The sequence below is a fragment of the Nocardia concava NBRC 100430 genome, from assembly GCF_000308815.1.
In the GTDB taxonomy this organism is placed as follows: domain Bacteria; phylum Actinomycetota; class Actinomycetes; order Mycobacteriales; family Mycobacteriaceae; genus Nocardia; species Nocardia concava.
On record NZ_BAFX01000032.1, the window covers coordinates 1 to 44230 of the forward strand.

Annotated in this window: 44 protein-coding genes and 2 tRNA genes; 35 read left to right on the forward strand and 11 right to left on the reverse strand. The window is 67.3% G+C overall.

From position 1 onward, the window contains the following. The 3 genes from ON43_RS07465 to ON43_RS07475 all read left to right on the forward strand — a co-directional run. On the forward strand, nt 1–606 hold a 606-nt coding region (locus ON43_RS07465; protein WP_040805168.1), incomplete at its 5' end, for an enoyl-CoA hydratase/isomerase family protein. After that, nucleotides 606–1508, forward strand: a complete 903-nt coding sequence (gene mmsB, locus ON43_RS07470; protein WP_040805170.1) for a 3-hydroxyisobutyrate dehydrogenase — start codon at nt 606–608, stop codon at nt 1506–1508. The genes ON43_RS07465 and mmsB, both read left to right, overlap by 1 nt. After that, nucleotides 1505–2281 carry an enoyl-CoA hydratase gene (locus ON43_RS07475; protein ID WP_040805172.1) on the forward strand — a complete coding sequence of 259 codons (777 nt, stop codon included), beginning with the start codon at nt 1505–1507 and terminating at the stop codon, nt 2279–2281. Before mmsB ends, ON43_RS07475 begins: the two co-directional genes overlap by 4 nt. A 61-nt stretch (nt 2282–2342) precedes the next feature. Here ON43_RS07475 and ON43_RS07480 read toward each other — a convergent pair whose 3' ends face one another. Further along, on the reverse strand, nt 2343–3395 hold the full coding sequence (locus tag ON43_RS07480; RefSeq protein ID WP_040805174.1) for an Hsp70 family protein: 1053 nt from the start codon (nt 3393–3395) through the stop codon (nt 2343–2345). Between the two features lie 76 nt (nt 3396–3471). Then, nucleotides 3472–4014: a MarR family winged helix-turn-helix transcriptional regulator gene (locus ON43_RS07485; protein ID WP_040805220.1), complete on the reverse strand. Its 543-nt coding sequence runs from the start codon at nt 4012–4014 to the stop codon at nt 3472–3474. Between the two features lie 127 nt (nt 4015–4141). On the opposite strand from ON43_RS07485, the gene ON43_RS07490 reads away from it, so the two are divergent. Beyond that, nucleotides 4142–4215 (forward strand) — tRNA-Cys (locus ON43_RS07490). 45 nt (nt 4216–4260) lie between these two features. Here ON43_RS07490 and ON43_RS07495 read toward each other — a convergent pair. Together ON43_RS07495 and ON43_RS07500 are read right to left on the reverse strand one after the other, a co-directional pair. Next, nucleotides 4261–5628: a metallophosphoesterase gene (locus ON43_RS07495; RefSeq protein ID WP_245568502.1), complete on the reverse strand. Its 1368-nt coding sequence runs from the start codon at nt 5626–5628 to the stop codon at nt 4261–4263. 46 nt (nt 5629–5674) lie between these two features. Then, nucleotides 5675–6118, reverse strand: coding sequence for an Rv0361 family membrane protein (locus ON43_RS07500; protein ID WP_051178110.1), 444 nt, complete (start codon nt 6116–6118; stop codon nt 5675–5677). A 158-nt stretch (nt 6119–6276) separates the two neighbouring features. On the opposite strand from ON43_RS07500, the gene ON43_RS07505 reads away from it, so the two are divergent. The 5 genes from ON43_RS07505 to ON43_RS07525 all read left to right on the forward strand — a co-directional run bounded on the left by ON43_RS07505 (nt 6277) and on the right by ON43_RS07525 (nt 11938). After that, on the forward strand, nt 6277–7299 hold the full coding sequence (locus ON43_RS07505) for an iron ABC transporter substrate-binding protein (protein WP_040805177.1): 1023 nt from the start codon (nt 6277–6279) through the stop codon (nt 7297–7299). 2 nt (nt 7300–7301) lie between these two features. Next, nucleotides 7302–8876, forward strand: a complete 1575-nt coding sequence (locus ON43_RS07510) for an ABC transporter permease (protein ID WP_040805180.1) — start codon at nt 7302–7304, stop codon at nt 8874–8876. Further along, a complete protein-coding gene (locus tag ON43_RS07515) occupies nt 8873–10000 on the forward strand; it encodes an ABC transporter ATP-binding protein (protein ID WP_083913222.1) in 1128 nt (375 codons plus the stop codon). The genes ON43_RS07510 and ON43_RS07515 overlap by 4 nt, the downstream gene beginning before the upstream one ends. A 90-nt stretch (nt 10001–10090) precedes the next feature. After that, nucleotides 10091–10444, forward strand: a complete 354-nt coding sequence (locus ON43_RS07520) for a hypothetical protein (protein WP_040805181.1) — start codon at nt 10091–10093, stop codon at nt 10442–10444. 144 nt (nt 10445–10588) lie between these two features. After that, nucleotides 10589–11938 (forward strand): hypothetical protein, encoded by a 1350-nt coding sequence (locus ON43_RS07525; protein ID WP_040805182.1) that lies wholly within the window; start codon nt 10589–10591, stop codon nt 11936–11938. Between the two features lie 18 nt (nt 11939–11956). Here the strand turns inward: ON43_RS07525 and ON43_RS07530 are convergent, their stop codons facing one another. From ON43_RS07530 to ON43_RS07545, 4 genes are all read right to left on the reverse strand, one after another. After that, nucleotides 11957–13255 carry an alpha/beta hydrolase family protein gene (locus tag ON43_RS07530; RefSeq protein WP_051178112.1) on the reverse strand — a complete coding sequence of 433 codons (1299 nt, stop codon included), beginning with the start codon at nt 13253–13255 and terminating at the stop codon, nt 11957–11959. A gap of 418 nt (nt 13256–13673) precedes the next feature. After that, a tRNA-Arg gene (locus ON43_RS07535) sits at nt 13674–13749 on the reverse strand. 111 nt (nt 13750–13860) lie between these two features. Next, a complete protein-coding gene (locus ON43_RS07540) occupies nt 13861–14574 on the reverse strand; it encodes a DUF305 domain-containing protein (RefSeq protein WP_040805226.1) in 714 nt (237 codons plus the stop codon). A gap of 11 nt (nt 14575–14585) precedes the next feature. Next, entirely contained in the window at nt 14586–15560 is a 975-nt protein-coding gene (locus ON43_RS07545) for a thioredoxin-like domain-containing protein (protein WP_040805183.1), read from the reverse strand. A gap of 122 nt (nt 15561–15682) precedes the next feature. On the opposite strand from ON43_RS07545, the gene argS reads away from it, so the two are divergent. From argS to prmC, 10 genes are all read left to right on the forward strand, one after another. Next, nucleotides 15683–17341, forward strand: a complete 1659-nt coding sequence (gene argS / locus ON43_RS07550; protein ID WP_040805185.1) for an arginine--tRNA ligase — start codon at nt 15683–15685, stop codon at nt 17339–17341. Continuing rightward, a complete protein-coding gene (gene lysA, locus ON43_RS07555; RefSeq protein ID WP_040805186.1) occupies nt 17342–18763 on the forward strand; it encodes a diaminopimelate decarboxylase in 1422 nt (473 codons plus the stop codon). After that, nucleotides 18760–20088, forward strand: coding sequence for a homoserine dehydrogenase (locus ON43_RS07560; protein WP_051178115.1), 1329 nt, complete (start codon nt 18760–18762; stop codon nt 20086–20088). The genes lysA and ON43_RS07560 overlap by 4 nt, the downstream gene beginning before the upstream one ends. After that, nucleotides 20085–21173, forward strand: coding sequence for a threonine synthase (thrC, locus tag ON43_RS07565; protein WP_040805187.1), 1089 nt, complete (start codon nt 20085–20087; stop codon nt 21171–21173). Before ON43_RS07560 ends, thrC begins: the two co-directional genes overlap by 4 nt. 25 nt (nt 21174–21198) lie before the next feature. Next, nucleotides 21199–22155: a homoserine kinase gene (gene thrB, locus ON43_RS07570; RefSeq protein ID WP_040805230.1), complete on the forward strand. Its 957-nt coding sequence runs from the start codon at nt 21199–21201 to the stop codon at nt 22153–22155. A gap of 356 nt (nt 22156–22511) precedes the next feature. Beyond that, on the forward strand, nt 22512–24587 hold the full coding sequence (rho, locus tag ON43_RS07575; RefSeq protein WP_083913223.1) for a transcription termination factor Rho: 2076 nt from the start codon (nt 22512–22514) through the stop codon (nt 24585–24587). A 672-nt stretch (nt 24588–25259) separates the two neighbouring features. Next, the gene (gene rpmE, locus ON43_RS07580; protein ID WP_040805189.1) at nt 25260–25481 is read left to right on the forward strand and encodes a 50S ribosomal protein L31; all 222 of its coding nucleotides are present in this window, start codon (nt 25260–25262) and stop codon (nt 25479–25481) included. A 135-nt stretch (nt 25482–25616) separates the two neighbouring features. Next, complete coding sequence (gene prfA, locus ON43_RS07585) at nt 25617–26696, forward strand: peptide chain release factor 1 (protein ID WP_040805191.1); 1080 nt, start codon at nt 25617–25619, stop codon at nt 26694–26696. Between the two features lie 18 nt (nt 26697–26714). Further along, a complete protein-coding gene (aac(6'), locus tag ON43_RS07590) occupies nt 26715–27155 on the forward strand; it encodes an aminoglycoside 6'-N-acetyltransferase (RefSeq protein WP_040805193.1) in 441 nt (146 codons plus the stop codon). A 115-nt stretch (nt 27156–27270) separates the two neighbouring features. After that, nucleotides 27271–28143 carry a peptide chain release factor N(5)-glutamine methyltransferase gene (prmC, locus tag ON43_RS07595; RefSeq protein WP_040805194.1) on the forward strand — a complete coding sequence of 291 codons (873 nt, stop codon included), beginning with the start codon at nt 27271–27273 and terminating at the stop codon, nt 28141–28143. Here prmC and ON43_RS07600 read toward each other — a convergent pair. Both ON43_RS07600 and ON43_RS44685 read right to left on the reverse strand, forming a co-directional pair. After that, a complete protein-coding gene (locus ON43_RS07600; RefSeq protein WP_157513944.1) occupies nt 28140–28439 on the reverse strand; it encodes a type II toxin-antitoxin system PemK/MazF family toxin in 300 nt (99 codons plus the stop codon). The two genes, prmC and ON43_RS07600, sit on opposite strands and share 4 nt — an antisense overlap. Next, the gene (locus ON43_RS44685; protein WP_157513945.1) at nt 28436–28795 is read right to left on the reverse strand and encodes a hypothetical protein; all 360 of its coding nucleotides are present in this window, start codon (nt 28793–28795) and stop codon (nt 28436–28438) included. Before ON43_RS44685 ends, ON43_RS07600 begins: the two co-directional genes overlap by 4 nt. A 19-nt stretch (nt 28796–28814) precedes the next feature. On the opposite strand from ON43_RS44685, the gene ON43_RS07605 reads away from it, so the two are divergent. The 11 genes from ON43_RS07605 to ON43_RS07655 all read left to right on the forward strand — a co-directional run bounded on the left by ON43_RS07605 (nt 28815) and on the right by ON43_RS07655 (nt 38545). Beyond that, entirely contained in the window at nt 28815–29477 is a 663-nt protein-coding gene (locus ON43_RS07605) for an L-threonylcarbamoyladenylate synthase (RefSeq protein ID WP_040805232.1), read from the forward strand. An 11-nt stretch (nt 29478–29488) separates the two neighbouring features. After that, nucleotides 29489–30673 (forward strand): MraY family glycosyltransferase, encoded by a 1185-nt coding sequence (locus ON43_RS07610; protein ID WP_040805198.1) that lies wholly within the window; start codon nt 29489–29491, stop codon nt 30671–30673. A gap of 11 nt (nt 30674–30684) precedes the next feature. Then, on the forward strand, nt 30685–31113 hold the full coding sequence (locus ON43_RS07615) for a Cg1360 family ATP-synthase-associated protein (protein ID WP_040805234.1): 429 nt from the start codon (nt 30685–30687) through the stop codon (nt 31111–31113). A gap of 362 nt (nt 31114–31475) precedes the next feature. Further along, a complete protein-coding gene (gene atpB, locus ON43_RS07620) occupies nt 31476–32255 on the forward strand; it encodes a F0F1 ATP synthase subunit A (RefSeq protein ID WP_505778216.1) in 780 nt (259 codons plus the stop codon). A gap of 76 nt (nt 32256–32331) precedes the next feature. Next, nucleotides 32332–32577 carry an ATP synthase F0 subunit C gene (locus ON43_RS07625; RefSeq protein WP_040805202.1) on the forward strand — a complete coding sequence of 82 codons (246 nt, stop codon included), beginning with the start codon at nt 32332–32334 and terminating at the stop codon, nt 32575–32577. Between the two features lie 26 nt (nt 32578–32603). After that, nucleotides 32604–33155, forward strand: a complete 552-nt coding sequence (locus tag ON43_RS07630) for a F0F1 ATP synthase subunit B (RefSeq protein ID WP_040805203.1) — start codon at nt 32604–32606, stop codon at nt 33153–33155. A gap of 19 nt (nt 33156–33174) precedes the next feature. Continuing rightward, a complete protein-coding gene (locus tag ON43_RS07635; RefSeq protein WP_040805204.1) occupies nt 33175–33984 on the forward strand; it encodes a F0F1 ATP synthase subunit delta in 810 nt (269 codons plus the stop codon). A 64-nt stretch (nt 33985–34048) separates the two neighbouring features. Further along, nucleotides 34049–35686, forward strand: coding sequence for a F0F1 ATP synthase subunit alpha (atpA, locus tag ON43_RS07640; RefSeq protein ID WP_040805206.1), 1638 nt, complete (start codon nt 34049–34051; stop codon nt 35684–35686). 54 nt (nt 35687–35740) lie between these two features. Then, the gene (locus ON43_RS07645) at nt 35741–36712 is read left to right on the forward strand and encodes a F0F1 ATP synthase subunit gamma (protein WP_040805208.1); all 972 of its coding nucleotides are present in this window, start codon (nt 35741–35743) and stop codon (nt 36710–36712) included. An 18-nt stretch (nt 36713–36730) separates the two neighbouring features. Further along, a complete protein-coding gene (gene atpD, locus ON43_RS07650) occupies nt 36731–38161 on the forward strand; it encodes a F0F1 ATP synthase subunit beta (protein ID WP_040805210.1) in 1431 nt (476 codons plus the stop codon). A gap of 6 nt (nt 38162–38167) precedes the next feature. Further along, a complete protein-coding gene (locus ON43_RS07655) occupies nt 38168–38545 on the forward strand; it encodes a F0F1 ATP synthase subunit epsilon (RefSeq protein ID WP_040805212.1) in 378 nt (125 codons plus the stop codon). A 75-nt stretch (nt 38546–38620) separates the two neighbouring features. Here the strand turns inward: ON43_RS07655 and ON43_RS07660 are convergent, their stop codons facing one another. Continuing rightward, the gene (locus ON43_RS07660; protein WP_040805213.1) at nt 38621–39712 is read right to left on the reverse strand and encodes an NAD(P)-dependent alcohol dehydrogenase; all 1092 of its coding nucleotides are present in this window, start codon (nt 39710–39712) and stop codon (nt 38621–38623) included. A gap of 192 nt (nt 39713–39904) precedes the next feature. Here ON43_RS07660 and ON43_RS07665 point away from each other — a divergent pair, with 192 nt between their 5' ends. The 5 genes from ON43_RS07665 (at nt 39905) to murA (ending at nt 43791) form a co-directional block, all read left to right on the forward strand. Then, a complete protein-coding gene (locus ON43_RS07665) occupies nt 39905–40564 on the forward strand; it encodes an MspA family porin (protein ID WP_040805215.1) in 660 nt (219 codons plus the stop codon). A gap of 27 nt (nt 40565–40591) precedes the next feature. Further along, nucleotides 40592–41305 (forward strand): MspA family porin, encoded by a 714-nt coding sequence (locus ON43_RS07670; protein ID WP_040805216.1) that lies wholly within the window; start codon nt 40592–40594, stop codon nt 41303–41305. A gap of 168 nt (nt 41306–41473) precedes the next feature. Next, entirely contained in the window at nt 41474–41896 is a 423-nt protein-coding gene (locus tag ON43_RS07675; protein ID WP_040805235.1) for a DUF2550 domain-containing protein, read from the forward strand. A 28-nt stretch (nt 41897–41924) separates the two neighbouring features. Beyond that, nucleotides 41925–42518, forward strand: coding sequence for a cob(I)yrinic acid a,c-diamide adenosyltransferase (locus ON43_RS07680; protein WP_040805217.1), 594 nt, complete (start codon nt 41925–41927; stop codon nt 42516–42518). A gap of 10 nt (nt 42519–42528) precedes the next feature. Further along, nucleotides 42529–43791 carry a UDP-N-acetylglucosamine 1-carboxyvinyltransferase gene (gene murA / locus ON43_RS07685; protein WP_040805218.1) on the forward strand — a complete coding sequence of 421 codons (1263 nt, stop codon included), beginning with the start codon at nt 42529–42531 and terminating at the stop codon, nt 43789–43791. Nucleotides 43792–44230: the final 439 nt, after the last annotated feature.

A 44230-nucleotide genomic window follows, 5' to 3' on the forward strand; every position in this document is an offset into this window, starting at 1 on the left:
TACCTGCTCGCGCACGCGCCCGGCGAGATCGGCACCCACGTCGGGCTCACCACCGCGCGCATGTCCGCCGGTGACGCCATCGCGGCCGGATTCGCCGACTACTTCGTGCCGTCGGAGCACCTGCCGGCGCTGCTGGAGGCCCTGCACGACAACGAGGTCGACGTGGCCATCGCGAAATTCGCGCAGCCCGCACCGGTTTCGGAGTTCGTGGCCCAGCAGGACTGGATCGACTCCTGCTACAGCGCCGACACCGTCGAGGAGATCGCGCACCGACTGCGGATCGACGGCCGCGCCGAGGCCGCCAAGGCCGCCGAGGACCTGCTGTCGAAATCCCCGGTGGCGCTGAAGGTCACGCTGCGCTCGCTGCGCAACGCCCGCAAGGCCGCCGATCTCGAGGACGCGCTGAACCAGGAGTACCGGGTCTCCATCGCCTCCCTCAACACCCACGACCTGGTGGAAGGCATTCGCGCCCAGGTCATCGACAAGGACCGCAACCCGCAGTGGTCGCCCGCCACCCTGGCGGAGGTCACCGAGGCCGAGGTGGACGCCTACTTCGGCGCGCTCGGCGATCGCGAATTGGGTTTGGCCGCACCGAAGGACGTGTAATGAGCAACAACACCAAGGTCGGGTTCCTCGGGCTCGGCCACATGGGCGGGCCGATGGCCGCCAACCTGGTCAAGGCCGGATACGAGGTGCTGGCCTTCGACCCCGTCCCCGCCGCGCAGGCCCAGGCCCGCGAGGACGGCGCGACCGTCGTAGCCACTGCCGCCGAAGCGGTTTCGGCCTCCGACATCGTCATCACCATGCTGCCCAACGGCCGCATCGTGCTCGACCTCTACACCGAGGTCCTCTCCGCCGCCAAGCCCGGCACCCTGTTCGTCGACTGCTCCACCATCGACGTCGCCGATGCCAAGCAGGCCGCGGAACTCGCTGCCGCGGCGGGACATCGGGCCCTGGACGCCCCCGTCTCCGGTGGCGTGGCGGGCGCGGCGGCGGGCACCCTCACCTTCATGGTGGGCGGCGCGGACGCCGACTTCGCCGCGGCCCTGCCGCTTTTTGAGGTCATGGGCGGCAAGGTCGTGCACTGCGGCGGCGCGGGCGTCGGCCAGGCCGCCAAGATCTGCAACAACATGCTGCTGGGCATCTCCATGATCGGCCTGTCGGAAGCCATTGTGCTGGGCGAGAAGCTGGGCCTGACCCACGACAAGTTCTTCGACGTGGTGTCCACCGCCTCCGGCCAGTCGTGGGCGCTGACCTCGTATTGCCCTGTGCCCGGCCCGGTTCCGGCCAGCCCGGCCAACAATGACTACCAGCCCGGCTTCGCGACCGCGCTCATGACCAAGGACCTCGGTCTGGCGGCCAGCGCGTTGCGCGGCAATGGCGTGGACGGACAGCTCGGCCTGCTGGCGGCGGAGATCTACAGCCGCTTCAACCAGGACGAAGCGGGCAAGGACTTCTCGGCTATCGTCACGGATATCCGCAAGCGATCGGGAGAGGAACCGGCGTGACCGACTTCGAGACCATTCTGCTGGAGCGCAAGGGGCGGGTCGCCCTCATCACGCTCAACCGGCCGAAGGCCCTCAACGCGCTGAACTCGCAGGTCCTGACCGATATCTCGGCGGCCCTCGACGAGCTCGAGAACGACAACGAGATCGGCGCGGTCGTGCTGACCGGATCCGACCGGGCCTTCGCGGCCGGCGCGGACATCAAGGAAATGCAGACCAAGTCCTACATGGACATGTTCCTGGCCGATCACTTCGCCGGGTGGGACCGTCTGGTCGCCTTCCGTAAGCCCATCATCGCCGCGGTCGCGGGCTACGCCCTCGGCGGCGGCTGCGAACTGGCCATGATGTGCGACATCCTGATCGCCGCCGACACCGCCAAGTTCGGGCAGCCCGAGATCAAGCTCGGTGTCATCCCCGGCATGGGCGGCTCGCAGCGCCTCACCCGCGCGGTCGGCAAGGCCAAGGCCATGGATCTCATCCTCACCGGCCGGAACATGGATGCCGAGGAGGCCGAGCGCGCGGGCCTCGTCTCGCGCATCGTGCCCGCCGCCGAGCTGGTCTCCACCGCCATGGAGGTCGCGGAGACCATCGCGTCCATGTCGCTGCCGTCGGTCATGATCGCCAAGGAGGCAGTCGATCGCGCCTTCGAGACCACTCTCACCGAGGGGCTGCGCTTCGAGCGTCGGGTGTTCCACTCGCTCTTCGCGACCGAGGATCAGAAGGAAGGCATGAACGCCTTCGTCGAGAAGCGACCGGCGAACTTCACGAACAAGTAAGCGACGCAAAAACTCTCGTGCCCCGTTGCCTGACGGCAACGGGGCACGTTGGTTTTTGGGGTCAGCCGTGTTTGGGCGGGCCGACGACTTCGACGGTCGGGGGCTTGCCGTCGGTGTGGTCGCCGCCGTCGCGGTTCATGGCCAATGCGCCGACGATGGTGCCGCCGAGAGTGGCGGTAACCGCCACCGCCGCAACGAGTTTGCGGCGGGAGACGGGGGAGGAGGGGGCCTCGTGCGCACCCGAATGCGGTGTCAGATGGACGCTGCGGATGCTGCGGGCGGAGGGGCGCTCGGCGGCGAGTAGAACCGCGCCGCGGGTGGAGACGAATTCTGGTTCGGGATCGTAGATGAGCGGCAGGTCGAGCTGGCCCTCGAGCTCGTCGCGGATGCTCTTGTTGCGCGTGCAGCCACCTAATAGGGCGATGCCGGTCGGCCGGACGCCGGTCTCCCCGATCATGTGGCGGACGAAGGAGACCGAGTGATGAATGCCCGCTTCGACCAGTTCGGCGAAATCACTGCGGGTGACCACGGTGCGCTGCCCGGTGATCGGGTCGCAGACGGCCAGCACGCGTTCGTTGGCCAGCGCCTCCTTCTCGCGGCGGGTGGCCGCCAGGTCGAGGGTGACGCCGCTGCGGGTGAGCAGCCAGCGCAGCAGGGCGTCGTGGCCGTCACCGCCCAGCACGGTGCTGCGCTTGTGGGCGAGGATGGCGTCGGTTCGGCAGTCGATCTGGGTGAGGGTCAGACCGGAGGCGCCTAGGTCGTAGAGCAGTACCGAACCCTCGGTGGGCAGTCTGCCGGTGAATCTGAGGTATCTGAGCTGGGCCACCGGCTCGTCGATGACGGTGAGGCGATTGCGGCCCGCGGCGGTCCGGACGGATTCGGCATGGGTGTTGCAGCGACAGGTCACGGCGATGCCGGTAATGAATTCGTCCCGCTTGGCGGCCGATTTACGCATCAGCCGAATGGCCTCGAACACCGCCTCCTCCATGCTCCCGCCACCGGCACGGCGTAGGACCTTGCAACGGTCGATGGGGGGCAGGTGAGGCTGGTCGGAATGGGTGAGCATGGCGCGTGCGCCAGCAGCGCCCGCCGACACCCCGAGGACCAGCACCATGGCCTCAATGGTGAACCTTTTGCGAGCCGAATCCAAGACTATGACGCAGGAAATTGGCTGCTGGGTCGCTGAAGAGTTACTGACCGGCCCAGCGGGTGGCGGAGCTACCGGGATCGAAGTCGCCGGCCGCCTGCCGGAACTCCGACAGCAATTGCAGCAGCAACTGCAATCGTTCCGGCGGCAGACCCGCCTCGGCGAAAACCCGCCGGTTCAGCTCAGTGGTGGCCTTGGACACCAAATCTCTTCCGGCATCGGTGATTTCGATGAGCGTCGCCCGCCGGTCACTCGGATGTGGCACACGCTTCACCAAATTGGCGGCTTCGAGTCGGTCGACCGTATTGGTGACCGAGGTGGGGTGCACCTGCAGCCGGGCACTGGCCACGGCCATGGGCAGCGCGCCGGTTTTGCTGAAACTCAGCAACATGAGTAGCTCGTATCGGGAAAAGGTCAAACCGGACGGTCGCAAAGCTTCGTCCACCCGCGCCATCACGATCTGCTGCGCCCGAACCAGCGACGTCACCGCCGCCATCCCGTCGGCCACATCGCCCCAGCCGTGCTCGGTCCACTGACGATGCGCCTCCTCGATCGGATCGAGCGGCAGCGGACGTGGACGCGACATGCCCCCGATCATCGCACGTCGCCGACCGGTTGGTCGCCGCGCCGAGCCGATCCGGTCACTCGTACAAATCACGGTGATTGGAAACCTCGGCAGCGTGCCCGATTTGCCGCACTATTGGAGCCACGATGCGGGTGTGACCGAGGGGCTAGGTAGCGGTCTGCAAAGCCGTACACGCGGGTTCGACTCCCGCCGCTCGCTCCATCGAGGAAGCGCCTCCCATGCCGGATATGGGGGGCGTTTTCGTGTTCAGGTGGGTGACACTCCCGTGAGGTCGCGCAACACCGTGTGATTGCGGTCGGCGGTGGTGCCGAGCGTGTACTCGGGCAGCAGTCCGAAGTATTCGCCGCGCGAGCGGTTGCTCCAGCGGCGCGCGCCCTCGGTGCGGGTCTTGTAGAAGTTGGCCATGTAGCCGCCCTCGTACAGGCGGAGCAGGGTGTAGCCGCCCGGGTATTCCTTGCAGGCCGCGACTTCCAGGAATTCGACGGGGATGGGCAGGTCGGGCCGGGTGCGGCGGTTGCGGTGGGTATGGCCGGAATGGTGCAGGAAGACGCCGGGGGCGGACCGGTAGATCGATTGCAGCTCAGCGGCATTCGCGGCATTCAGGATGAAGCTAGGGCCCGCGAGGTTGGACCAGCCGGATTCGGTGGTGATCGGGTGGTGGCCGAAAAGCAGTGTGGGGCGGTCGGGATCGCTGGTGAGCAGGTCGCGCAGTTCGTCGAGCTGGGATCGGTCCAGGTTGCCGCCCGCGATATCGAACTCAGTAGTGTCGAGCGCGATCAGTCGCAGCTCACCGACCTCGTGCGACACCAATTGCTGTCTGGCGGAGAAGGAATCGCCCCAGCAGTCGTTGTGGTCCAGATACGGGGTGCAGCCCGCGTAGTCCGAGCCGACGTGCGGCCGGTCGTGATTGCCGCGGGCGGCGAACCAGTCCCGGCCCGCCACACCCCAGTTCACGAGGTGGGCGTGAACACCGTGCACCTGCTCGGGCGTCGCCTCGGCGGTGAGGTCACCGGCCAGCAGCAGATGGTCGACGGCGCGATCGGGGCGGTGCATATCGTCCAGTAGCGCCGACAGCATGACCTCGGGATACGGTGCGAGACCGGGCTCTTGGCGGAAACCGGGCGGCAGGCCCGCGGTGATGATGCCGCTGACCTCCTCGCCGTAGTGAATGTCGTTGGTGAGCGCGAGGGTTCGCAGCAGACGGCCGGGCGGCGGCACCAGCGTGGTGAAGACGCCCTGTGCCTCGGGTGTATTCGGTTGCCGTGTCACCACATTCACCGCGGGTGTCGCCGCGATGCCCGCCGAGCGCGCCTCGAAGCGGTACGTGCGGCCCGGCTCCAGGCCGGTGACCTCCGCGTAGTGGTAGGCGGTCGGGCGCGAGTCGCCGAAGACCTGCCGCAGCCCGGATCCGTCGGCGGGGCCGAGCCAGATCTCACCGTCGGTCTCGACCGGAACGGGATTGCCCGCCGCATCGGGACCGAGGGTCGTCCAGGTGAAGACCACCGACGCCTCGGTGATCGTCACGACCTCCAGGTCGGTCACCACGAGCGAACCCGGCTGTGCGCGAGCCGGACTCGCCCACACCGCCGGGATCGTCGCTGCTGCCGCGATCATGCCGAGCAGTTGCCGCCGATTCGGGCCGCAGCAGGTCATGGCCGTCCTATTTCGCGTCGGTGGAGCAGACCTTCCATACGCCGTCTTCCTTGCGCAGGTGTTCATTGGCGGAGCGCTTGCTGTCCGCCGCGCCGGGCACGCTGAAGGTGCCGAGGGTGACGGCGGTGGCGCGATCGCCGGTAATGGTGATGCCCTGGACCGAATCGACCCGCATCGAGACTCTGCCCTGATCCATGGCCTTCTTCTGGGCCTCGGGCAGCGCGTCGTACTGGGCGCGGTCGCCCGCGCAGGTCTTGCCGACCGCCTGGGAGGCGCCGCCGGTGGACATCGCGGTATAGAAGTCGCGCACCGCGGTCTCGACGCGCTTGTCGTCGCTTACCCCGGAATCCTTGCCGTTCAACGTCACCGCGGTGGCGATGCCTCCGCCCACGAGTACCACGGCCGCCACGCCGAGTCCGATGGTCAGAGGGGTGCGGCGATTCAGGGTCATCGAGATCCTTCGACTCGGGCCGATCTTCGGTTGGTGAACGACCGCAGATTACAGCGATTCCGCCTCGATTGGCGGGGTGGCATTTGAACCGGTCACGTGGGACTGTACGTTGGTTAGGCAAACCTCAGAGGTGAGGTCGAGCGAGTGAAAGGACGGTCATGACGGCGGCTCGATGGAAACTGGTATCCGGAGCGCTGGCGGCGATCGCCGTGCTCGGCGCGACCACGGCCTGCTCCAACTCGTCCAAGGACGACAACGAGATCCTGGTCTACAACGCCCAGCACGAGTCCCTCACCAAGGAGTGGGTGGACGCGTTCACCAAGGACACCGGCATCAAGGTGACCATCCGCAGCGGCGGTGACACCGACCTGGGCAACCAGATCGTCGCCGAGGGCAAGAACTCCAAGGCCGACGTCTTCCTCACCGAGAACTCGCCCGCCATGGCGCTGGTCGAGAACGCCGGACTCTTCGCGGATGTCGACAAGGACACTCTCGCGCAGGTGCCCGAGCAGTTCCGCCCGTCCACCGGCAAGTGGACCGGAATCGCCGCCCGCTCCACCGTTTTCGTCTACAACACCGCCAAGCTCCCGGCCGACCAGCTGCCCAAGTCGCTGCTCGATCTGCAGCAGCCGCAGTGGAAGGGCAAGTGGGGCGCCGCCCCCGCCGGCGCCGACTTCCAGGCCATCGTGGCCGCCCTGCTCGCCCAGAAGGGCGAGGACGTCACCAAGGCGTGGCTGAAGGGCATGAAGGAGAACGTCGTCGCGGACAAGACGAACACCTCCGTCATGAAGGACGCCAACGCCGGCCAGATCGACGGCGGCGTGATCTACCACTACTACTGGTTCAAGGACCAGGCCAAGACCAAGGAGAACAGCGGCAACACCCAGCTGTTCTACTTCAAGAACCAGGACCCGGGCGCCTTCGTCTCCATTTCCGGTGGCGGCGTGCTGAAGTCGAGCACCAAGCAGGCCAATGCTCAGAAGTTCCTGAACTTCATCACCTCCAAGAAGGGCCAGGAGGTGCTGCAGAACGGTGACTCCATGGAGTACCCGGTGGCCTCCGACGTCGCCGCCAACAAGGCGCTGCCGCCGCTGGCCTCGCTGGACGCGCCCAAGATCGACCCGAGCAAGCTGGACGCCAAGAAGGTCACGCAGCTCATGACCGAGGCGGGTCTGCTGTAACCGTGGCTGTTCGGACCGATGTGCCCACCCGGGCCTCGAAGGTGACCGCTCCCCGGGCCATTCGCCCGGGGTGGCTGGTCACCGCCGCCGCGCTGTTGTTGGTGGCGGCCACCTTCGTGCCGTTGGGCTACATCGTGTCCACCCTGGTCTCCACCGGATGGAACGAGACCGCGCACTTGATCTTCCGCCCGCGCGTGGGCGAATTGCTGCGCAATACCGCCGAATTGGTGGTGCTGACCGTGCCGATCTGCGTCGCGCTCGGCATCGGCCTGGCGTGGATCGTGGAACGCACCGACGTGCCGGGCGCGGCCTGGTGGGGGCCGATCTTCGCGGCCCCGCTGGCGGTTCCGGCCTTCGTCAACAGCTACGGCTGGGTGAGCACGATCCCCTCGCTGCACGGGTTGTGGGCCGGGGTGCTGGTCGCGACCGTCTCGTACTTCCCGCTGGTGTACCTACCGGCGGCGGCGACATTGCGGCGGCTCGATCCCGCCGTGGAGGAATCGGCTCGGGCCCTGGGCTCCGGGCCGGTCGCCGTTTTCGCCCGCGTCGTGCTGCCGCAGCTGCGGCTGGCCATTCTCGGTGGCGGACTGTTGATTTCGCTGCACCTGCTGGCCGAGTACGGCGCGTTCGCCATGATCCGGTTCGACACCTTCACCACCGCCATCTTCCAGCAGTACCAGTCGAGCTTCGCGGGCGCGGCGGGCAGCACGCTGGCCGGGGTGCTGGTGGTGCTGTGCCTGGTGCTGCTGGCCGGTGAGGCCACCGTGCGCGGGCGGGCCCGCTACGCGCGCATCGGCGGCGGCGCACAGCGGGGCGCCGCCCGGATTCGGCTGGGCCTGGGCAAGATTCCGATGTTCGCGCTGCTGGCCGGTGCGCTGGCGGCCACCCTGGGCGTGCCGCTGTGGACCATCGGACGCTGGCTGAAGATCGGCGGCTCGGCGGTGTGGGACACCGCCGAGATCGGCCAATCCCTGGGCCAGACCCTCGGTTTGGCGGCCACCGCCGCGGTGATCACCACCCTGTGCGCCTTCCCGGTCGCTTGGATCGCGGTCCGCTCGAACTCACGATTCGCGCGAATCATCGAGGGAGCCAACTACATCACCAGCTCGCTGCCCGGCATCGTGGTCGCGCTGGCGCTGGTGACGGTGTCGATTCGCTGGCTGCCCGCGTTCTATCAGACGGCCGCGACCATCCTGGCCGCCTACACGCTCATGTTCCTGCCGCGCGCCCTGGTGAGCGTGCGGGCCGGGCTGGCACAGGTGCCGGTGGGGCTGGAGGAGGCCTCGCAGGTGCTCGGAAAGTCGCCCACCGCAACGTTCTTCCGGGTCACGCTGCGGCTGACCGCGCCCGCGGCGGCCGCGGCGGCGGCCATGGTGTTCGTGGCCGTGGCCACCGAGCTCACCGCCACACTGTTGCTGGCGCCCAATGGAACCCGCACCCTCGCCATGCAGTTCTGGCAGCTGTCGGGCGAATTGGACTATGCGGCGGCCGCGCCGTACGCGCTGATCATGATCATCGCCTCGGTGCCGGTCACCTATCTGCTGTTCACTCAATCCAGGAAGGCGGCGGGATTGTGAGTCGTCTTGTCGTAGACCAGGTTTCGAAGACCTTCGGACACGCGCCGGTGCTCGACGGCATCAGCCTCGAGGTCGCCGACGGCAGCGCCACCGCGGTGGTCGGGTCCTCCGGCTGCGGCAAGACCACGCTGCTGCGGGTGATCGCGGGCTTCGAGAACCCGGACGCGGGCTCGGTCTCCGTGGGCGGGGAAACCATTACCCGGCAAGGGTTCTCGCTGCCGCCGCACCGCCGTGCCATCGGCTATGTGGCGCAGGACGGCGCGCTGTTCCCGCACCTGACCGTGGGGCAGAACATCGCCTACGGGCTCGGCGGCGGCCTGGGCGGCAAGCGCAAGCACCGGGAGCACGTGGCCGAGCTGCTCGAAATGGTCTCGCTGGACCCGTCTTACGCCGATCGACGCCCCCATCAGCTCTCCGGCGGGCAACAGCAGCGCGTGGCGCTGGCCCGCGCCATGGCGCGCAAGCCCAAGCTCATGCTGCTCGACGAGCCCTTCAGCGCCCTCGACACCGGACTGCGCGCCGCCACCCGGCAGGCCGTCGCCGAAACCCTGCGCGCCGCGGGCATGACCAGCATCCTGGTCACCCACGACCAGGAGGAGGCGCTGTCCTTCGCCGATCAGGTGGCGGTCATGTGCTCGGGGCGGTTCACCCAGGTCGGCACGCCGGAAGAGGTGTACGCCGCACCGGCGGATCTGTTCACGGCCGGATTCCTCGGCGACACCGTGCTGCTCGACGCCACCATCGGGACCGAGACGGCCGAGACCGTGCTGGGCCGGATTCCGGTGCAGGTGAACGCGCCCGTCGGCGCGGGCGCGGTCATGATGCGGCCGGAACAGCTGCTGGCGCGGGCCATCACCAATGGCCACAACGGCTGTGCGACCGTGCGCGCCGCCGAATTCCGGGGCGCGGACATCATGCTCACCCTCGATCTCGACGGCTGCCCCGAGCCCATCCAGGTACGGCGGGTGAGCGTGGACGCACCAGTGGTCGGCGACCGGGTGGATCTCGAAGTGCTCGGCGCGGCAGTCGCTTTCACCTCCGAGCAGTGCGTGGCGGCGGGCCGTACCGCGGGCAGCTCGACACCGGCCACCGTGGCTGTCCCGGACGCTGTCTCCGCGCTCTGATCCGTCTCCCCAGAATGTGACTGGACGGTCGGTGCACCGCCTATATTGGCGCGGAGGCCAATTCGCCTCGGCTCGACCCAAGGAGGCCCGGTGCGCCGCACGCTGCTCGTCACATCCGTTCTCGCTGCCGCATGCGCGCTGGCACCGCTGGCGGGTGCCGAACCATCGGGCGACCCCGTGGTGAAGGTGCAGGCCGTCTATGGGCCCGAACAGTTCCCGATGGCCGGCGTCGCCGCCGATATCGGGCCCTGCGGCGGGGGAGCGAAGATCGCGACGGTGACCACCGGCCTCGACGGCTCCGCCGTCTACAACGGCGCGACCGGCTGCTACCGGGTCCAGATCAGCACGCCGACCGGCTGCGGGCTCGACAGCGACCCGGCCCTCGAGGTCACCTCGGTCCCCGGCATCACCCCGCTGGCCACCTTCCGCTTCCGCTGCGCCTGACCCGCTGACCGGTTGCTCCCGTCGGTGTGACCGATTGCACTTCTCAGAATTCGCTCAGAACAACCCTGTTAACCTCGGCCGGAGATAGCTGTTCGTTATTGCTGTAACGCGGAAGGCGTCGCATCACCGACGAGAGGTGACGAGATGGGCGCGAAGTTCGCGTTGGCAAGTTCGCCGGGCGTGATCGCGCCGGCGGACATCCGCAGATTCGCGGGTCCGGTCGAGGCGGCGGGTGCGCTGCTGGGTGCGGTGATCGCCGGACTGTTGCTGATGGCCCCGCTCGATCTCGGCTCTTCCGCCGAAGGCCCGGTGCTGCAACTGGATCTGATGGTGCTGAACATGCCCCGCGCCGCGGCGGCGGGTGCGGCGTTCGCGGTGGTGTCGGCGGCGCTGGTGGTCGCGCTCGGGCGGCGCAGCGCGTGGATCGCGGCCTGCGGCAGCGTGGTGATGCTGGTGATCGACCAGCTCTGGAATCGGGACGCGGCCACCGCGGGGGCCATGACCACGGTCAATTACATCGACTCCATCTTCAGCGGCATCCTGCTCGGCGCGCTCGCGGTCGCGGTGTTCGGCAAGCCGCTCGCGACCGGCGCGTATCTGATCGGGGCGCTGTCGGCGATCCTCATCGGCGATCAGACCTCACTGCCGGACTCGGCCGACGACAATCCGCTCATCGCCTGGGCCGCCGGCGGTACGCCACCGGTATGGATGATGGTGCTGACGGCCGGTCTGCTGGCGGTGGGCATCGCGGTACAGCGGACGGATCCCGCGGCGGGCGACGAGAATACCGATCTGGCCATCGGGCCGATCCTGTCGGCGCTGGTCATCGTCACCGCGACCGCGCTCTCGACGGAATGGTTCGTGCGGCATGCGGGCACACCGGCGCAGGTCGCCGTCGCGGTATCCGTCACCGTGGTCGCCGCGGTGGTGGCGGCGCTGCTGCTGCCGGGGCGTGACGGGACCCTCGTGCTGCTGTCGGTCGCCGTCGCCAATGCGGGCAGCGCGATCATCGCGGTGCCGCGGCCGGATTGGAGCGCGCCCTTCCCGGTGATCGCCGTGGTGGTCGGCCTGGCCGCCGGACGGCGCTGGCGCACACCGTGGCTCGCGCTGGCCGCGACCGGGGGACTGGCCGTGTTCGCGGCCTGCACCGCGGACCTGGCGCATCAGTACCCGGTGATCCCGATCCTCGGGGTGACCCTCACCGGCCTGATCATCGGCCTCTGCTTCGGCGTCGCCGTGCCCGAGACCGCGGGCAGCGCCGTGGTGGCGGTCGCGGTGCTGATCGTGCCCTGCCTGGTGGTGGCCTTGCGCGGCAGCAGTTTCGGGCGCGTCGCCTACTCGCCGCACTGGTATCGGGATCCGCAGGGGGAGATCTCGTCGCTGCCCGGCTGGATGGCGCTGGTGGTCACCCTGGGCTGCGGGGCCGGACTGCTCCTGTTGAAGGATCGCGATCCGCTGAAGGAACGAGCGCGGAACCTCGCGCGGCTGCGCTGACGACCGAGCCCGGCTGCGCTAGCGGCCGAAGCGGGTGTCCACCCAGGCCAGCGCGTCATTGAACGAGGCCTCCAGGACGCCGCGGTGATCCACGCCCGGATAGCCGCGATACTGCACCGGCTGACCGCCCGCCCGCTGCTGCGCGAACATGGCATCGGTGGCCAGGGCCGGAACGGTGGTGTCGGCGCGACCCTGCAGCACCAGCAGCGGCTGGGTGAAAGACAGTGCGGCGGGGTCGTTCTCGTTCAGCACGCGGGTCAGGCCGGTGAGGTCGCCGCCGCGCAGGAACACGTCGTCGGCACTGAGTCCGCCCCAGGAGTCCGGCTGCCGCAGCTGCCCGATACAGCCGGTGTCGGCCTGCCCGAGCATGGACAGCGCACGCGGCGTGAGGAATCGGGCCGGATCCAGGTCCGCCACCGTCTGCGCGCCGCGAATGATCAGCGGCAGGAACGACACCGCGCCGCCGGTGAGCGGCGCCAGCGCGCCCGCCACGCCCGCGGTGGTGGCCAGCTGCGAGGCCTGTAGCCCGATGCCCTGATGGGAGGCGGGCGCGAGCGCCACCGAGCCCAGCAATTGCAGTTCCGGAGCCCACTGCTGGGCCTGCGCATCGGTGAAGATGGCGGCCTGACCGCCCTGCGAATGCCCCATCGCCACCCAGCGTTTGCCGATATCGGGATCGACTTCCCGTGCGGCCCTTGCCATATCGGTGACCGCGCGCTGCTCGGCGGTGCCGATCAGATACCCGTGCGGGCCGGGCGTGCCCAGACCCTGATAGTCGGTCTGCGCCACCGCGTATCCGGCCGCGATCCAGCGCTCCTGTACCCGGCGCACCAGCGAGGTGTAGTCGTGTGCGGGGAAGTCGGGGGAGGTGTCGGTCGAGGGCGCGCAGATATCGGCGACGCCGGTGGTGCCGTGCGCCCAGGAGATGAGCGGCCAGCCGCCCGGCGGCGGTACGCCCTCAGGGACCGCGAGGGTGCCCGAGACCGCGACCGGATCGCCCTGCATATCGATCGACCGGTACAGCACCAGGTAGTTGCGTGCGCCCGCGAGCGCGGGATCGCCTGTGAGCGGCCGCAATTGGATCATCGAGCCATGCGGGCCCGGCACCCGGTCCGCGGCGGGGACGTAGAAGGATTGCTCGGTGTCGGCCTCCGCGGCGATGGCGACCGCGTCCGGTACCACCGGCCGCGCGCAGACCGGCGCGGCCAGGCTCACACTCGCGATCGTGGCCGCCAGCACGGTGCTGATTCCCCCGGCGAGCGGGCGCGAGACACGTCGCTGCGGCTGTCCGGCCCGGGCGCTCTCGTTCTCCGACACCCCTCAGAACATACCGGCCCGTTGCTATTTCACATGGCAAGGCACGGCCGGGCACCACCGAAGCACCGCGCTGAAATCCCCCGGAAACGACCGCGGTGCCCGGCTGCCTCCTGCACACCCGGGCACCGCGATGCGCAGTACCCACTCTGGTCGCCAATCCCGCCCTGCGGAATACACATCCACGACGATGGCACGAAAAGTCAGTCAGTCTGTGCCACGAATCGTTACACCGGTCTTTCCGTTGCCCAGCGTGACAACTGATTTCGCGCCGGTCCGGGTAACTCGCCGGGTACGTCCAAAATCGGTTCGGCACCAAACCGCAAGCCCGGGTGCAGAACCGGCGACGGCTCTCTGCCGTCCGCTGAAGTCCCGGAGAGGCGGAAAAGCCCCGATCGCAGATTGCGATCGGGGCCTTACGTGGTGCCCTCGGCAGGATTCGAACCTGCGGCCTTCTGCTCCGGAGGCAGACGCTCTATCCCCTGAGCTACGAGGGCGGGGATGGTCCCGTCCGGTCTCCCGGTCGGGCTGGGAAAGCGTATCGCATCGGGTGCGCTGCGCCAAAAAGGAGGGTGGACCGGGCGTTTTGGTCGCCCGGCCCACACCCGTCAGTTCATCGGCAGGGGGGTGGCCTTGCGTTCGGTGAGCATCTGGGTCATCAGATCGGCCTCGCTCTTCTGCGTTTTGGCCATGCTCTCGGCCAGCGAACGCACCGCGTCGGTGTCGGCGCGCTGGGCCGCGTATTCGATCATCGGCATGCCGCCCTGGTGGTGGCGCAGCATCAGTTGCAGGAACAGCGTGTCCAGGGCCGTGCCGGTGGCCTGGCCGAGGGCCGCCATCTCCTGATCCGAGGCCATGCCGGGCATGGTCTGCACCGCGCCGGAGTGCATGGCCGTCCCCGAATGCTGGTGGGCGGACATATCGGTCATCCAGCCCATGTAGCCGTCGGGGGCTATGAGGGGCTCGTTCCACTGCTGGAGCCAGCCCTGCATGCGGCCCGCCTGATTGGCCTGGGTGGTGAGGATGTCGTAGGCCAGCCGCTTCACCGCCGGATCGGTGGATCCGGACAGCGCGATGCCCGACATCTGCACCGCCTGCGCGTGATGCACCGACATGTCCTGGGAGAAGCCGACATCCACCACGCCGGGCGTCTCCGGCGTGGTGTGCATGGCATTGCTCACCAGGATGCCGCCCAGGAATCCGGTGAGCAGCACACCCACGATGGCCAGCATCAACACCACCTGCCGCTGGTTGCGGCGGGGATGCTGAGCGGGCGCGTCGGAGGGATCGGGCTCGGAGCTGCGATCGGGTACGTCGGACATGAACGGCGGCATTACTGCGTCGGAGCCGGCTGCTGCGGCTCGGTCGACGCGTCGGTGGGCGCCGGGATGGCCGGAACGCCCTCTGGCACGGTCGGGCTGTCGCTCGGCAGCGTGATGCCGCCCGGGATACCGGGGATGCCGCCGGGCATGCCCGGTATGCCGCTGCCGCCGCCGAGCTCGCTCTGGTCCTGCTGAATGCCCTTGCCGTCCATCGGGATCGCGTCGGGGCCCGGCGCGCTCGGGTCGAAGGCGGGCGGGTTGGACACGTTGAAGGTCGGGTTCGCGCAGTCCGCGCCCACCTCGGGGTAGGCGTACTGGTTCAGCCGCAGCGCGGTGATGAAGTCGCGGATGCGCTCGTCACCGGCGTTGTCCAGCTTCAGCTGGTGGCCCCACGACTGCAGCGAGATGGCGTGGTCCAGGCCGGGATACGGCGACATGAGCATGTAGGGACGGCCCTTGACCGACTGCTTCAGCTTGTCGACGTCGCCGCCGCTGAGCTTGTCGGGGTTGTAGGAGATCCAGACCGCGCCGTGCTCGAGCGAGTGCACCGCGTTCTCGGTGCGAATCGCCTTGCTGTACACCGTGCCCATGCAGTTCGCCCACGATCCGTCGTGCGGGCCGCCGAACGGCGGCGCCTGGTCGTAGTTGACCCGCTGCTTGGCGGTGATGTGCAGACCGGCCGGGTAGTCCTTCTTCACGACGCCGGGGATCTTCTCGGAGGGATCCTTCAGCTGCGCGGTCGGGACGAACTCCTTGACATCGGACTGCGCCCTGGTGGTGGCCTGCTTGTCCTGGATCTTCGGCACGATGACCCAGGCGATGCCGCCGATCAGGGCGATCACACAGAGCACGGCCCCGATCATGAGCCAGGGAATCTGGCGCTTCCCGCCCAGGTTGCCGCCTCCGCCGCCCTTGCGGGAGGAACCGGATGACTTGCCCGCGGCCTTGATGGCCTTGGCCGACTTGGCACTGGTCCTACTCGGCATGCTTTTGGTGCTCTCTTCGACGTGTCGGACAATCAAACGATACGGCCGCATCGTTTGCTGGGCGCCTGCCCGGTGGTGCCCGCTCGCGGCGTTCACCTGCTCAGACCATAGGATAGTGACTCGTGACTCCAGCTGACCTTGCAGATCTCCTTCGTGCTACCGCGGCGAAGGTACTTGTCGAACGCGGATCCGACCCTGCGGTCCTGCCCGACGAGGTCAAGGTGGAGCGTCCCCGCAACCCCGAGCACGGAGACTATGCCACGAATGTGGCCATGCAGGTAGGGAAGAAAGCGGGAATGAACCCTCGCGACTTCGCAACCCTGCTCGCCGAGGCGCTGTCCCAGGCCGAGGGCATCGACGCCGCCGAGGTCGCCGGACCTGGCTTTTTGAACATCCGCCTGGCCAAGGCCGCGCAGGGCGCGATCGTGGAGAAAATCCTCGAGGCGGGTGAGAAGTTCGGCACCGCGGGCACGCTCGGCGGCCAGAAGATCAACCTGGAATTCGTCTCCGCCAACCCGACCGGTCCGATTCACCTGGGCGGCACCCGCTGGGCCGCCGTCGGTGACGCGCTGGGCCGGATCCTGTCCGCGCAGGGCGCGGAGGTCACCCGCGAGTACTACTTCAACGACCACGGCGCGCAGATCGACCGCTTCGCCAACTCGCTGGTCGCGGCCGCCACCGGGCAGCCCACCCCCGAGGACGGCTACGCGGGCGCGTACATCAACGAGATCGCCGACACCATCGTGAAGGCGAACCCGGGCGCGGCCGAACTGCCCGAGGGCGAGCGGCACGAGCTGTTCCGCCGCGAGGGCGTCGAGCTGATGTTCGCGCAGATCAAGCAGAACCTGCACGAGTTCGGCGTCGACTTCGACGTGTACTTCAACGAGAGCTCGCTGTTCGCCTCGGGCGCGGTCGAGAAGGCCATCGAGACGCTCAAGGAGTCGGGCAAGCTCTACGAGAAGGACGGCGCCTGGTGGATCGCCTCCACCGAGTACGGCGACGACAAGGACCGCGTCGTCATCAAGAGCGACGGCAAGTCCGCCTACATCGGCGGTGACATCGCCTACTTCCAGAACAAGCGCTCGCGCGGATTCGACCTGTGCATCTACATGCTGGGCGCGGATCACCACGGCTACATCGGCCGGCTGAAGGCCGCCGCGGCCGCCTTCGGCGACGACCCGGACACCGTCGAGGTGCTCATCGGCCAGATGGTGAACCTGGTGAAAGACGGTGCGGCCGTTCGGATGTCGAAGCGCGCGGGCACCGTCGTCACCCTCGACGACCTGGTCGACGCCATCGGCGTGGACGCCGCGCGGTATTCGCTGGTGCGCTCCTCGGTGAACTCCAGCATCGATATCGATCTGGACCTGTGGACCAAGCAGGACAGCGAGAACCCGATCTACTACGTGCAATACGCGCACGCCCGCACCAATCAGATCATCGGCAATGCCGCCGCCTTCGACTTCGCCTCGGTGACACCGGATTTCGCGCTGCTCACCGATGACCGCGAGGGCGAGCTGGTGCGCACCCTGGGCGAGTACCCGCGGGTGGTCGCCACCGCCGCCGAGACCCGCGAGCCGCACCGCGTGGTGCGCTACCTGGAAGAACTGGCCGGGGCCTACCACCCCTTCCAGTCCGACAAGACGCTGCGCGTCATCCCGCAGGGCGACGACGCCGTCAGCCCCCTCAATGCCACCCGCCTCGAGCTGGTCAAAGCCACCCGTCAGGTTCTCGCCAACGGCCTCGGCCTGCTAGGCGTCTCTGCCCCGGAGCGTATGTAAATGAGTGCCCACCCCGCCGGACCCCGCCACGCGGACATCCCGCACGCCCCGACCATCGCGGAGCGTCCGAGTGACCCGGCGCAGATGATCGAACTGCCCGCACATGTGTGGCCGCGCAACGCTTCTCGCGACGCCGACGGTGTCGTCACCATGGCCGGAATCCCGGTGACCGAACTGGCCGCCGAGTACGGCACGCCGCTGTTCATCGTGGACGAGGACGACTTCCGCTCCCGCTGCCGCGATATGGTGCGCGCCTACGGCGACAACGCCCGGGTGCACTACGCGTCCAAGGCGTTCCTGTGCGGCGAGGTCGCGCGCTGGGTGCGCGACGAGGGCCTGCACCTGGACGTCGCCTCCGGCGGCGAACTCGCGGTGGCCCTGAACGCGGGCTTCCCGGCCGAGCGAATCGCCATGCACGGCAACAACAAATCGGTGGTCGAGCTCGAGCAGGCGGTCGCGGCGGGCGTCGGGCACGTGGTGCTCGACTCGCTGATCGAGATCGACCGGCTGGAGGCCGTCGCGGGCCGCGCCGGGGTCGTCCAGGACGTGCTGGTCCGGGTCACCGTCGGCGTGGAAGCGCATACCCACGAATACATTTCGACCGCGCACGAGGATCAGAAGTTCGGCTTCTCGATCGCCGACGGGTCCGCGCTGGACGCCATCGGCCGCGTTTTCGACGCGCGCAATCTGCGCCTGGTCGGGCTGCACAGCCACATCGGCTCGCAGATCTTCGACATCGACGGCTTCGAGGTGTCCACCCGGCGCATGCTGCGGCTGCTCAGCGAGGTCGGCGCCAAGTTCGGCGTGGCCCGGACCGAGCAGATGCATCTGCTGGATCTCGGTGGCGGACTCGGCATTTCGTACGTGCCGAGTGACGACGCGCCGCCGCTGTTCGATTTCGCCGACAAGGTCCGCCACATCGTGGACACCGAGGCCACCGCGCTCGAGCTGCCCAAGCCCGAGATCGCGGTGGAGCCGGGCCGGGCCATCGCCGGACCGGGCACCATCACGCTCTACGAGGTCGGTACCGTCAAGGACGTCACGCTCGACGCGGGTGCGCAGCGCCGCTACGTCAGTGTCGACGGCGGTATGAGCGACAACATCCGGCCCGCGCTGTATCAAGCCGAGTACGACTGCCGATTGGTTTCGCGGAGCAGCGAATCCGATCCGGTCGTGGCTCGGGTGGTCGGAAAGCATTGCGAGAGTGGGGACATCGTCATCCGCGATACCTGGCTCCCGGCCGATGTCGGCCCGGGCGACCTGGTGGCGGTGGCCGCGACCGGCGCGTACTGCTACTCGATGTCGAGCCGTTACAACATGCTCACCCGGCCCGCCGTGGTCGCGGTGCGAGACGGTAAGGCGCGCTTGATCCTTCGCCGTGAGACGGTGCAGGACCTACTCAGCTTGGAGGTGGAAGCATGACCGAGAACAAGACCGGTGTGTGGGGACAGGATCATCCCATTGGGGTCGCCGTCCTCGGCATGGGAACGGTCGGTACCGAGGTCGTGCGCATCATTCGCGACCACGCCGACGATCTCTGCAACCGCGTCGGCGCGCCCGTCGTGCTGCGCGGCGTCGCGGTGCGGGACCTGAACAAGGACCGCGGCCTGCCCGCCGAGCTGCTCACCACCGATGCCGAAACCCTGGTCACCCGTGACGATGTCGACATCGTCGTCGAGGTCATGGGCGGCATCGAACCGGCCCGCACCCTGATCGGCGCCGCGCTGAACGCGGGCAAGTCCGTGGTCACCGCCAACAAGGCGCTACTGGCCGACTACACCGGCGAACTGGCCGCCGCGGCCGAGAACCACCGCGCCGACCTGTATTTCGAGGCCGCGGTCGCGGGCGCCATCCCGGTGATCCGCCCGCTCATCCAGTCGCTGTCCGGCGACCGGGTGAACCGCGTGGTCGGAATCGTGAACGGCACCACCAACTTCATCCTCTCGGCCATGGCCGAGACCGGCGCGAACTACGCCGATGTGCTGGCCGAGGCCACCCGCCTGGGCTACGCCGAGGCCGACCCGACCGCCGATGTCGAGGGCTACGACGCCGCCGCCAAGGCCGCCATCCTCGCCTCGGTCGCCTTCCACACCCGCGTGACCTCGGGCGATGTCTACCGCGAGGGCATCTCCAAGATCACCGCCGAGGATCTCGAGACCGCCGCGGCCGTGGGCTGCACGGTCAAGCTGCTGGCCATGGCCGAGCGGGTCTCCGACGAGGACGGCAAGGACAAGGTGTCGGTGCGCGTCTACCCGGCGCTCATCCCGCGCAAGCACCCCCTCGCCGCGGTCAACGGCGCGTTCAACGCCGTGGTCGTGGAGGCCGAGAACGCCGGTCGCCTGATGTTCTACGGGCAGGGCGCGGGCGGCGCTCCCACCGCGTCGGCCGTGATGGGCGATCTGGTGATGGCGGCTCGCAACAAGTTCTTCGGTGGCCGGGCCCCCGGCGAATCGGTTTATGCTGAGCTGCCGATCGCTTCCATCGGCGACACCCCGACCCGCTACCACGTGAACCTGCAGGTGGCCGACCGCACGGGTGTGCTGGAGGCGGTCGCGGGTGAATTCGCCAAGCACCATGTGAGCATCTCGACGGTCCGCCAGGAAGGCCAGAACGAGGGCGCGCGCCTGGTTGTGGTGACCCACCACGCGCAGGAATCCGCACTGGCAGATACCGTTGCCGCGTTGGCCGAATTGGACTCCGTCACGTCCGTGACCAGTGTTCTGAGATTGGAAGGCACCGAGGAATGAGTGCAACAGCACGAGCCGCAGCCGTGCACACGCCCTGGCCGGGTCTGATCGACGCGTACCGGGACCGCCTCCCGATCCCCGCCGACTGGAAGGCCGTCACTCTCTTCGAGGGCGGCACCCCGCTGGTGCCCGCGCACCACCTCTCCGAGCTCACCGGCTGCGAGGTGTACCTCAAGGTCGAGGGTGCGAACCCGACCGGTTCGTTCAAGGACCGTGGCATGACCATGGCCATGACCGACGCCAAGTACAACGGCAAGAAGGCCGTGCTGTGCGCCTCCACCGGTAACACCTCGGCCTCGGCCGCGGCGTACGCCACCCGCGCCGGTCTCCACTGCGCCGTGCTGATTCCGTCGGGCAAGATCGCCATGGGCAAGCTGGCCCAGGCGGTCATGCTGGGCGCCAAGATCATCCAGGTGGACGGCAACTTCGACGACTGCCTCGAGCTGGCCCGCAAGGTCACCTCCGACTTCCCCGAGGTCGGCCTGGTGAACTCGGTGAACCCGGCCCGCATCGAGGGCCAGAAGACCGCCGCCTTCGAGATCGCCGACGCGCTGGGCAAGGCCCCCGATGTGCACGTGCTGCCGGTCGGCAACGCGGGCAACATCACCGCGTATTGGAAGGGCTACAGCGAGTACTACGCCGACGGCACCACCACCTCGCGCCCGCGCATGCTGGGCGTGCAGGCCGCCGGCGCCGCGCCGCTGGTCAACGGCGCCCCGGTGTCGAACCCGGAGACCATCGCCACCGCCATCCGGATCGGCGCGCCCGCGTCCTGGAACCAGGCCGTGGCCGCCAAGGAGGAGTCGGGCGGCGCGTTCCGCGCGGCCACCGATGACGAGATCCTGGCCGCGTACCGCCTGGTCGCCGCCAAGGAGGGCGTCTTCGTGGAGCCCGCCTCCGCCGCGTCGGTCGCCGGTCTGCTGGCCGCGCGCGCCGAGGGCTGGCTGGATTCCGGCCTCACCGTGGTGTGCACGGTGACCGGCAACGGCCTCAAGGACCCGGACAATGCCCTCAAGGGGATGCCCGAGGTCAAGCCCATCGCGGTCGACCCGGTCGCCGTGGCCCACGAGCTCGAGCTGGCCTGAGTTGACCGCGCGCGACGCTCAGGTCATGACCCGGACGCTGCCCGCCGGAATCTCCGTCACCGTGCGGGTTCCGGCGTCCAGCGCGAATCTCGGTCCGGGTTTCGATTCCTTGGGAATCGCTTTGGGGCTCTACGACGAGATTGTGGTTTCCACCACGGACTCCGGCCTCACCATCCGGGTCGAAGGGGAGGGCGCGGATGACGTGCCTTGGGGCCCTTCGCATCTGGTGGTGCGGGCCATCGAGCGCGGCCTGCAGGCCGCGGGAGTGTGGGCCGACGGCCTGGACGTGGTGTGCCGCAACGTGATTCCGCACTCGCGGGGCATGGGTTCCTCGGCTTCGGCGGCGGTCGGCGGTCTGGCCGCCGGTCGCGGTCTGGCCGCGAAGTTCGATCCCGAACTGGCCTACGGCGATGACGTGCTGGTGCAGCTGGCCGGGGAATTCGAAGGCCACCCGGATAATTCGTCCGCCAGCATTCTCGGCGGATTTGTGGTGTGCTGGACCGAAACCGACCGTTCGGCCGACGAAAACGGCAGTGCCGACGCACATCACGCGCGAATTTACCGCGCCGTGCGCCTGGAACCGCACCCCTCGCTGCGCCCGGTGGTGCTCATTCCCGAGGAGCGTTCGGCCACCGCGCACACCCGCGGCCTGCTCCCGGATTCGGTTCCGCATGTCGACGCGGCCTTCAATGCGAGCCGTTCCGCGCTCGCGGTAGTCGCCTTGACGCAGCGGCCCGACCTGCTGCTTCCCGCCACGGCGGACCGGCTACATCAGGGCTACCGCGCCTCGGCGCTGCCGCTGACCACCAAATGGGTGGAACGGCTGCGCGAGGCCGGCATCGCGGCGACCGTGTCGGGCGCGGGTCCGACCGTGCTCGCCTTCACGACCAGCGAATTCCCCGAAGAACTGCGCGAACTCGCGATCGCGGACGGCATGCGCGTACTCGAGCCGGGTATTGCCGGCGGAGTATTGGTGGATTGACAGCGTGCCTGCCTTGCCGATGCAAAAGGCGGGAGCTATCCTGAGCGAGTCCGTACATCGTGCGCGTCAGACGCCGGTGCTTCATCAGGGCAAATCGCTCCAGAAAGGCTCCTTGCTCAGGCTCGAGGCTTGAGGCTCGAAACTTGGGGGTAGCCAGTCATCTGGAATGATCTCTCCCACCTGGCTGTTCAATGAACACCTCTGATGAGCACCAGCACTCGATGGCGAAGCCCACGTGGTGGTGACCCACCGGTCCGGCGGGACAGGCGATACGGCATCCGAGTCCGGCGAGAGACCGGACTGCAGGAGGAACCCTCGAACAGGCACACGGCGGTCGAGGGAAGGAAAGGATTTCCGTGACAGATACGGACCTGCTCGCGACACCCGGGACGGATAGCGATTCAGCGTCCTCGGGGAGCCGCGAAAGTGACTCCGGACAGATTTCGAAGATGAGCGAACAAACTGACGTCGCACGATCGGGGCTGACTGGAATGTTGTTGCCGCAGTTGCGTGCGCTTGCGGGAGAGCTCGGTATCCGAGGCACTTCCGGGATGCGTAAGGGTGATCTCATCGCCGCTATCAAGGAGAACCAGTCGGGGGGCACGGCGAAGCCCGCCACCGGCAAGGCCACGCGGAACGCGAAGGCCAAGGGCGAGGACGCGCCGACGGGTGGGGAGTCCGTGTCGGCCCCTGTTGCCGCCGAGTCGAAGAAGTCCGCCCCCGCCGAGGCTGCTTCCGCCAAGGCCGAGGTGAAGGCCGAAGCGAAGACCGAGGCTCCGGCGAACAACGCCGAGAAGACCGAGTCGCGCCAAAACGCTTCGGAGACTCGCGAATCCAAGCGCGAGGAGGGCGACAACGCCCGCGCCGAGGGTGACGACAATCGTGAGGGCGGCCAGCGCGGCCGCGGTCGTCAGCGTCGGGGCCGTGAGCAGCGCGGCGGTGCCGATCGCGGTGCCGCGAACGCCGAGACCGCCACCGCCGAGGCCCCCGCCGCCGACAAGGGCGAGCAGGAGGGCGGCGAGCGCCGTCGCGACCGCAATCAGGGTGACCGCAACCAGGGCGAGCGCAACCAGCGCAACGACCGCGGTGAGCGGAACCAGAACGGCGGCCAGCAGAACCAGAACGGCACCGGTCGCGCCAACCCGCGCGACGACCGGAACGATGACGACGAGGAAGGCGGCCGCGGCCGTCGGGGCCGTCGCTTCCGAGAGCGGCGCCGGGGCCGGGATCGCGAGGGCGGCAACGCCGGTGGCGGCGAGACCCGCGAGATGGAGATCCGCGAGGACGACGTCCTGCAGCCGGTCGCCGGCATCCTCGATGTCCTCGACAACTACGCGTTCGTCCGCACCTCCGGCTACCTGGCCGGCCCGAACGACGTGTACGTGTCGATGAACCTGGTCCGCAAGAACGGCCTGCGCCGCGGTGACGCCATCACCGGTGCGGTGCGCGCCCCGCGCGACGGCGATCAGAGCAACCAGCGCCAGAAGTTCGATCCGCTGGTGCGGTTGGACACGGTCAACGGCTCGGACGTCGAAAACGCCAAGCGCCGACCGGAATTCAACAAGCTCACCCCGCTGTACCCGAACCAGCGACTGCGGCTCGAGACCACGCCGAACAAGCTGACCACGCGCATCATCGACCTGATCATGCCGATCGGCAAGGGCCAGCGCGCGCTGATCGTGTCCCCGCCCAAGGCGGGTAAGACGATGGTGATCCAGGACATCGCCAACGCGATCGCGACCAACAACCCCGAGTGCTACCTGATGGTGGTGCTGGTGGACGAGCGTCCCGAGGAAGTGACCGATATGCAGCGCTCCGTGCGCGGCGAGGTCATCGCCTCCACCTTCGACCGCCCGCCGAGCGATCACACCTCGGTCGCGGAGCTGGCCATCGAGCGGGCCAAGCGCCTGGTCGAGATGGGTCAGGACGTGGTCGTGCTGCTCGATTCGATCACTCGTCTGGGCCGCGCGTACAACAACTCGTCCCCGGCGTCGGGCCGAATCCTTTCCGGTGGTGTGGATTCCACCGCGCTGTACCCGCCCAAGCGGTTCCTCGGCGCGGCCCGCAATATCGAGAACGGCGGCTCGCTCACCATCATCGCGACCGCGCTGGTCGAGACCGGTTCCACCGGTGACACGGTCATCTTCGAGGAGTTCAAGGGCACGGGTAACGCCGAGCTCAAGCTCGATCGCAAGATCGCCGAGCGCCGCGTGTTCCCGGCGGTGGACGTGAACCTGTCCAGCACCCGCCGCGACGATCTACTGATGTCGCCCGACGAGGCGGCCGTGCTGCACAAGCTGCGGCGCGTGCTGTCCGGTCTGGACTCGCATCAGGCCATCGACCTCATGGTCGACCGCCTGAAGAAGACCAAGAGCAATATCGAGTTCCTGATGACGGTCTCCAAGACCGCCCCCGGCGCGATCGACGAATAAGTCGCTCGCGCAACGGAACTGACGACGACGGCCCCGCTCCGGCGGGGCCGTCGGCGTATCTGCGGGCTTGGTCTTTTCTGCGGGCTGAAGAAGATCGCTCCGATGCCGGCCGCGCCGATGATCATGAACCCGAGGATGGTCGCGGTCACGGCACCGGTGTAGTCCGGCGCCGTGACCGCTGTGTAGGTGATCGTGGCGTCCCCCCGCGGTGGGTGTGGGGCCGGGCTCAGGGTCCCCACCGCGTTGCCGGACTCTCCGGGAGCCAACCACCAGCCCGTGGCGACCATCAGGGCCAGCAGCGCCAGGATTCCCCCAGCTGTCGCTTCCTTCCTGGTCACCGCCTCGTCCTTCCGATCGCCGCGTGACTATCACCTGGACAGAACTCTATGAACACGAGTGTTCGCATTCTTGAGTAGCGAACTACTCGACTTCCAGCCTCACTCGAGCCCCCGGAATATGCGTGCCCGTAGTTTCTTGGGGTGGCGGGCGGGAACAAACCGGTCGAACCGCATGTTCAAGCCCGTGTCACCCCTCGTGACGACCACTCGGTTGCAGCGCATATACTTTTCCGTCGGCAACCATGCCTAGTCGGTTTTGGTTCACGTCTCGTATCGCGGTCCACTGTGGACAGCAGTTGCGCGAGGCGACCCAAAGCCCTTCGAAAGGACACCCATGAAGGCAGGAATTCACCCCACGTACGTGGACACCACGGTCGTGTGCGGCTGCGGCAACACCTTCCAGACCAAGAGCACCAAGGAGTCGGGCCAGATCACGGTCGAGGTCTGCTCCCAGTGCCACCCGTTCTACACGGGCAAGCAGAAGATTCTGGACACCGGTGGCCGCGTGGCTCGCTTCGAGGCTCGCTACGGCAAGCGCAACAAGGCTGCCAACTAGCTGCCCCGCCGACGCCCGTCCCGCACCTCGCGGGCCGGGCGTCGGCGCGTTTGTGCACCTAGTCGCAGCGAGCCGAGACGGCTCACACATACTTTCCGGGTGTGCCTACCCGGCACCCCGACAGGAGGACCCGCGATGGCCGACAAGACGGCCCCCAACGCGATCGACGACATCCTGGCCGAGTACCAGGGGCTGGAATCCCAGCTCGCCGACCCTTCACTGCACAATGACCCGGGCGCGGCCCGCCGCGTCGGCAAGCGGTTCGCCGAGCTCGGCCCGATCATGGCCACCTACAACAAGCTGAGCACCGCGCGCGACGATCTCGCCGCCGCGCAGGAGCTCGCGGCCGACGACTCGTCCTTCGCCGCCGAGGTCCCCGCCCTGCAGGAACAGGTGGAGGAGCTGGACAAGCAGCTCACCGACCTGCTCGCGCCGCGCGACCCGCACGACGGCGACGACGTCATCCTCGAGGTGAAATCCGGTGAGGGCGGCGAGGAATCGGCGCTGTTCGCCTCCGACCTGGCGCGCATGTACCTGCGCTACGCGGAACGGGCCGGGTGGAAGGTCGAGGTGCTCGGCGTCACCTACTCCGATCTGGACGGGTACAAGGACGCCAGCTTCTCCATCAAGAGCAAGGAGGCCACCCGCGACGGCGTGTGGTCCAAGCTCAAGTGGGAGGGCGGCGTGCACCGCGTGCAGCGCGTGCCGGTCACCGAATCCCAAGGGCGCATTCACACTTCGGCCGCCGGCGTGCTCGTCTACCCCGAACCCGACGAGGTCGAGGAAGTCGAGATCGACGAGAAGGATCTGCGCATCGACGTCTACCGCTCCTCCGGTAAGGGCGGTCAGGGCGTCAACACCACCGACTCCGCGGTCCGCATCACCCACCTGCCCACCGGCCTGGTGGTGACCTGCCAGAACGAGCGGTCCCAGCTGCAGAACAAGATTCGCGCCAAGCAGGTGCTCGCCGCGCGCTTGCAGGCCCTCGCCGAGGAGCAGGCCGATGCCGAGGCCGCCGCCGGGCGTGCCAACCAGATCCGCACGGTCGACCGCTCCGAGCGCATCCGGACCTACAACTTCCCGGAGAACCGCATCGCCGACCACCGCATCGGTTTCAAGGCCCACAACCTCGATTCCGTGCTGGACGGCAACCTCGACGACCTCTTCAACGCCCTGGGCGAGGCCGATCGCGCCGCCCGCCTGGCGGCCGAGTAAGGCTGGGGGACAGCCGGAATGCGTATCGCCCGGATGACAGCGGACGCCATCGACGAGGTGGCGCCGCTGCGCTACGCGCTCTGGCCGGTCTCGGACGAGGCCGATCACCGCGCCGAGCTGGCGGAACTGGCCGACAGCCCCGACGCCGTCGTGCTGGTCGCGCGGACCGACGAGGGCGAACCCGTCGGATACGCCGAGGCGAGCATCCGGCGCGACTACGTGAACGGCTGCGACACCTCACCGGTCGCCTTCCTCGAGGGCATCTTCGTGGCCCCCGGGCACCGATTACACGGGCTGTCCCGTGCGCTGTGCGACGCGGTCGAGGCGTGGGGCCGCGAGGTCGGCTGCACCGAACTCGGCTCGGACGCCCTGCTGGAGAACGCCGTCGCCCACCGCTTCCATCAGGCCAACGGGTTCGAGGAGCGCGAACGAGTGGTGTACTACCGCAAAAAGCTCTAGACCAGCGTCCCGACGCCACGCCCGATGCGCTCGGCACGCGCACGGTTGCGCGGGAGACCGTTCCGGACAATCAAATTCGTGCGAGCATGTGCGTGGGGAGAAAGGCTGCTAACCCGTGAGTCGTGCACCGTTGCGACCGGCTATCCGCGAGGCCATCGAGATCCTGGCCGCCGCCGGGGTCCCCAGCCCGCAGGCGGACGCGGAAAATCTTGCGGCACATGTGCTGGGCGTCGATCGCGGCCGGTTGGCGCTCATGCCGATGCTCACCCCCGACCAGCTGGAGGAATTCCGCAAGCTGGTCGCCCGGCGCGCGGAACGCTTTCCGCTGCAACACCTTACGGGCACCGCGGCGATGGGTGAGATCGATCTGGCGGTCGGGCCGGGCGTCTTCATTCCCCGCCCCGAGACCGAGTTGCTGTTCGCCTGGGCCCTGGCCCAGCTCGAAGAGGTGGGCCACGAGCACCAGCCGGTGGTCGTCGACCTGTGCACCGGCTCCGGCGCCCTGGCCCTGGCCATCGCCCACGCCCGCCCCGACGTCCAGGTCCACGCCGTCGAACTCGACACCGAGGCCCTGGCCTGGGCCCGCCGCAACGCCCTGCAACTGGCCGACGAGGGCGACACCCCCATCGACCTGCACGCGGGCGACGTCACCGACCCGACCATCCTCGACCACCTCAACGGCAAGGTCGACGTGGTCGTCTCCAACCCGCCCTACATCCCCGAAGACGCCGACCTCGACCCCGAGGTCATCGACCACGACCCCCACCGCGCCCTCTTCGGCGGCCCCGACGGCCTCGACGTCATCCGCCCCATGATCGGCACCATCGCCCGCCTCCTCCGCGAAAACGGCGCGGCCGCAGTCGAACACGACGACACCAACGGCTCCGGCGTAGCGGCCCTCTTCACCGCCCACGGCGGCTTCACCGACGTCATCGAGCACCCTGACCTCGCGGGAAAGCCGCGTTTCGTGACTGCCCGCCGCACCTAGCCGCTGAGATCCAGGGCCGCTCGCAACGACATATCGAGTTGCTCCATCACCTCTGCGGAGGCTTGGCCGATGCAATCCGCGAATCGTGCGGGGTCGGCGGCTCGGAAATTGCGCACAAGGATGTAGCCGTGGCCGGGCAGCGGCACCGCGAGCATCGACCGGACACCGGTTGGGCGGACGTCGGTCACATCCAAGGTGATCGGCTGATCAACTGCGTTGAGCTCGTCGGCCGAGACCACCAGTACCGTCTGTGTGCGAGAGATCGAGCGATAGTTGTAGAGATCGCCACGTCTCACGCGGCGTCACCTTTTGGGTGGCGATGGGAGCCGTCAGCAGCGGTCGCGGCCTCGTGTTCGGCTTCCATATCGTCGTACCAGGCCTTTGTCCCGGTGGGATCAGCTGCTGCGTGCGCAGCGAGTGCGACGGCATCTTCGCTGAGCAGTCGCTGCGTCATCGCCTTCGACACCCATTCGGAGATGTTCGATCCAGCAGCTTCGCGAACCAAGGCTGCCAATCGGTCATTAACAGTGATCGTCATCCTTGTCGTCATACTTCCAATCATATTCGTGAGTTCGGTGCTGTGTAAGGCTTCGGATGGGTCGGTATCGCATTCGGCCGCAAACTCGGGCGCGGCGATGGCGTGGACGAGCATCCGTGCCAAGATGTCAGCCGTGAGTACCGTCTACGACTGTGCCGATTCCGATTCCCGCGCCGCCGGTCTGAACGCCGCGCGGAGCACGCTGAAGTCCGGGCGGTTGGCCGTCATTCCGACCGACACGCTGTACGGGCTCGCCGCCGATGCGTTCGACAGTCAGGCGGTGAGCGCGCTGCTGGCCGCCAAGCGGCGGGGCCGCGATATGCCGGTGCCGGTGCTGGTCGGGTCGTGGAACACCATCGACGGGCTCGTCTACTCCGTGCGCCCGCAGGCCCGCGAACTGATCCGCGCGTTCTGGCCGGGCGGACTGACTCTCGTTGTGCAGCAAGCGCCCTCGCTGGCCTGGGACCTCGGTGACGCGCGCGGCACGGTGGCCCTGCGCATGCCGTTGCATCCGGTCGCGCTGGAGCTGCTGCGCGAGGTCGGCCCGCTCGCGGTGTCGAGTGCGAACGTCTCGGGGCAGCCGCCCGCCACCACGGTGGCCGAGGCGCAGGCGCAGCTGGGCGATCTGGTCGGGGTGTACCTCGACGGCGGCCCGGCCGATCACGCCGTCGCCTCCACCATCGTCGACCTGACTGCCGACACCCCGCGCGTGCTGCGCGAGGGCGCGGTACCGGTGGAGAAGATCGCGGAGGTGCTCGGCATGTCGCCCGAGGAGCTCCGGGCCGACGCGCGGTGACGGCCCGTTAGATGCTGCTGAGTCAGGGCGTATTCAGCCAGGGCGCGGTCGTCCCGCTCCGGGAGCTGCTGCTGGTGCTGCTCGTCGCCACGGTCATCGCATTCCTGTCCACCGGCGGAATTCGGGTGCTGGCCATCGCCTTCGGCGCGGTGGCGATCCCGCGTGAGCGCGATGTGCATGTGAAGCCGATTCCCCGCATGGGCGGTCTGGGCATCTATCTGGGCCTGCTGGCGGCCGTGCTGTTCGCGCACCAGCTGCCCGCGCTGCGCCGCGGCTTCGACTATCCCAAGGACATTCCCGCGGTGCTGGCCGCGGCCACGCTCATCGTGCTGGTCGGCATCATCGACGACCGCTGGGGCCTGGACTGGCTGACCAAGCTGGTCGGCCAGATCACCGCGGCGGGCGTGATGGCGGTGATGGGCCTGAGCTGGGTGGCCATCTACAACCCCTTCACCAACGAGACCGTGGTGCTGGATCCGCTGCAGGGCGGCCTGGTGACCGTGGGCATCACCGTCACGGTCGTGAACGCCATGAATTTCGTGGACGGTCTGGACGGTTTGGCCGCGGGCCTCGGTTTCATCGCGGCGGTGGCGGTTTTCGTGTTCACCGTGGGTTTGCTCTACGAGGTGGGCGGTTCCACCGACACCTATCCGCCCGCGCTGCTGGCCGCTGCGCTGGCCGGCGCGTGCCTGGGATTTCTGCCGCACAATTTCGCACCCGCCCGAATTTTCATGGGCGACACCGGTTCCATGCTCATCGGATTGATGCTGGCCGCGGTCTCCACGGGCGCGTCGGGGCGAATTCCGCTGCAGGGTTACGGCCCGCGCGACATCGTGGGTTTGCTGTCACCGCTGTTGCTGGTGGGTGCGGTGATGTTCATTCCCGTACTCGATCTTGTTCTGGCCGTGATACGCCGAGTTCGCGCCGGTGTGAGTTTTTCCACTCCCGACAAAATGCATCTTCATCACCGTTTGCTGCAGATCGGACATTCGCAGCGTCGCGTGGTCCTGGTGATCTATCTCTGGGTGAGCGTCCTGGCATTCGGCGCGGTCGGCACCTCGTTGATCTCGGATCGCCGCGTGGTTGTCCTGTTGTTCGCCGCGGGCCTGGTTTTCGCGTTGATCGTGACCGCGGTGCCGTCCTGGCGTGAACTTCGTGCCAAACCGCCCCGCAGTGATAATCGAGCCGCCGGGTAAAGTTGCTGACCGTGAGCACGCCTACTGAACCCGGTCCCGACGCCCCGCTGCGCGCGGCATTGCGCTACGGCATCGCCGGTTTGGCTGTGCTGGTTGTGGTTTCGGCGATCCTGTCGTCGATCTTCGCGGGCCTGCCCGGCCTGTGGGGCGCCCTGATCGGCGCCGCCCTAGGCGGTGCGTTCATTCTCACCACCGCCGCGTCGGTGCTGTTCAGCGCCAAGATCGAATCCGGCCTGCAGGGCATCGTGCTGCTCGGCAGCTGGGTCGGGAAGCTGCTGCTGGCCGTGGTCGTCATCGCGGTGCTCAAGCAGTTCGACTTCTACAACCGCTTCTCGCTGTTCTTCACGGTCATCGCCGCGCTGCTCATCGTGCTCGGCGCGGAGACGTACGGCCTTCTGCGCCAACGTGTTCCGACCGTCGAGGTAGAGCGCGACCTCTAACTCCGCGCCCCGGCACGGCCCGGCGAAACACCGTTCATCACGGGTTTCTCCGACCCCCTACGCAATGTCGTAGATAACTTGATAAACTCTTTACCTGTAGCCAACCGAATCAACAGGGGGGGTCGCCTGAGACCCGCCTGAGAGCAGGTTATGCTTACAGCCGTACCGGGCCCTCAGGGCTACGGTTCTGCACCGTCGACGATGTCGCCGACGCGCGTACAGACGCCAGGGCGTGACTGCCACAGCTGCTGACGAACTTCGAGCCGACCTGAGTCGACCCACCAGATCGTCAATGTCCGATCGAACCACGGGAGAAAACTATCTCCCGCGGCCGACCACGGGAGAGAACGCTGAGCGTCACCATTTTGGCGGGCGAGTTCCACGCGCCGTCACTCAACGACTTCTTCCCTCCAGCAGTGCTGTTCGAGGGGACGCCTTTCGAGCTCGACCGTCTGATGCTCATTCGCATCCTCATGTCGGCCGTTCTCGTGATCGTGATGATGGCGGCATTCCGCCGCCCGCAGCTGGTTCCGCGAGGTCTCCAGAATGTGGCCGAATCCGGTCTGGTGTTCGTCAAGGAACAGATCTGCGACGAGGTGCTGGGTAAGGAATCCGGCAAGAAGTTCTTCCCGCTGATCGCGTCCATCTTCTTCGCCGTGCTGTTCCTGAACTTCTCGGGTGTTATTCCGGGCCTGAACATCTCGTCGAACGCGCGTATCGGCATGCCCCTCGTGCTGGCAGTCGTCGCCTACATCACCTTCAACTATGTGGGCATCAAGAAGTACGGCTTCTGGAAATACATGCGCTCGAGCATTGTGGTGCCGAATGTGCCGCCCGCACTGCACGTGCTGCTCATCCCCATCGAGTTCATCTCGACCTTCGTGCTGCGCCCGTTCACGCTGACCGTCCGTCTCATGGCGAACATGCTGGCAGGCCACATCATGTTGGTGCTGTTCTTCAGTGCCACCCAGTTCTTCCTGTTCGATGCCGCCTCCTGGATGAAGGTGTTCTCGCCGTTCTCGCTGCTCGCGGGCTTCGGCTTCACCCTCTTCGAGCTCCTGGTGGTCTTCCTGCAGGCGTACGTGTTCGCGCTGCTGACCGCTGTCTACATCGGTCTCGCGCAGCACGCCGACTCTCACTGACCGACACCGCACCAACACCACAAACCTGCCACACACGCCGCCTCGGCGGGTGGGCGACAGAAAGGGAACAACACAAATGAGCACCCTCTCGTACCTGGCTGCTGAAGTTGCCGAGTCGAAGGCCAAGGGCTACGGCGCCATCGGCTACGGCCTCGCCGCGATTGGCCCCGGCATCGGCGTGGGCATCGTCGTCGGTAAGGCCATCGAGGGCATCGCCCGTCAGCCCGAGCTGCAGGGCACCATCCGGACCAACATGTTCCTGGGTATCGCGTTCACCGAGGCCCTGGCGCTGATCGGTCTCGTCGCCGGCTTCATTTTCTGATTCCGGCAAAAGACTAGGAATCAACGATGAACAACATTGTTTTGCTCGCGGCCGAGGAGGACATCAACCCCCTCGTCCCGAAGACCTACGACATTGTCTGGTCTGCGATTGTCTTCATCGTTATCGCCTTTGTCTTCGCCAAGTACGTCGTTCCGCGCCTGACCAAGGTGCTGAACGAGCGGACCGAGAAGATCGAGGGCGGTATCGCCAAGGCCGAGGCCGTCCAGGCCGAGGCGCAGGCCACCCTGCAGCAGTACCAGGAGCAGCTGGCCGAGGCTCGCCTCGAGGCCGCTCGCATCCGTGAGGAGGCCCGCACCCAGGGTGCGGCGATCCTGGCGCAGATGCGTACCGATGCGCAGGCCGAGGCCGACCGCATCGTGGCCGCCGGTCACTCGCAGCTGGAGGCTCAGCGCCAGCAGATCGTGACCGAGCTGCGGTCCGAGCTGGGCCGCACCGCGGTCGACCTGGCCGAGAAGATCATCGGTCAGTCGGTGGCCGACGAGGCCAAGCAGTCGGCGTCGATCGACCGGTTCCTGCAGGAGCTGGACGCGAACGCCGGCATCGGGGTCGGAAGGTAACGAGCCGAAAGTGGGAAGCATGTACGCAGCGAGCCGCGAGGCGAGTTCCCGTGCGCGGGAAGCTCTTCGGTCCGCTCTGACCGGTAGCGACACCGTCGCGGCGACTACGGGCTCGGAACTGTTCGCCGTTGTCGCCGTCCTCGACGACCACCGTTCGCTGCGTGTGGCGCTCGCGGATAAGTCGGTGTCGAGTTCGGCGCGGGCCGAGCTAGCCGAACGCGTCTTCGGCGGCAAGATCAGCGGAACCACGCAGGCCGTGCTGACCACCGCGGTGGCTCAGGACTGGTCGCGCGCCCGCGATCTGGTGGACACGCTGGTCCTGCTCGGCCGCGAGGCGCTGCTGCGCGCCGCGGACGAGCGTGGCCGGCTGACCGCGGTCGAGGACGAGCTGTTCCGGCTGGGCCGGATCATCGACGACAACCCGGACCTGGAGCAGGCGCTGCAGGACCACGGCAAGCCGGCGGATGCCAAGCGTGCCCTGGTGCAGCGTCTGCTCGCCGGCAAGGTCGAGGAGATCACCCTGCAGCTGGTCGAACAGGCCGTGCTGCGCCACAAGGGCGACTCCGGCCAGGCCATCGACGAGCTGTCCGACCTGGCGGCTTCGCTCCGGGAGCAGATCGTGGCGCACGTCCGTGCCGCGGTGGCCCTGACGCCGCAGCAGCGCGAGCACCTCGCCGCGTCGCTGCAGCGCATCTACGACAAGCCCGTCACGGTGCACGTGCAGGAGGACCCGACCTTGCTGGCCGGTGTCGTCGTGCGCGTCGGCGACGACCTGATCGACGGCAGCGCCGTCGGCCGCCTCCAGCGCTTGCGTCAGTCTCTCGCTTAGAGACGAACGCTCAAAAGCGCATCTACACACCGACATTCGAGACCACAGCGAGAGCAGGAAGAACATGGCGGAGCTGACGATCTCCCCCGATGAGATCCGTAGCGCGATCGAGAGCTACACCCAGAGCTACACCCCCGAGACCTCCATCGAAGAGATCGGTGTCGTCACCGACACCGGCGACGGCATCGCCCACATCAGCGGCCTGCCGTCCGCGATGGCCAACGAGCTGCTGGAGTTCCCGGGCGGCGTCCTCGGCGTGGCGCTGAACCTGGAGGACACCGAGATCGGTGCCGTCGTTCTGGGTGAGTTCGACACCCTGGAAGAGGGCCAGCAGGTCCGCCGCACCGGCGACGTGCTCTCGGTTCCCGTGGGCGACAAGTTCCTCGGTCGCGTCATCGACCCGCTGGGCGCGCCGATCGACGGCCTGGGCGAGATCGAGGCCGACGAGCGTCGCGTGCTCGAGCTGCAGGCCGCCACCGTGCTGGAGCGTCAGCCGGTCGGTGAGCCGATGGCCACCGGCATCACCGCCATCGACGCCCTGACCGCCATCGGCCGCGGCCAGCGTCAGCTGGTCATCGGTGACCGCAAGACCGGCAAGACCGCGGTCTGCATCGACGCGATCATCAACCAGAAGGCCAACTGGGCCACCGGCGATCCGACCAAGCAGGTGCGCTGCATCTACGTCGCGATCGGCCAGAAGGGCTCCACCATCGCGGGCGTGAAGTCGGCCCTCGAGGCGCACGGCGCGATGGAGTACACCACCATCGTCGCGGCCCCGGCCTCCGACTCCGCCGGCTTCAAGTGGCTTGCGCCGTACACCGGTTCGGCCCTCGGCCAGCACTGGATGTACCAGGGCAAGCACGTCCTGATCGTGTTCGACGACCTGTCCAAGCAGGCCGAGGCCTACCGCGCCATCTCGCTGCTGCTGCGCCGCCCGCCGGGCCGCGAGGCGTACCCGGGTGACGTCTTCTACCTGCACTCGCGTCTGCTGGAGCGTTGCGCCAAGCTGTCCGACGCGCTGGGCGCGGGCTCCATGACCGGTCTGCCGATCATCGAGACCAAGGCCAACGACGTCTCGGCGTTCATCCCGACCAACGTCATCTCCATCACCGACGGCCAGGTGTTCCTGGAGTCGGACCTCTTCAACAAGGGTGTCCGCCCGGCCATCAACGTCGGTATCTCGGTTTCCCGAGTCGGTGGCGCCGCGCAGACCAAGGCCATGAAGAAGGTCTCCGGTTCGCTGCGTCTGGAGCTGGCCTCCTACCGTGAGCTCGAGGCGTTCTCCGCCTTCGCCTCCGACCTGGATGCCGCCTCGCTGGCCCAGCTGGAGCGTGGCGCGCGCTGGGTCGAGCTGCTCAAGCAGGACCAGTACGCCCCGGTTTCCGTTGAGGACCAGGTCGTTTCGCTGTACCTGGTCGACGCCGGCTACTACGACTCGGTGCCGGTCGGCGACATCCGCCGCTTCAACTCCGAGCTGCTGGAGAACCTGCACGCCACCGTGCAGTCCTCCTTCGACGCCCTGCAGGGCGGCGCCAAGGTGCTCGAGGGCGAGGCCGCCGACGCCATCAAGGCCGCGACCGACAAGTTCAAGCTGGGCTTCCTGGCGTCCGACGGCTCGCGCGTCGTCGAGGCCGAGGCCGACAAGCTGGATCACGAAGAGGTCGAGTCTCTTTCCGTCACTCGCAAGCACGTCGAGAAGTAAGACGAGGCTCATGCGACTGACCGAATCGACGAATGAAGGGAGTGTGAACCGCTAATGGCAAGCGTGCGCGAATTGCGCTCCCGCATTCGTTCTGTGAGCTCGATCAAGAAGATCACCAAGGCCCAGGAACTGATCGCGACCTCGCGAATCAGCAAGGCGCAGGCCCGAGTTGCCGCCGCCAAGCCCTACGCGGAGGAGATCACCAAGGTGCTGGCCGAATTGGCCAGCGCCAGTGGGAATCTCAACCACCCGCTGCTCACCGAACGTGAGAACCCGCGCCGCGCAGCGGTTCTGGTCATCACCTCCGACCGCGGTATGTGCGGCGGCTACAACTCCAACGTGCTCAAGCGCGCCGAGGAGCTGCTGGCCACCCTGCGTTCCGAGGGCAAGGAGCCGGTGCTCTACGTCATGGGCGCGAAGGGCCTGACCTACTACACCTTCCGCAAGCGGACGGTGAACGGGTCCTGGCTGGGCTTCTCGCAGCAGCCCAACTACGTGGACGCCTCGGCCGCGTGCAACCACCTGGTGGAAGCGTTCATGGCCGGAGCCGACGGCGAGGTGGAGGCCCCCAACGGGGTCGGCACCATGGCTGGCGTCGACGAACTGCACATCGTCTACACGCGTTTCGTGTCGATGCTGTCGCAGCAGCCCGAGGTGCGTCGCCTGGCCCCGATCCAGGTGACCTTCGTGGACGAGAACTTCGACATGGGTCCGGACAGCTTCACCGACTCCGAGTCGGCGACGCTCTCGCCCCAGTACGAGTTCGAGCCGGACGCGGATCGCCTGCTGGGCGCGCTGCTTCCGAAGTACATCAACACTCGGATCTACTCGTCGCTGCTCGAGGCGGCGGCATCGGAGTCGGCTGCGCGCCGCACCGCCATGAAGGCCGCGACGGATAACGCCACGGACCTGGTCAATTCGCTGACCCGGACCGCGAACTCGTTGCGCCAGGCGCAGATTACGCAGGAAATCACGGAAATCGTCGGCGGTGCCAACGCACTGGCGTCGAGCTCGGACCGCGACTAAGGCCCAGGAAGAGAACCAATGACCGCAGCTACTGAAACTCGGGTTGGCACAGGACGTGTCGCCCGCGTCATCGGACCCGTCGTGGACGTCGAGTTCCCGCGCGGTTCGATCCCCGACCTGTACAACGCCCTCAACGTGGACATCGCGCTCGCGTCGGTGGCCAAGACCCTGACCCTCGAGGTCGCGCAGCACCTGGGCGACAACATCGTTCGCACCATCTCGATGCAGCCGACCGACGGTCTGATCCGTGGCGCCGAGGTGCGCGACACCGGCAAGCCGATCTCGGTGCCCGTCGGTGACGTCGTCAAGGGCCACGTGTTCAACGCCCTCGGCGACTGCCTCGACACCCCGGGTCTGGGCCGCGACGGCGAGCAGTGGGGCATCCACCGCCAGCCGCCCGCCTTCGACCAGCTCGAGGGCAAGACCGAGATCCTGGAGACGGGCATCAAGGTCATCGACCTGCTCACCCCGTACGTCAAGGGTGGCAAGATCGGTCTGTTCGGTGGTGCCGGTGTCGGCAAGACCGTTCTGATCCAGGAGATGATCACCCGTATCGCGCGTGAGTTCTCCGGCACCTCCGTGTTCGCGGGCGTCGGTGAGCGCACCCGTGAGGGCACCGACCTCCACCTGGAAATGGAAGAGATGGGCGTCCTCCAGGACACCGCGCTCGTCTTCGGCCAGATGGACGAGCCGCCGGGCACGCGTATGCGCGTCGCCCTCTCGGCCCTGACCATGGCCGAGTACTTCCGCGACGTCCAGAACCAGGACGTGCTGCTGTTCATCGACAACATCTTCCGTTTCACCCAGGCCGGTTCCGAGGTCTCGACCCTGCTGGGTCGTATGCCCTCTGCCGTCGGTTACCAGCCGACCCTGGCGGACGAGATGGGTCAGCTGCAGGAGCGCATCACCTCGACCCGTGGCCGTTCGATCACCTCGATGCAGGCGATCTACGTGCCCGCGGACGACTACACCGACCCCGCGCCGGCCACCACCTTCGCGCACCTGGACGCCACCACCGAGCTTTCGCGTCCGATTTCGCAGAAGGGCATCTACCCGGCCGTCGACCCGCTGTCCTCGACCTCTCGAATCCTCGAGGCCTCGATCGTCGGCGAGCGTCACTTCCGGGTGGCCAACGAGGTCAAGCGAATCCTGCAGAAGTACAAGGAACTCCAGGACATCATCGCCATCCTCGGCATGGACGAGCTCTCCGAAGAGGACAAGGTCCTCGTCGGCCGCGCCCGTCGTCTGGAGAAGTTCCTCGGCCAGAACTTCATCGTGGCCGAGAAGTTCACCGGTCAGCCGGGTTCCGTCGTGCCGCTGGAGCAGACCATCGACGACTTCGACCGCGTCTGCAAGGGCGAGTTCGACCACCTGCCGGAGCAGGCGTTCAACTCCTGCGGTGGCCTGGACGACGTCGAGGCGGCCGCGAAGAAGATCGCCGGGAAGTAGTCACCCATGGCTGATATGTCCGTTGATCTGGTCGCCGTCGAGCGACTGGTGTGGTCGGGCCGGGCGTCCTTCGTCTCGGCCCAGACCACCGAGGGTGAGATCGGCATCCTGGCCGGTCACGAGCCCCTGCTCGGCCAGCTGGTCGAGGGCGGCACCGTGACCATCGTGTCCGACGATGACGAGCGCATCGTCGCGGCCGTGCACGGCGGTTTCTTCTCGGTCACCGCCACCTCGGTGCGCGTGCTGGCCGAATCCGCCGAATTCGCCTTCGATATCGACGAGGCGGCCGCCAAGGCCGTCGTCGCCGATCCGGATGCGAGCCCGGCCGCGCTGGCCAAGGCACAGGGCCAGCTGCGCGCCCTCGAGAAGGCTGCGCACGCGTAGTCTGCTCGACGCAGAAGCAAAAGGGCGGCGGCCCCGGGAAAACCCCGGGGCCGCCGCTCTTTTCGTTGTGTGGGGTTATTCGAAGGTCAGGATCGGCTTGATGGTGCCGCCGTGGTGGGCGTCCGCCAGCGCGGTGTCGATGTCCTCGAACTTGTAGGTCTTGCTGATCTTTTCGATCGGGAACTTGCCTTCGGCATGCCACTGCAGCAATTGCGGAATGAATTTCTGCGGATCGCCACTGCCTTCGATGCAGCCCCGGACGGCCTTGCCGTTTCCGGTGAGATGGCCGATCTCGAAGTCCATGCTGGCCTCGCCGAGCCCGACCAGCACCAGGGTTCCCATGGGGGCCAAGGCTTCCAGCCCCTTGGCGATGACGGCATTGACCGCCGTGGTGTCGAGGGCGAAGTTCGCGCCGCCGTTCGTCGCCGCGACGATCTGCGCCACCACGTCCTCGGCCGCGCCGTCGATGAGCACATCCGCGCCCAGCTCCTTGGCCACCGCCAGGCGCTCCGCGGAAAGGTCAATGGCCACAATGGTTCCCGCGCCGATGGCCCGGGCCGCCATGAGCGCGGCCATGCCCACGCCGCCGACGCCGAAGATGGCGATGGAATCGTTCGGCCCCGGCTTCATCACATTGGCGACCGCGCCCGCACCGGTCTGCACGCCGCAGCCGAAGGGTGCGGTGGCGACCAGGTCGATCTCTTTGTCGACCACCACGACGCTGCGCGCCGGAACCAGCGCGTGGGTGGCGAAACTCGACTGTCCGAAGAACGCGCCCATCACCTTTTCGCCATTTTTGCTCAGCGGCGAGGTGAAATCCGATCGTCCGCCCGAGGTATTGAGAACCACGAAATTCTCGCAATACGGCGGCAGCCCGTTGGCGCAGCGTGAACAGGTGCCGCAACTGGCGTAGGTGAGCAGCACGTGGTCCCCGACGGCGATTCCGGTTACCTCCGAGCCAATCCGTTCGACAACGCCCGCGCCCTCGTGGCCGAGCACGATCGGCAGCTCGGGCGGGAACAGGCCCTTGGTGACCAGATCGGTGTGGCACACGCCGCTCGCGACGATGCGTACCAGCACCTCACCCGCGCGCGGGTCCTCGATATCGAGGGTTTCCATCGAGAACGGCTTGTCCCCTCCGCGGGCGACGGCGGCGGTAATTTCCACGGAATCTCCTCCAACACTTCCGAATTGTCCGGAGCATAAGAACGTGTTCTAACTTTCGGCCACGTCCGATCCCACTGAGTGGGTTTCGGGATGGACATGTGGTTGAATGCTGTCGCCGGTCTACGGGTGTGATCTGAAGCACCCGGCAAAGCCTCGGCTATTCCAGCGTTTTCAGCTTTTTTGTCTCCACTGATGAGCGAGGGGTTGATGAGCGGGCTTCGTATTGGCAAGTGGGGGGTGGCAGTCGCGGTGGTCGCGGTCGCCCTCGGATTCTTCTCACCGGGTGCGGCCAACGCGGATGTCACCGTGCCGCTCCCCGACGGGCACATCGAGGGCCCGGGCGTGAAAATCACCAGTCTCGGTGAGCGCGCGATCGTTTCGCCGTCGCTGGCCGCCAACGGGGCGGGGCGGACGTCGTGGGTATCGGGCAATGTCACCGCCGAAGTGGAGACCCCGGACGGTGAGGTCGGTCCCAACAACGGGCCGAAGAACTACCCGGGCACCAACAACTCGGGAACGCACGGGTCGTCCAACCTCACGACGGGATACATCGTCGGTTGTCAGGTGAACCTGGGTGTGCTGAGCGCGAACTCATCGTTCGCCATCAGCGCCACCCCCAGCCTCTCGGGCGGCTTCAGCTTCCCGTTGTCGCCGGGCCAGGTGCAGTGGGTCGCCATCAACAACATCGAGTTGATCAAGAGCGGCACCTACACCATCAACTACCAGGACATTCCGATGGAGATCCAGGGCTGCGGCGGCTACGCCCAGGCCCGTCAGGTGTCCGTGGTCGAGATCATCGGCACGGATTATCACAAGGTCTCCCTCTACGGCCAGCCGTTCAGCATCGGCTGACGAGGCCACTCCGACGGAAGGGATCGCATGTACGGCAAGGCAATTCGCGTCCGGGGCGGCAAGGTCTTCGGGGTGGCGCTGGCCGCGGCGACGGTGTTCGGGTTCGGTCCGGCCGGTCCGGCGCACGCCGACACCTTCATTCCGCTCCCGGGCGGAATCATCACCCGCCAGCTCGCCGACGGGACCACCATGACGGTCCGGATCTACGACGAGTCGGCCAAGATCAGCGGGTCCATGGGCGACACCCCTGCGCACCGCAATGTCTGGACCACCGGTGTGGCCAGTGTGGACCTCGACGGCCCGAGCGCCGGGAGTAATCAGATCCAGATCAAAATCAGCCCCGGCTATATCGTCGGCTGCCAGGTGGACATCAGCGGCGGGCTGAACAGCGGCGCCAGCGGCGGTGTCACGAACGATCCGACCAAGGCGACCCAGGCCAATCCGTTCGGCGGGCTCTCGGCGACCCAATCCTTGTCCGAGGGCATCACGCTCGGGCCCGGCCAGGCCGTCGCGCGCCTGATGCTGGATCTCGAGAAGCCCGATGACTACGGCATGGAATCACACAAGCGCTACAACAAGATTTCCGGTCCGCACACCAGTGTCAGCTGGACGGACGAGGCTTTCGAGGTGAACGGCTGCGGCGGCTACGCCCAGGCGCGCTCGTTCGTGGCGGCCGAGGTGGACACCCCCAACTTCATCGGCAACCTCGTGCTTTACGGTGAGCCGTTCAGCATGGGCTGATATATCTTCTGCACCCCGCTGAACAGCGCATACGTCACATTCGGTGGATGGCCGGACTCCGCCTTTCCGAGGTCGCTACTATCGACCGAAAGCGGGGCCCGGTCTCTGGCCGGTTCGTGATCGACAGCAACGCGGATGTGAAGGGACGGAGCGGCATTGCAGACCGGGATGTGGCTTCTGATCATTCTGGTGCTGTTGCTTGTCGGTTTGGCCCTGGCCTCGACCTATCGCCTGATCATGTTGCGCCGCGGCGGCACCGCCGCGCTGCTGCGGGTGCTGCCCGCGCGCGGGCACGGCGGCGGCTGGCGGCACGGCCTCATCCGCTACGACGAGGACACGCTCCTCTTCTACAAACTCTCCAGTCTGAAACTCGGCCCGGATTCCTCCATGCGCCGGCTCGCCATCGAGATCGGGCCGCGGCGTTCCCCGCAGGGTGACGAGTACGACATCATGACCGACGAGGTCATCGTCATGTGCTCCGACGGCGACGGCAATTACGAGCTGGCATTGGACCGCGGCGCCATGGCCGCCTTCCTGTCCTGGGTGGAATCCCGCCCCTCCGAGCGAATCCGCCGCCGCCGCGCCGGATAGTCCCGCGCTCCCGAGTTACTGTGACAGCGTGAGCGTTCACCTGACTCGGATCTATACCCGGACCGGCGATGACGGCACGACCGGGTTGAGCGATTTCTCCCGTGTTGCCAAGACGGATCCGCGGCTGATCGCCTATGCCGACTGTGACGAAACCAATGCGGCTCTGGGTGTGGCCATCGCGCTCGGGCAGCCCGACGAGCGAATGCTCGCCGTGCTGCGTTCCATACAGAACGATCTCTTCGATGCCGGCGCGGACCTCTCGACCCCGGTCGTGGCCGAGCCCAAGTACCCGCCGCTGCGTATCACCCAGGACTACATCGACCGCCTGGAGAAGTGGTGCGACGAGTTCAATGAGCCTCTGGCACCGTTGAATTCGTTCATCCTGCCCGGCGGCACACCCCTCGCCGCACTGCTGCACACCGCCCGCACCGTCGCGCGACGCGCCGAGCGTTCCGCCTGGGCAGCGGTCGACGCGCACGCCGAGGACACCAGCGCGCTGCCCGCCAAATACCTGAACCGGCTGTCCGACCTGCTGTTCATCCTGAGTCGCGTCGCCAATCCGGACGGCGACATACTTTGGCGGCCGGGCGGAGACGCCGCGAGCACGGGAACGGACCACTAGGCTGACCCCCGTGAGTGAACGGTTTCTGGTGACCGGGGGCAGCAGGCTCGTCGGTGAGGTCGCGGTGGGCGGCGCGAAGAACAGCGTCCTCAAGCTGATGGCCGCCGCGCTGCTGGCCGAGGGTACGACCACCATCACGAACTGCCCGGACATCCTGGATGTGCCGCTGATGGCCGAGGTCCTGCGGGGCCTCGGCTGTGACGTGTCGATCGACGGCGGCACGGTCGCCATCGCCACCCCGGCGGAACCGAAGTACCACGCGGACTTCCCGGCCGTCACCCAGTTCCGCGCCTCGGTGTGTGTCCTGGGTCCGCTCATGGCGCGCTGCAAGCGCGCGGTCGTCGCGCTGCCCGGCGGTGACGCCATCGGCTCGCGCCCGCTGGATATGCATCAGCAGGGTCTGCGACTGCTGGGCGCGACCTCCGAGATCGAGCACGGTTGCCTGGTGGCGCGTGCGGAGGAATTGCAGGGAGCGCGGATTCGCCTGGACTTCCCGTCCGTCGGAGCGACCGAGAACATCCTGATGGCCGCGGTGCTCGCCGACGGCGAGACGGTCATCGACAATGCCGCGCGTGAGCCGGAGATCGTGGATCTCTGCAACATGCTGGTGCGGATGGGCGCGAAGATCTCCGGCGCGGGCACCTCGGTCCTCACCATCGAGGGCGTGGACAAGCTGGCCCCGACCACCCACCGGGTGATCGGTGACCGCATCGTCGCCGCCACCTGGGGCATCGCCGCCGCCATGACCACCGGTGACGTGCGGGTGACGGGCATCAATCCCAAGCACCTGTCGCTCGTGCTGGACAAGTTGCGTTCCGCGGGTGCCCGAATCTCGTTCGAACCGGACGGTTTTCGTGTGGTGCAGGCGGATCGCCCTCGCGCCGTGAACTTCTCGACCCTGCCGTTCCCGGGTTTCCCCACCGACCTGCAGCCCATGGCCATCGGCCTGGCCGCGATCGCCGACGGCACCTCGATGATCACCGAGAACATTTTCGAAGCGCGCTTCCGCTTCGTCGAGGAGATGATCCGCCTGGGCGCCGATGCCCGCACCGACGGACATCACGCTGTGGTGCGCGGGATTCCGCGCCTGTCCTCGGCGCCGGTGTGGTCCTCCGACATTCGGGCCGGCGCGGGTCTGGTGCTCGCGGGTCTGGTCGCCGATGGCGTCACCGAGGTCCACGATGTCTTCCACATCGACCGTGGCTACCCGGATTTCGTGGAGAACCTGCGCGGGCTCGGGGCCCAGATCGAACGGGTCGGAACCGCGGACTGAACGGCAGGTGTCGGGACGTGTTCGCGAAAACCCGTCCTGAACAGGCGATTTGACATGCGAACAACCAACACGTAACTTATTCCAGGTCAGAGCGACACGGACACCGACTCCGGTGAGACGAGCTTCGCCTGATGATCACACTAGCTCCCAGCCAACCAGCCGATTTGGTTCTGCTGTGCGGATGGGGCTAAGCTTGAAAAGTTGCCTCACGATCGAGCGGGACATAGAGCCCGGGAGATCGTTTGTGCGTGTGTTCTTTGAGAACTCAATAGTGTGTCGATGAATGTCAGTGCCAAATATTTTATTTGGTTCCAATCATTCTCACCCCCGTGGGGGTGGTTGGACAATTTAGTCAGCTTAATTTCCGAGCTGGCGTTTAATCTGCCAAGGTTTTCGGACTCTGGTTAATTCTTCCGATTTCATCCTTCGGGATGTGATT

Coding starts and splice junctions, on each gene's coding strand:
- mmsB (WP_040805170.1), top strand. CDS start 606: ATGAGCAACAACACCAAGGTCGGGTTCCTCGGGCTCGGCCACATGGGC.
- ON43_RS07480 (WP_040805174.1), bottom strand. CDS start 3,395: ATGGTGCTGGTCCTCGGGGTGTCGGCGGGCGCTGCTGGCGCACGCGCC.
- ON43_RS07485 (WP_040805220.1), bottom strand. CDS start 4,014: ATGTCGCGTCCACGTCCGCTGCCGCTCGATCCGATCGAGGAGGCGCAT.
- ON43_RS07495 (WP_245568502.1), bottom strand. CDS start 5,628: ATGATCGCGGCAGCAGCGACGATCCCGGCGGTGTGGGCGAGTCCGGCT.
- ON43_RS07500 (WP_051178110.1), bottom strand. CDS start 6,118: ATGACCCTGAATCGCCGCACCCCTCTGACCATCGGACTCGGCGTGGCG.
- ON43_RS07505 (WP_040805177.1), top strand. CDS start 6,277: ATGACGGCGGCTCGATGGAAACTGGTATCCGGAGCGCTGGCGGCGATC.
- ON43_RS07525 (WP_040805182.1), top strand. CDS start 10,589: ATGGGCGCGAAGTTCGCGTTGGCAAGTTCGCCGGGCGTGATCGCGCCG.
- ON43_RS07540 (WP_040805226.1), bottom strand. CDS start 14,574: ATGTCCGACGTACCCGATCGCAGCTCCGAGCCCGATCCCTCCGACGCG.
- ON43_RS07545 (WP_040805183.1), bottom strand. CDS start 15,560: ATGCCGAGTAGGACCAGTGCCAAGTCGGCCAAGGCCATCAAGGCCGCG.
- lysA (WP_040805186.1), top strand. CDS start 17,342: ATGAGTGCCCACCCCGCCGGACCCCGCCACGCGGACATCCCGCACGCC.
- ON43_RS07560 (WP_051178115.1), top strand. CDS start 18,760: ATGACCGAGAACAAGACCGGTGTGTGGGGACAGGATCATCCCATTGGG.
- thrC (WP_040805187.1), top strand. CDS start 20,085: ATGAGTGCAACAGCACGAGCCGCAGCCGTGCACACGCCCTGGCCGGGT.
- thrB (WP_040805230.1), top strand. CDS start 21,199: ATGACCCGGACGCTGCCCGCCGGAATCTCCGTCACCGTGCGGGTTCCG.
- rpmE (WP_040805189.1), top strand. CDS start 25,260: ATGAAGGCAGGAATTCACCCCACGTACGTGGACACCACGGTCGTGTGC.
- prfA (WP_040805191.1), top strand. CDS start 25,617: ATGGCCGACAAGACGGCCCCCAACGCGATCGACGACATCCTGGCCGAG.
- ON43_RS44685 (WP_157513945.1), bottom strand. CDS start 28,795: ATGCTCGTCCACGCCATCGCCGCGCCCGAGTTTGCGGCCGAATGCGAT.
- ON43_RS07610 (WP_040805198.1), top strand. CDS start 29,489: ATGCTGCTGAGTCAGGGCGTATTCAGCCAGGGCGCGGTCGTCCCGCTC.
- ON43_RS07625 (WP_040805202.1), top strand. CDS start 32,332: ATGAGCACCCTCTCGTACCTGGCTGCTGAAGTTGCCGAGTCGAAGGCC.
- ON43_RS07630 (WP_040805203.1), top strand. CDS start 32,604: ATGAACAACATTGTTTTGCTCGCGGCCGAGGAGGACATCAACCCCCTC.
- ON43_RS07635 (WP_040805204.1), top strand. CDS start 33,175: ATGTACGCAGCGAGCCGCGAGGCGAGTTCCCGTGCGCGGGAAGCTCTT.
- atpA (WP_040805206.1), top strand. CDS start 34,049: ATGGCGGAGCTGACGATCTCCCCCGATGAGATCCGTAGCGCGATCGAG.
- ON43_RS07645 (WP_040805208.1), top strand. CDS start 35,741: ATGGCAAGCGTGCGCGAATTGCGCTCCCGCATTCGTTCTGTGAGCTCG.
- atpD (WP_040805210.1), top strand. CDS start 36,731: ATGACCGCAGCTACTGAAACTCGGGTTGGCACAGGACGTGTCGCCCGC.
- ON43_RS07655 (WP_040805212.1), top strand. CDS start 38,168: ATGGCTGATATGTCCGTTGATCTGGTCGCCGTCGAGCGACTGGTGTGG.
- ON43_RS07665 (WP_040805215.1), top strand. CDS start 39,905: ATGAGCGAGGGGTTGATGAGCGGGCTTCGTATTGGCAAGTGGGGGGTG.
- ON43_RS07670 (WP_040805216.1), top strand. CDS start 40,592: ATGTACGGCAAGGCAATTCGCGTCCGGGGCGGCAAGGTCTTCGGGGTG.
- ON43_RS07675 (WP_040805235.1), top strand. CDS start 41,474: ATGTGGCTTCTGATCATTCTGGTGCTGTTGCTTGTCGGTTTGGCCCTG.